The organism is Rhodococcus sp. B50, from assembly GCF_013602415.1.
Taxonomy (GTDB): domain Bacteria; phylum Actinomycetota; class Actinomycetes; order Mycobacteriales; family Mycobacteriaceae; genus Rhodococcus.
Map to the genome: position 1 here is coordinate 518740 of NZ_WPAG02000003.1, position 57326 is coordinate 576065.

53 protein-coding genes and 4 pseudogenes (2 of these 57 only partly in view) are annotated in these 57326 nt (G+C 64.5%); 22 read left to right on the plus strand and 35 right to left on the minus strand.

Going from position 1 to position 57326, the window contains the following annotated elements:
• The 5 genes from GON09_RS26765 to GON09_RS26785 form a co-directional block, all read left to right on the plus strand.
• Positions 1-1087, plus strand: the 3' portion of a protein-coding gene (locus GON09_RS26765; RefSeq protein WP_213934991.1) for a thiolase family protein. Its footprint begins 59 nt before the window's first position; the window shows 1087 of its 1146 coding nt (coding positions 60-1146); the start codon falls outside the window, past its left edge; it ends in the stop codon at positions 1085-1087.
• A 5-nt stretch (positions 1088-1092) separates the two neighbouring features.
• Positions 1093-2589: an AMP-binding protein gene (locus GON09_RS26770; protein WP_213934992.1), complete on the plus strand. Its 1497-nt coding sequence runs from the start codon at positions 1093-1095 to the stop codon at positions 2587-2589.
• A 79-nt stretch (positions 2590-2668) separates the two neighbouring features.
• Complete coding sequence (locus GON09_RS26775; RefSeq protein WP_213935240.1) at positions 2669-3127, plus strand: MaoC family dehydratase; 459 nt, start codon at positions 2669-2671, stop codon at positions 3125-3127.
• A gap of 41 nt (positions 3128-3168) precedes the next feature.
• Positions 3169-3864, plus strand: a complete 696-nt coding sequence (locus GON09_RS26780) for an SDR family NAD(P)-dependent oxidoreductase (RefSeq protein WP_213934993.1) — start codon at positions 3169-3171, stop codon at positions 3862-3864.
• 27 nt (positions 3865-3891) lie between these two features.
• Complete coding sequence (locus GON09_RS26785; protein WP_213934994.1) at positions 3892-4746, plus strand: acyl-CoA thioesterase; 855 nt, start codon at positions 3892-3894, stop codon at positions 4744-4746.
• 82 nt (positions 4747-4828) lie between these two features.
• Here GON09_RS26785 and GON09_RS26790 read toward each other — a convergent pair whose 3' ends face one another.
• The 6 genes from GON09_RS26790 to GON09_RS26815 form a co-directional block, all read right to left on the minus strand.
• Positions 4829-5977, minus strand: a complete 1149-nt coding sequence (locus GON09_RS26790; RefSeq protein ID WP_213934995.1) for an acyl-CoA dehydrogenase family protein — start codon at positions 5975-5977, stop codon at positions 4829-4831.
• Positions 5978-6110: 133 nt separating this feature from the next.
• Positions 6111-7169, minus strand: a complete 1059-nt coding sequence (locus GON09_RS26795; RefSeq protein WP_213934996.1) for an acyl-CoA dehydrogenase family protein — start codon at positions 7167-7169, stop codon at positions 6111-6113.
• On the minus strand, positions 7166-8329 hold the full coding sequence (locus GON09_RS26800; protein ID WP_213934997.1) for an acyl-CoA dehydrogenase family protein: 1164 nt from the start codon (positions 8327-8329) through the stop codon (positions 7166-7168). The genes GON09_RS26795 and GON09_RS26800 overlap by 4 nt, the downstream gene beginning before the upstream one ends.
• Before the next feature lie 147 nt (positions 8330-8476).
• Positions 8477-9685, minus strand: coding sequence for an amidohydrolase family protein (locus GON09_RS26805; protein ID WP_213934998.1), 1209 nt, complete (start codon positions 9683-9685; stop codon positions 8477-8479).
• A gap of 112 nt (positions 9686-9797) precedes the next feature.
• Positions 9798-10388, minus strand: coding sequence for a TetR family transcriptional regulator (locus tag GON09_RS26810; protein ID WP_213934999.1), 591 nt, complete (start codon positions 10386-10388; stop codon positions 9798-9800).
• Between the two features lie 144 nt (positions 10389-10532).
• Positions 10533-11597 carry a class I adenylate-forming enzyme family protein gene (locus GON09_RS26815; RefSeq protein WP_244867051.1) on the minus strand — a complete coding sequence of 355 codons (1065 nt, stop codon included), beginning with the start codon at positions 11595-11597 and terminating at the stop codon, positions 10533-10535.
• A gap of 91 nt (positions 11598-11688) precedes the next feature.
• On the opposite strand from GON09_RS26815, the gene GON09_RS26820 reads away from it, so the two are divergent.
• Positions 11689-13118, plus strand: a protein-coding gene (locus GON09_RS26820; protein WP_374195386.1) for an IS3 family transposase whose coding sequence is annotated in 2 segments (ribosomal slippage) — positions 11689-12055 and positions 12055-13118 — 1431 coding nt in all. Because the reading frame shifts where the segments join, the coding sequence is not laid out codon by codon here.
• A gap of 12 nt (positions 13119-13130) precedes the next feature.
• On the opposite strand, the gene GON09_RS26825 is transcribed toward GON09_RS26820, so the two are convergent.
• The 6 genes from GON09_RS26825 to GON09_RS26850 all read right to left on the minus strand — a co-directional run bounded on the left by GON09_RS26825 (position 13131) and on the right by GON09_RS26850 (position 19419).
• Positions 13131-13571: an AMP-binding protein gene (locus GON09_RS26825; protein ID WP_213935000.1), complete on the minus strand. Its 441-nt coding sequence runs from the start codon at positions 13569-13571 to the stop codon at positions 13131-13133.
• The gene (locus GON09_RS26830) at positions 13571-14467 is read right to left on the minus strand and encodes an enoyl-CoA hydratase (protein ID WP_213935001.1); all 897 of its coding nucleotides are present in this window, start codon (positions 14465-14467) and stop codon (positions 13571-13573) included. Before GON09_RS26830 ends, GON09_RS26825 begins: the two co-directional genes overlap by 1 nt.
• A gap of 158 nt (positions 14468-14625) precedes the next feature.
• Complete coding sequence (locus GON09_RS26835; protein WP_213934750.1) at positions 14626-15909, minus strand: IS256 family transposase; 1284 nt, start codon at positions 15907-15909, stop codon at positions 14626-14628.
• Positions 15906-16913, minus strand: coding sequence for a hypothetical protein (locus GON09_RS26840; RefSeq protein ID WP_213935002.1), 1008 nt, complete (start codon positions 16911-16913; stop codon positions 15906-15908). The genes GON09_RS26835 and GON09_RS26840 overlap by 4 nt, the downstream gene beginning before the upstream one ends.
• Positions 16914-16960: 47 nt before the next feature.
• Entirely contained in the window at positions 16961-18187 is a 1227-nt protein-coding gene (locus GON09_RS26845; protein ID WP_307854565.1) for a CaiB/BaiF CoA transferase family protein, read from the minus strand.
• A complete protein-coding gene (locus tag GON09_RS26850) occupies positions 18184-19419 on the minus strand; it encodes an acyl-CoA dehydrogenase family protein (protein WP_213935003.1) in 1236 nt (411 codons plus the stop codon). The genes GON09_RS26845 and GON09_RS26850 overlap by 4 nt, the downstream gene beginning before the upstream one ends.
• Positions 19420-19510: 91 nt before the next feature.
• Between GON09_RS26850 and GON09_RS26855 the strand changes: the two genes are divergently transcribed.
• From GON09_RS26855 to GON09_RS26865, 3 genes are all read left to right on the plus strand, one after another.
• Entirely contained in the window at positions 19511-20302 is a 792-nt protein-coding gene (locus GON09_RS26855; RefSeq protein ID WP_213935004.1) for an enoyl-CoA hydratase/isomerase family protein, read from the plus strand.
• 62 nt (positions 20303-20364) lie between these two features.
• Positions 20365-21252, plus strand: coding sequence for an amidohydrolase family protein (locus GON09_RS26860; protein WP_213935005.1), 888 nt, complete (start codon positions 20365-20367; stop codon positions 21250-21252).
• A 37-nt stretch (positions 21253-21289) separates the two neighbouring features.
• Positions 21290-22486: an acyl-CoA dehydrogenase family protein gene (locus GON09_RS26865; protein WP_213935006.1), complete on the plus strand. Its 1197-nt coding sequence runs from the start codon at positions 21290-21292 to the stop codon at positions 22484-22486.
• Positions 22487-22577: 91 nt separating this feature from the next.
• On the opposite strand, the gene GON09_RS26870 is transcribed toward GON09_RS26865, so the two are convergent.
• The gene (locus GON09_RS26870; RefSeq protein WP_213935007.1) at positions 22578-23345 is read right to left on the minus strand and encodes a crotonase/enoyl-CoA hydratase family protein; all 768 of its coding nucleotides are present in this window, start codon (positions 23343-23345) and stop codon (positions 22578-22580) included.
• Positions 23346-23455: 110 nt separating this feature from the next.
• Here GON09_RS26870 and GON09_RS26875 point away from each other — a divergent pair, with 110 nt between their 5' ends.
• Genes GON09_RS26875 through GON09_RS26885 form a run of 3 tightly spaced genes read left to right on the plus strand, consistent with a single transcriptional unit; the run spans position 23456 to position 26359 of the window.
• A complete protein-coding gene (locus GON09_RS26875; protein ID WP_307854566.1) occupies positions 23456-24259 on the plus strand; it encodes an enoyl-CoA hydratase/isomerase family protein in 804 nt (267 codons plus the stop codon).
• A gap of 38 nt (positions 24260-24297) precedes the next feature.
• Positions 24298-25062, plus strand: a complete 765-nt coding sequence (locus tag GON09_RS26880) for an SDR family NAD(P)-dependent oxidoreductase (RefSeq protein ID WP_213935008.1) — start codon at positions 24298-24300, stop codon at positions 25060-25062.
• 37 nt (positions 25063-25099) lie between these two features.
• Positions 25100-26359 (plus strand): acetyl-CoA C-acetyltransferase, encoded by a 1260-nt coding sequence (locus GON09_RS26885; protein ID WP_213935009.1) that lies wholly within the window; start codon positions 25100-25102, stop codon positions 26357-26359.
• A 98-nt stretch (positions 26360-26457) separates the two neighbouring features.
• On the opposite strand, the gene GON09_RS26890 is transcribed toward GON09_RS26885, so the two are convergent.
• Complete coding sequence (locus GON09_RS26890; RefSeq protein ID WP_213935010.1) at positions 26458-27570, minus strand: acyl-CoA dehydrogenase family protein; 1113 nt, start codon at positions 27568-27570, stop codon at positions 26458-26460.
• Positions 27571-27778: 208 nt separating this feature from the next.
• On the opposite strand from GON09_RS26890, the gene GON09_RS26895 reads away from it, so the two are divergent.
• Genes GON09_RS26895 through GON09_RS26905 form a run of 3 tightly spaced genes read left to right on the plus strand, consistent with a single transcriptional unit; the run spans position 27779 to position 30314 of the window.
• Complete coding sequence (locus GON09_RS26895) at positions 27779-28678, plus strand: SDR family oxidoreductase (RefSeq protein WP_213935011.1); 900 nt, start codon at positions 27779-27781, stop codon at positions 28676-28678.
• Positions 28678-29517: an enoyl-CoA hydratase-related protein gene (locus GON09_RS26900; protein WP_213935012.1), complete on the plus strand. Its 840-nt coding sequence runs from the start codon at positions 28678-28680 to the stop codon at positions 29515-29517. Before GON09_RS26895 ends, GON09_RS26900 begins: the two co-directional genes overlap by 1 nt.
• Complete coding sequence (locus GON09_RS26905) at positions 29514-30314, plus strand: enoyl-CoA hydratase-related protein (protein ID WP_213935013.1); 801 nt, start codon at positions 29514-29516, stop codon at positions 30312-30314. The genes GON09_RS26900 and GON09_RS26905 overlap by 4 nt, the downstream gene beginning before the upstream one ends.
• An 85-nt stretch (positions 30315-30399) precedes the next feature.
• On the opposite strand, the gene GON09_RS26910 is transcribed toward GON09_RS26905, so the two are convergent.
• Both GON09_RS26910 and GON09_RS26915 read right to left on the minus strand, forming a co-directional pair.
• On the minus strand, positions 30400-31179 hold the full coding sequence (locus tag GON09_RS26910) for an SDR family oxidoreductase (protein WP_213935014.1): 780 nt from the start codon (positions 31177-31179) through the stop codon (positions 30400-30402).
• 162 nt (positions 31180-31341) lie between these two features.
• Positions 31342-31944 carry a TetR/AcrR family transcriptional regulator gene (locus GON09_RS26915; protein ID WP_307854567.1) on the minus strand — a complete coding sequence of 201 codons (603 nt, stop codon included), beginning with the start codon at positions 31942-31944 and terminating at the stop codon, positions 31342-31344.
• A 248-nt stretch (positions 31945-32192) separates the two neighbouring features.
• Between GON09_RS26915 and GON09_RS26920 the strand changes: the two genes are divergently transcribed.
• Both GON09_RS26920 and GON09_RS26925 read left to right on the plus strand, forming a co-directional pair.
• Positions 32193-33245, plus strand: a complete 1053-nt coding sequence (locus GON09_RS26920) for a cytochrome P450 (RefSeq protein ID WP_307854568.1) — start codon at positions 32193-32195, stop codon at positions 33243-33245.
• Positions 33246-33319: 74 nt separating this feature from the next.
• Positions 33320-35011 (plus strand): FAD-dependent oxidoreductase, encoded by a 1692-nt coding sequence (locus GON09_RS26925; RefSeq protein ID WP_213935017.1) that lies wholly within the window; start codon positions 33320-33322, stop codon positions 35009-35011.
• A gap of 281 nt (positions 35012-35292) precedes the next feature.
• On the opposite strand, the gene GON09_RS26930 is transcribed toward GON09_RS26925, so the two are convergent.
• The 6 genes from GON09_RS26930 to GON09_RS26955 all read right to left on the minus strand — a co-directional run bounded on the left by GON09_RS26930 (position 35293) and on the right by GON09_RS26955 (position 41621).
• On the minus strand, positions 35293-36489 hold the full coding sequence (locus tag GON09_RS26930; protein WP_244867052.1) for a thiolase C-terminal domain-containing protein: 1197 nt from the start codon (positions 36487-36489) through the stop codon (positions 35293-35295).
• Positions 36486-36989, minus strand: a complete 504-nt coding sequence (locus GON09_RS26935; RefSeq protein WP_213935018.1) for a Zn-ribbon domain-containing OB-fold protein — start codon at positions 36987-36989, stop codon at positions 36486-36488. The genes GON09_RS26930 and GON09_RS26935 overlap by 4 nt, the downstream gene beginning before the upstream one ends.
• A gap of 86 nt (positions 36990-37075) precedes the next feature.
• A complete protein-coding gene (locus GON09_RS26940; RefSeq protein WP_213935019.1) occupies positions 37076-38611 on the minus strand; it encodes an AMP-binding protein in 1536 nt (511 codons plus the stop codon).
• A gap of 10 nt (positions 38612-38621) precedes the next feature.
• The gene (locus tag GON09_RS26945; RefSeq protein ID WP_213935020.1) at positions 38622-39287 is read right to left on the minus strand and encodes a TetR/AcrR family transcriptional regulator; all 666 of its coding nucleotides are present in this window, start codon (positions 39285-39287) and stop codon (positions 38622-38624) included.
• A 275-nt stretch (positions 39288-39562) separates the two neighbouring features.
• The gene (locus GON09_RS26950; RefSeq protein ID WP_307854570.1) at positions 39563-40213 is read right to left on the minus strand and encodes a TetR/AcrR family transcriptional regulator; all 651 of its coding nucleotides are present in this window, start codon (positions 40211-40213) and stop codon (positions 39563-39565) included.
• Positions 40214-40271: 58 nt separating this feature from the next.
• Complete coding sequence (locus tag GON09_RS26955) at positions 40272-41621, minus strand: acyl-CoA dehydrogenase family protein (protein ID WP_213935022.1); 1350 nt, start codon at positions 41619-41621, stop codon at positions 40272-40274.
• Positions 41622-41750: 129 nt separating this feature from the next.
• Here GON09_RS26955 and GON09_RS26960 point away from each other — a divergent pair, with 129 nt between their 5' ends.
• The 4 genes from GON09_RS26960 to GON09_RS28600 all read left to right on the plus strand — a co-directional run bounded on the left by GON09_RS26960 (position 41751) and on the right by GON09_RS28600 (position 46004).
• On the plus strand, positions 41751-42842 hold the full coding sequence (locus GON09_RS26960; RefSeq protein WP_213935023.1) for an amidohydrolase family protein: 1092 nt from the start codon (positions 41751-41753) through the stop codon (positions 42840-42842).
• A 126-nt stretch (positions 42843-42968) separates the two neighbouring features.
• Positions 42969-43517 carry a PaaI family thioesterase gene (locus tag GON09_RS26965; RefSeq protein WP_244867053.1) on the plus strand — a complete coding sequence of 183 codons (549 nt, stop codon included), beginning with the start codon at positions 42969-42971 and terminating at the stop codon, positions 43515-43517.
• Between the two features lie 379 nt (positions 43518-43896).
• Positions 43897-45318 carry a phenylacetate--CoA ligase family protein gene (locus GON09_RS26970; RefSeq protein ID WP_307854571.1) on the plus strand — a complete coding sequence of 474 codons (1422 nt, stop codon included), beginning with the start codon at positions 43897-43899 and terminating at the stop codon, positions 45316-45318.
• Positions 45315-46004, plus strand: a complete 690-nt coding sequence (locus GON09_RS28600) for a hypothetical protein (protein WP_244867054.1) — start codon at positions 45315-45317, stop codon at positions 46002-46004. The genes GON09_RS26970 and GON09_RS28600 overlap by 4 nt, the downstream gene beginning before the upstream one ends.
• Positions 46005-46295: 291 nt before the next feature.
• Here the strand turns inward: GON09_RS28600 and GON09_RS29075 are convergent.
• From GON09_RS29075 to GON09_RS26995, 5 genes and pseudogenes are all read right to left on the minus strand, one after another.
• Positions 46296-46592 (minus strand): annotated as a pseudogene (locus GON09_RS29075) (IS110 family transposase); the annotation flags it as partial.
• Positions 46589-47494: pseudogene (locus GON09_RS26980) on the minus strand (IS481 family transposase). The pseudogenes GON09_RS26980 and GON09_RS29075, both read right to left, overlap by 4 nt.
• 328 nt (positions 47495-47822) lie before the next feature.
• Positions 47823-48065, minus strand: a complete 243-nt coding sequence (locus tag GON09_RS26985) for a hypothetical protein (protein WP_213935025.1) — start codon at positions 48063-48065, stop codon at positions 47823-47825.
• Between the two features lie 162 nt (positions 48066-48227).
• Positions 48228-48611 (minus strand): transposase, encoded by a 384-nt coding sequence (locus tag GON09_RS26990; RefSeq protein ID WP_213935026.1) that lies wholly within the window; start codon positions 48609-48611, stop codon positions 48228-48230.
• Between the two features lie 186 nt (positions 48612-48797).
• A pseudogene (locus tag GON09_RS26995) lies at positions 48798-49546 on the minus strand (IS3 family transposase); the annotation flags it as partial.
• 87 nt (positions 49547-49633) lie between these two features.
• On the opposite strand from GON09_RS26995, the gene GON09_RS27000 reads away from it, so the two are divergent.
• A complete protein-coding gene (locus tag GON09_RS27000; protein WP_213935027.1) occupies positions 49634-50665 on the plus strand; it encodes an IS110 family transposase in 1032 nt (343 codons plus the stop codon).
• 589 nt (positions 50666-51254) lie between these two features.
• Here GON09_RS27000 and GON09_RS27005 read toward each other — a convergent pair.
• From GON09_RS27005 to GON09_RS27040, 8 genes and pseudogenes are all read right to left on the minus strand, one after another.
• Positions 51255-52223: an LLM class flavin-dependent oxidoreductase gene (locus GON09_RS27005; RefSeq protein ID WP_307854573.1), complete on the minus strand. Its 969-nt coding sequence runs from the start codon at positions 52221-52223 to the stop codon at positions 51255-51257.
• Positions 52220-52798: a nuclear transport factor 2 family protein gene (locus tag GON09_RS27010; protein WP_213935028.1), complete on the minus strand. Its 579-nt coding sequence runs from the start codon at positions 52796-52798 to the stop codon at positions 52220-52222. The genes GON09_RS27005 and GON09_RS27010 overlap by 4 nt, the downstream gene beginning before the upstream one ends.
• Entirely contained in the window at positions 52798-53565 is a 768-nt protein-coding gene (locus tag GON09_RS27015; RefSeq protein WP_244867057.1) for an SDR family NAD(P)-dependent oxidoreductase, read from the minus strand. Before GON09_RS27015 ends, GON09_RS27010 begins: the two co-directional genes overlap by 1 nt.
• Positions 53565-54398 carry an SDR family NAD(P)-dependent oxidoreductase gene (locus GON09_RS27020; RefSeq protein ID WP_213935029.1) on the minus strand — a complete coding sequence of 278 codons (834 nt, stop codon included), beginning with the start codon at positions 54396-54398 and terminating at the stop codon, positions 53565-53567. The genes GON09_RS27015 and GON09_RS27020 overlap by 1 nt, the downstream gene beginning before the upstream one ends.
• The gene (locus GON09_RS27025; protein ID WP_213935030.1) at positions 54395-55174 is read right to left on the minus strand and encodes an SDR family NAD(P)-dependent oxidoreductase; all 780 of its coding nucleotides are present in this window, start codon (positions 55172-55174) and stop codon (positions 54395-54397) included. Before GON09_RS27025 ends, GON09_RS27020 begins: the two co-directional genes overlap by 4 nt.
• A gap of 69 nt (positions 55175-55243) precedes the next feature.
• Positions 55244-56057 (minus strand): annotated as a pseudogene (locus GON09_RS27030) (mycofactocin-coupled SDR family oxidoreductase).
• 32 nt (positions 56058-56089) lie between these two features.
• Entirely contained in the window at positions 56090-57277 is a 1188-nt protein-coding gene (locus GON09_RS27035) for a thiolase family protein (protein ID WP_213935031.1), read from the minus strand.
• A gap of 5 nt (positions 57278-57282) precedes the next feature.
• Positions 57283-57326 carry the end of a Zn-ribbon domain-containing OB-fold protein gene (locus GON09_RS27040; RefSeq protein ID WP_213935032.1) on the minus strand. It continues 424 nt past the right edge of the window, so only the last 44 of its 468 coding nucleotides appear in the window; its start codon lies off the right edge, out of view — the gene reads right to left on this strand; its stop codon occupies positions 57283-57285.

Sequence of the window (57326 nt, forward strand, 5' to 3'; positions counted from 1 at the left end):
GTCCGCGCTCGATATGGGCGCGGAAGCCTTACGCGCTGCGCTCGACGACGCCGGCATCGCATGGCCGGATGTCCAGATGGGCTTCGCGGGCAGCCTGGAAGTGTCCAATCCCGATTCCGTGATCGGCAAGGTCGGACTCACGGGCATCCCGGTGTACGGGGTGTTCAACGGCTGCGCCACCGCCAACACATCTCTGTCGATGGCGGCCAAGGCCATCGAGCACGGTGAGGCGGACATCGCGGTCGCAGTCGGATTCGATAAACATCCCAAAGGCGCGTTCGCAGCCGATCCGTCGGTGATCGGACTCCCCGAGTGGTACGCGGAGACAGGACTGTTCCTGACCACGCACTTCTTCGGCATGAAGATCAACCGCTACATGCACGATCATGGCATCACTTCCCGGACGCTTGCACGGGTCGCAGCGAAGAACCTCCGCAACGGTGCACGAAACGAACTCGCCTGGCGACGAAAGCCCATGTCCGAGGAGCAGATTCTCGGAGCCCCCTATCTCAACTTCCCCTTGACGCAGTTCATGTACTGCGCTCCGGACGAGGGAGCAGCCGCAGTGGTGCTGTGCCGTGCCGACAAAGCCAAGCAGTACCGGTCCGTGCCGATTCAGCTGAAGGCATCCGTACTCCGCACGCGACGCGAAGGTGCCTTCGAGATGCAGAGTCCCTCCCTTCCGCTCACCGGGGCTCCCAGCCCGACCGTCGACGCCTCCCGTGCCGCGTTCGAGATCGCCGGTGTCGAACCGGCGGATGTCGGTGTGGCCCAGTTGCAGGACACGGATGCCGGCTCCGAGATCATGCACATGGCCGAGAACGGATTCTGCGCGGACGGCGACCAGGAAAAGCTGATCGCTGAGGGATACACCGAGATCACCGGCACGCTGCCGGTCAACACCGACGGTGGGCTCATCGCGAACGGAGAGCCGATCGGCGCGTCGGGACTTCGGCAGATTCACGAGGTGGTTCGCCAGATGCGCGGAGAAGCCGGCGAACGTCAGATCGAGAAGATTCCTTCGGTCGGATACACCCACCTGTACGGATCGCCCGGCACGGGTGCGGTCAGCATCCTGGTGAGGTGAGGTGAGTGACCGACACCGTTTTTCCCCCGGACTGGGCGCAGCGCACTGCGCTCGTCGTCGAGCCGACCGGCGAGAGCGTCACGTTCGCGGAAATCGAGGAACGCTCGAACCGCGCCGCGCACTTCTTTCGAGAACAAGGTCTGCGAATCGGTGATACGGTCGCCCTTCTCCTGGAGAACCGGATCGAGCTGCTCGTCCTGGCTTTCGCCGCGCAGCGATGCGGCCTGTACTACGCAGCCGTCAACACCCACCTGACATCGGCGGAGATCGACTACATCGTCGAAGACTGCGGCGCCTCCCTGGTTGTGTCTTCCTCGCGATGCCACCTCGCTGTCACGAAGCCGGAGATCCGACGATTCTCCGTCGACCCGGTGGAGACGGAAGGGTGGCATATTCTCGACCTCGAGCCGTACCCGGGCAACCCTGTGGCGGACCAAGCAGAGGGGGATTTCCTCCTGTACTCCTCCGGTACGACAGGGCGGCCCAAAGGCATCGAACGGCCCCTGACTGGTGGAGAATTCGGAAGCTACCCGGACATCCCGGGCAAGTGGTTGTCGGGACTGCTCGGTCTGGTGCCGGGAGACGTTTACCTGACACCCGCTCCGCTCTACCACGCGGCGCCTCTGGCATGGACGATGGGAGCCCTTCGCCAGGGCACCACGGCTGTCGTCATGGAACGGTTCGATGCATCCCTTGCCCTCGAACTGATCGAGAGACATCGCGTCACCCACAGTCAGTGGGTGCCGACCATGTTCGTGCGAATGCTCAAACTCGATCCGGAAGTTCGTCATCGCTTCGATCTGTCGAGTCATCGCGTCGCCGTGCATGCGGCCGCGGCCTGCCCGATCGAGGTGAAGCGGCAGATGATCGACTGGTGGGGACCGATCCTCTTCGAGTTCTACTCCTCCACCGAGGGCGTTGGGGCCACCAGCATCTTCTCCGACGACTGGCTGCGTAAGCCGGGATCGGTGGGGCGGCCGTTGATAGGGAAGATCGAGATCTTGGACGACGACCATCGGCCGGTGGACACCGGCGTCGTAGGGACGATCTGGTTCTCGGGCGGTAGCAATTTCCGGTATCACGGTGACGCTGCCAAGACGGCAGATGCGCACGACGCGGAGGGACGCGCAACCGTCGGGGATCTGGGCTGGATGGACGAGGACGGCTACCTCTATCTGGCAGATCGACGGGCCGATCTCATCATCTCGGGTGGAGTCAACGTCTATCCGAGAGAGATCGAGGACGCGCTGATTCTTCATCCGGATGTGCTGGACATTGCGGTGGTCGGGCTTCCGGACGAGGAGATGGGTCATCGCGTGGTGGCATTCGTGCAACCGCGCCCGGACTCGACGGTTCCGGTCGATTTACTGTCTCGCGCCCTGACCGAGTTCTGCAGGGACTCCCTGGCGAAATTCAAGATCCCGCGCGAATTCCGATTCGTCGAAGAACTGCCGCGCACACCCACCGGGAAGCTGCGCAAACACGAACTGTTGCTTCGGTGACGGTTTTAAAGACACGCGCCTGCACGACGTTGTCGAACAGTTCCTGCGCTTGCTGTCGGAAGAATGATTGGAGAAGCACATGCGTGTTTTCAGCTCGGCCGACGAGATAGTCGGTGCAGCAGGTGAGAAGCTGGGTGTCTCGGACTGGGTGGACATCACTCAGGAGCGGATCGACACCTTCGCAGAAGCGACGGGGGATCATCAGTGGATCCACGTCGATGTCGAGCGTGCGAATTCCGAGAGCCCCTACGGGAAGCCGATCGCTCACGGATATCTGACTTTGTCGCTGCTTCCGATGCTGGGGTGGCAGATCTACCGGATCGAAGGCTCGAAAATGGGAATCAATTACGGTTCCAACAAGGTCCGGTTCGTCAACCCTGTTCCCGTCGGGTCTCGCGTGCGCCTGCACTCCACGTTGGTATCCGCGGAATCCCTGCCCAACGGATCTGTGCAGATGATCGTCGGCCAGTCGATGGAAATCGAAGGGCAGGACAAGCCGGCATTGGTGGCGGAAACGGTGAGCCGGGTTGCGTTCTAGAAGTAGAAGCATTCCAGCGGCCCTTGCAGAAAGGCAATTGTATGTCTGAGCGGACAGTCATCGTCTCCGGTGGAACCGGTGGGCTGGGCACCGCGGTCGTCGGTGAACTTCTCGCCGGAGGATGGCACGTCGTCGTACCGTGGGTCGTCGAGGAGGAGTTGAGCCGGCTTCCGCAGTCGGACCGCCTCACGCTGATCGAAGCCGACCTGTTCGACGAGGAGCAGGTGCGCGGCGTAGTGGCCGAAGCTACCCGGCATGACGACCGTCCGCTCGGGGCCGTGGTCAACCTCGTCGGCGGGTTCGCGATGGGAGAGCGCGTTGCAGACACACCGATCAGCGAATTCGACCGGTTGCTGCGTCTGAACCTGCATCCTCTCTATCTCCTCACACAACATGCTCTGCCCGCGTTGGTCCGAGCGGGTGGTGGTTCGATCGTCGGCGTTTCGGCGAAGGCGGCGTTCGCCCCCTTCAGCGGCGCCTCGGGTTACATCACCTCGAAGGCCGCTGTCTGCGCATTCCTCGGTGCAGTCGCGGCGGAGTACTCGCGAGACGGAATCCGCGCCAACGCGATACTGCCCTCCGTAATAGACACTCCGGGTAACCGCTCGACACAACCGGATTCGAGCAGGGACGGGTGGGTCTCCCCGGCGCAGATCGCGTCGACCGTAGCCTTCCTGGTATCGGATGCAGCGTCGGCGGTGACGGGTGCACAGGTCCCGGTGCCGGGCGTCGGCTGAGTTGCTTCATCACGAGAGGAACGGCGCATGACCGCCGGATTGACCGACCTGACCGCTCTACTGAAACTCGACCAGGTCGACGAACTGATATTCGAGTCCCTACCTGCCGATTACCCGCTACCGCGGGTCTTCGGCGGTCAGGTGGTGGGCCTCGCCGTCGCTGCGAGTGCACGTACCGTCCCGACAGGCTGGTCCATGCACTCGGTCCAGTCCCAATTCCTCAGGCCGGGACGTGCGGGCCAGGTCATCAGATTCGTCGTCACTCCGACCCGGGACGGCACGTCCTTCGCCAGCAGGTCGATCGACGCGTATCAGAGCGACAAACTCATCTTCACGGCACGCGCCTCGTTTCATCGCGACGAGAACGGCTTCGACCATCAGATGCCTGCCCCCGCGGCCCCGGCACCCGATACGGTCCCGTCGATCGTCGATCTGTACCACGCGGAACCCGGGCTGTGGCCGGAGTTCTATCTGGAATGGGGTCCGCTCGAGATGCGGATCGTGCCGGACGCGGACGTACCGGCGATCCCGACTTCGACCGGGATCGGGTCGCGCGGCCTGACGTGGATGCGGGCGAACAAGATAGCCTGTGATGAGGCCTATATGCACCGGGCACTGCTGGCGTGCATCTCGGACCTGTTGATCCTTCCGGAGTCGGTTCGGCCACACGGCGTACCGTCCTCCCATCCGGGCGTCCAGACGGCGTCTCTCGACCACTGCGTCTGGTTCCATCGGGATTTCCGCGTCGACGAATGGCTGCTCTACGACCGCATGTCGCCCTCCGCGCACGGCGGACTGGGCTTCTGCCGTGGTGAGTTCTTCGACGCCGATGGTGTCCATGTCGCGAGCGTCGTCCAGGAGGGACTGATCAGACCCGTCTGACGATCGGTGTTCTTGCGCGAAAAGGGGCGGTCCTACTCGATGTAGGACCGCCCCTTTCGGCGTGCGGTTGCAACGGCGTCTGTCAGAAGCCCAGATTACGTCCGACGATGTCGAGCATGATCTCGTTCGTGCCGCCGTAGATGCGCTGAACGCGGGCGTCGCGCCAGAGCCGAGCGATCTCGTACTCGTTCATGTATCCGTAGCCACCGTGCAGCTGGAGGCATCGGTCGACGATCTTCCACTGGGTTTCCGTCGCCCACCACTTGGCGCCGGCGGCTTCCTCTGCCGTGAGATCGCCGGAATTGACGCCCAGGATGCACTGGTCCACATAGGTCTGCATGACATCGACTTCCACCCGCATCTGCGCGAGGGCGTGACGATTGACCTGGAACTTGCCGATTTCCTGGCCGAAGGCCTTTCGCTCGTGGGCATACGCGGTCGTCAGGTCGACGGCGCGGCGTGCCTGGGCGACCGCATGGATGGCAATGCCGAGGCGCTCGGCCGGCAGGTTGCCCATCAGGTGGTAGAAGCCGCGGTTCTCCTCGCCGAGGAGGTTCTCGACCGGCACTCGGACGTTGTCGAAGAACAACTCGGCCGTGTCGGCGGATTTCTGGCCGATCTTGTCGAGCTTGCGGCCGCGGGTGAAGCCCTCCATGCCGGTCTCCACCACCAGCAGGCTGATGCCCTTGTGCGGCTTCTCGGCGTCGGGGTCGGTGCGGCACACGACGACGACGAGATCGGCGAGCAGGCCGTTCGAGATGAAGGTCTTGGCGCCGTTGACCACGTAGTGGTCACCGTCGCGCCGAGCCGAGGTCTTCACGTTGGCGAGATCGGATCCGGCGCCGGGTTCGGACATTGCGATAGCGGTGATGTACTCGCCGCTGACGTACTTGGGGAGCCAGCGCTTCTTCTGCTCGTCGGTGGTGAGGTCGCGGAAATAACCGGACAGGATGTCGTTCTGCACACCGAGACCGATGCCGACCGCGCCGGTGGCGTGGTATTCCTCGTTGAGGATGGCGTTGAAGCGGAAGTCCTTGATGTCGGCGCCGCCGTACTCTTCCGGCATCTCCCAGCCGATGAGTCCGAGTTTGCCGGCCTCGAGCCAGACGTCACGATCGACGTAGCCGCGTTCCTCCCACTCCTCGGAGTGGGGGACACACGCGGTTTCGAAGAACGAACGTGCTGTGGCCCGGAACTCGTCGTGTTCGGGTTCGAAAATCTTGCGTCGCATTGCTGTCACTCCGTCAGCACTAGGAGGGCGGCGCCTTCGTGACGCCAATGAGTTAAATATACTGACTATTTAATTGGTTGCGAAAGGGTATGGTCTCGATCCGGTGATTTCGCCGTTCGGTGATGATCGCCGTTCAGTGAGCGACGGCGAACTCCCAGACCGACATCCCCGAACCGAGGGCCTTCCGGCCGAGTTCCTTGGACCACTGCGTCGGCGCTCCGAAATCGCGGTTCCACGCAAGTGCACGCGTGGTGAAGTGCCTGAGTTGGTGGTCCAGTGTGAAACCGATGGCTCCGTGCGCCTGGTGGATATCGCGGCTGACGACAGTTGCTGCCCGACCGGCTTGAATCTTCGCTATCGAGACCGCGATGCGAGAACCGTCGGCGTCGAAGCCCAGCTGGTCGATCACCGCGGTGGCATGGGCGGCCGCGGCCTTTGCGGTGGTGACGAGCCCGGCAGACCGGGAGATCAACTCCTGAACGGCTTGGAATTTGCCGATCGGCCGGCCGAACTGATGACGTTCGGTCACGTGGGCGATCCCCAGATCGAGAACGCGTTCCAGGGCGCCGCAGATCTGTTCCGACCGTGCCCAGGCGCCTCGGGTCAGGTACTCGCTGCGCGTGTCCGTCGATGTGGGGACCACGTTCAGAGCTTCGACCGGAACGGACACGTGGGCATAGTGCTCTCCCACCAGATCGCCTACAGGTTCGATCTCGGCGTCATCGGTGCCGATACGGCCGACGAAGCTGTCACCTGCAACGAGAATGTCGCTTGCAATCTGTCCCCAGGGAACACGGTTGAGAACGACTTCCCCTGCTCGAAGGTCCTCGGGCGACCAGTCGACCTGGACGGCGGTCATCGGTGCCGACGATGCGTCGGTACCGTGCAGGCCGATCAGCCACGACGCGAGAAGGTCGGTCTCGAACAGTGGCGCAGGGAGCGCGTGGTAGCCGCTGCGGTCCAGCATGAGAGCGGCTTCGGAGACCCCGCCACCGCTGCCGCCGGCGTCTTCGGGCGTCGTGAGGAGGGTCAAACCCGATTCGCCCAGGAGGTCCCAGGCTTCGGGGGAGTAAGGCAGGGTCGTCTGCGGACTGTGCAGGTGGGGGCCCGTGATCGAACCGAACAGGTCGTCGGTGAGTTCGCGCAAGGCATCCAGTTCCGCCGAGGTCGAGCCGTGAACAGTCGAGGTCATCTCAATCCCAATCCGCGCGCGATGACTCCGCGCAACACTTCGCTCGTTCCACCTCGGAGTGTGAAACCTGGTGCATGCAAAAGGGCCTCGGCAATCAATCGGCCGAGCGTGTCGGAGGATTCGAGATCGGTGTGAGCGTGTGCGGCCAGCTCTGCACAGTCGCTGACGACGCGCTGCTCGAAGCTCGTACCGATCTCCTTGATGAGTGCCGCGGCGAGGTCGGCGGGCTCGTCGTTCGACAGTGCCCGGGCCACGGAGCTCGAAAGGTGACGAAGAGTGGTGAGATCTGCGACGAGGTTGCCGAAGGTCACCAACGAATGGTCGTCCACGTCGTCGCTACCTGCCAACTGCGCGCCCACCGCATCGAGAAGGGGCTGCGGGGAAAGAATGCGTTCGGGACCGCTGCGCTCGAAGCTCAGTTCCGACCCCACCTGCCTCCATCCTTCTCCGGGGGTGCCGACCACCATGTCGTCCGGAACGAAGACATGATCGAGCACCACTTCGTTGAAGTGATGTTGACCGGTGAGCAATTTGATGGGGCGGATGTCGATGCCTGGGGAGTTGAGGGTGATGAGGAATTGGCTCAGACCCTCGTGCCGGTGTTTGGGATCCAGGTCTTCGGTCCGGGCGAGGACGAAGAACGCTTCACTGTGGTGTGCACCCGAAGTCCACACCTTGGTGCCGGTGACTTCCCATCCGCCGTCGACTCGGACGCCGCGGGTGCGCACCGAGGCGAGATCGGAGCCTGCTTCGGGCTCACTCATCCCGATCGCGAAATAGCATTCACCGGAGGCGATCCGAGGAAGATAACGTTCTCGCTGAGTCGTCGATCCGTGTTTGAGCAGGGCCGGCCCTACCTGGCGGTCGGACACCCAATGTGCCGCGACCGGTGCGCCGTGTGCGAGAAGTTCTTCGGTGACGACGAAGCGTTCGAGGTGACTTCTGCCCTGTCCACCGTGTTCGGTGGGGATGGTCATCCCGAGCCAGCCCTGCTGTGCGAGGCGACGGCTGAAGCCCGGATCCCACGAGGAGATCCATGAATCGACGCGTGGTTCCCACCCGTAGCGATTTCGGTCCGCCGCAAGGAAATCGCGGACCGCGGCGCGCAACTCTGCAGTTTCCGGTGGGAGGGGGATTACTTCTGGAACTAGCCCGATCATGATCGGAGGACCTCTCGGCTGTGCTCGTGCACGAGCAGGCGGGAATGGCGTGCGGTGAATCGTGTAGTTCGGTCGGATCAGTGAGTGGACCGGTGCCTGCCGAGGGATGTTCTTGTCGGCAGGCACCGTCGCATGTGCCTCTCGGGACTACTTTCCCGCGATCAGGTCCATTCCGTTCTGGCGGATGAAGCGTTTGCGCTTCTCGTCACCGAGTCCCTCGACCCTTTCGAAGAAGTCGGCCGGTTCGCGGAGTCCTTCGGCGTGCGGCCAGTCCGATCCCATGACGAGGCAGTCCACGGTCCCGAGCTTCTCGACCATACCGACCGTATCGTCTTCCGGGTACGGAACGACACGGATGTGGTTCTTGAAGATGGTGCTGGGGCGCTCCGTGAGCTGGCCGCCGAGCCATCGTCCGTTCCGGGCCATGCCGCGACTCTTGTCCATGTGCCGGATGAAGTGGGGAATCCACTCGGCGCCGAATTCGCTGACGAGGACCTTGATGTTGGGGAAGCGGCCGAAGAGGTTGTCGAAGATGAGTGCCGACAGTGTGTCGGTGATGGGGCGTTCGCCGTAGGTGTTCTGCCATTGCCAAGCGGAGAACTGGAACGGCGGTACGAGGTTCCATCCCCAGTGAGAGGCAACGTTCGCCTGATAGTGGAACTCCGAGATGTGGTAGGAAACCACAGCTTTCGCTTCGTTGATTCGTGCCCAGAAAGGATCGAAGTAGGGGTCGCCCGGAGAGCGTCCGTAGGCCGGGCCTGCCGGCAGCATGATGAACCTGGCGCCCTTGTCCAGGACGCGGTCCAACTCGGCGCATGCCCGGTCGAGGTCGCGCAGCGACAGCATCGCCGGAGCGTAGATGGTGTCCTTGTAGGCGAAGCCCCAGTCCTCGTCGATCCACCGATTGAAGGACTCGAGGTTGTCGTACAGGGGATCGATGCCGTCCAGGTATGCCTCGGCCAGCAGTCCCCAGCCGCCGGGGTACATAACGGCCTTTTCGATCTGCTGCTCCTGCAGCTGGATCAGTCGCTTGTCCTTGTCGAGGTATTCGGCCTGGATCGGCTCGTAGAACCTCTCGGCGTCGGTGGCATTACCGGAGGCGCGCTGCTTGAGCATCTCGACCAGCGACCCGGGGACGTATGCCTGATCGAGGTCGGCCTCGAGTGCTGTCACGATTCGGTCGTTTGCCAGCAGGACCTTGCGGTCGTACCCCGGTGCCTCGATCGGTCGCACTGCCGTATGAAGCTTGTTCTTGGGCATGAAACGCGTGAACGCGTCAGGTGCCTCGTAGGAATGTTGATCGAAGTCGGCCATCAGGTACGGGAGGGTTCCCACCGAGTTCTTGATCAGCGCCATGCTCGCCTCCGTGTCGGGGATTCGGGGCCGCTCGCGTAGCTTCGCTGGGCCTCCGATATGAGCCACGGTATCAAACTGAGACGGTGTCGCACAATATCCGGGTGGGGGGAGTTCAGCCGGCGGCAATCATGGACTGGGCTTGGGCGAATTTGGACATGATGATCCGGTCTATCGATATCGGCTCCGAAACGGCCTGCCACTCCCACAGTGCCGCAGCCAGGCATCCGACCGTGAGATTGGCCAGAAGCACGTCCGAGGACTCGGGTGCTTCCGACCCGCGTTCATGTGCCAGTTGGCGGGCGAGTGCGCGCTCCCACCGGAGCCGCATTCGCATGCTGCGGGCTTCGAGTTCCCGGGTCGTCATGACCAGTCTGGTCAGTCTCTGCCCTTCCGAGGAATCGTCGTCGAGAAGGTGGTGTCCGAACCGGGCCATCGGCGCGGCGAGCGCGCTCAGCGTCCGACCGGCATCCTCGCGTTGCGCAACATGTTTCACCATCTCCTCGACTGCCTCGGATTCGTTGGTGAACAGGAGTTCTTCCTTCGACGGGTAGTAGCGGAAGAATGTCGCGCGCGATACGCCTGCCTGATCGGCGATCTCCTCGACACTCGTCCGGTCGTAACCTTGCCGCTCGAACAGTTCGAGTGCGGCGTTCTCGATCTCGAGCCGCGTCCTGGTCCGGTTCCGTTCACGCAAGGACGCCATGATTGTTCTTCCTTCGGTCGTCGTCAGCGGCTGATGCCCCGTGACGCAGACGATAGCAACGGACGATCGTACCTACGGTGGGCCACGCATCGGTAGATCCGCCACGCAGCGGACGCATGAGCACCATCGCAGGACCGAGCTCACTCAGCGAGGTCCGCCGTCGGTGCGCAGGCGCGCTCGCTGAAGCTTGCCGGAGGCCGTCCTGGGCAGGACCTCGACGAACACGACATCACGCGGGATCTTGTAGGTGGCGAGACGCTCTCCGAGGAAACGCCGGAGGTCGTCGACGGGGACATCCGCCGAAACAACGATATATGCGACTACTCGCTCGCCATGCCGATCGTCCGGGCCACCGACGACAGCTGCGTCGTCCACTGCCGGATGACGTAACAGTTCCTGCTCGACCTCCGTCGGCGCGACCTGGAACCCGGAGACCTTGATCATGTCCTTGCGGCGATCCACGATCCACAATCGCCCGTCTGCGTCGATGCGCCCCACATCTCCTGTGCGGAACCACCCCTCGGTGGTGAACGCAGCATTCGCTTCAGGCGTGGTGTATCCCCGCGCCACCGACACGCCCCGGACCTCGATCTCGTCGTCGGGTCCCAGCCGGATCTCGGTTCCTTCGGTCGCGTACCCGGGCGAATCGAGACGCCGGTCCGCAGGATCGTGCACCGGATTGAAGGCGACGGTCATCGCCTCGGTCATCCCGTACGAACAGAGGAAACCGACACCGGTCCTGGCCGTGAGAGCCCTGGCTACTTCGGCAGGAACCGCGCTGCCACCCCACATGAAGTACCGCAACCCGGGAAAATCGGCGGGCCCCAGATGGGCGATGTCGAGCAGTTGATGAGCGACGGTGCCAGCCAGGGGCCACACGGTGACCGCATCTTCTCGGATGTGCCGGAGACAGGCATCGAGGTCGAAGCGTTCGAACAGGGTGACCTGTGCTCCCACTGCGAGAGCGGCACCCATCATCGAGGTGCCGAAGATGTGGCACAGCGGTAACGAGATCTGGAGGACATCCGTCTCGCCGAGACCCAGATGGGTGACGAGCTGATGCACCCCTCCGGACAAGCTGGAGTGGGTATGGATCACGCCCTTCGGATATCCGGTCGTCCCGGAGGAGAACGGGATGAACAGGTCCTGCTGCTCGCCTGGACGTGTCTGTTCGGCGGGTCCCTCTATGTCAGGGTGAGTTGAGTCCATCGGGTCATTGCAAGCCAACCCACGATAGAGGGCGAGAGAAGGACCAACCGCGATCATGACCAACTCGATCACAGTCCTGGACAATGACCGTATGGAGGACGAGGCGAACCATCCCAGGGCCGGCGGTCCGCAACCACGGCGGACGTTCACTCCGGCGGACAAGCTCGCGCACCTCGACGCCTACGAGCAGGCCTGCGAGACCAACGAGGGTGGGGCGTACCTGCGTCGCGAAGGCTTGTACTCGTCGCTGATCGTCGAATGGCGCCGCCAACGCGACGCCGGCGTCCTCACGGGCAAGAAGCCGGGCGCGAAGATCGGCAAACTGACCCCCGAACAGGCGGAGATCGCCCGCCTCAAGCGGGAACTGGAACGGGCGAACAAGAAGCTGGCCACTACCGAGACCGCACTGTCCATCATGGGAAAAGCGCACGCGCTCTTGGAACAACTCTCCGAGAGCGCGGACGCCGACGAGACGCGGAAGAAGCACTGACAGCCGCCCACCACGCCCTCACCGCAGCCGGTGTGACCACCCGTGCCGCAACAACATTGACCGCTGTGGCCCGCTCGACAGCGATCCGCACCCGGGAACGCCCGGCCGCTTCCGTCCCATCCGTCTCAGCGGTCATGCGTGCGCCGGCGAACAAGCTGTCCGCGCTCGAGCGCCGCCGGGTCGTGGAGGTGCTGTGCTCGGATCGGTTCGTCGACCGGGCGCCGCTCGAGGTGTACGCCACCCTGCTCGACGAGGGCATCTATCTGTGTTCGGTGGCGACGATGTACCGGATTCTGCGGGAGAACCGGCAGGTCAGCGACCGGCGTCGGCAGGCGCGACATCCGGCTCGGGCGTGTCCGGAATTGGTGGCGCGAGCCCCGCGGCAGGTGTACTCGTGGGACATCACGAAACTGCCCGGCCCAACCAAGGGTGTGTATTACGACGCGTATGTGATGGTCGACATCTACTCCCGATACATCGTCGGAGCGCACGTGCAGACCCATGAATCCGGGCTGCTGGCCGTCGAGTTCATGACCGATATCTTCGCCACCCACGGGATCCCCGAGGTGGTGCACGCGGATCGAGGCACATCGATGACGAGCAAGTCGGTCGCGACCTTGCTCGCGGACCTCGATGTGGTCCGGTCGCACTCGCGGCCGAGGGTGTCCAATGACAATCCATACTCCGAATCATTGTTCAAGACATTGAAATACGGACCGGGTTTCCCGGAGCGGTTCAGTTCGGTGCACCACGCCCGGGAGTTCATGGACTCGTTCGTCGCGTGGTACAACCACGATCACCGTCATACCGGAATCGGATTGCACACCCCGGCCGATGTGCACTTCGGTCTCGCGGCACCCAAGGCGACTGAGCGTGCTCGAGTGCTCGCCGACGCCCGCCGCACCCACCCCGCGCGCTTCGGTACGACGGACCCATACCCAACGATCCTGGCCCTACCCGCCGACGCCTGGATCAACAAACCCGTCCAAGACCCGGCGACCGAACCGGACACCGAGGAAGTCGCCGCTTAACACCCGGTGGACTCAATCGCCTTGAAAAATTCCGGGTTCCGGACGAGTCCGTGCTTCCGTCGCCCCTACCAGATCCTCGGCGGGGAGTGCTATCTCCAATTCTGTTGCGACAGTGCGATGCGGCTGTGAATACACGGCGGCGACCACATGTGCCTCGCTCAGCGCTGCTCGGACTTCGTGCTCGGTCCAGTAGGGGTTCGGGGTGACAAAGACGGCACCGATCCGGGCGAGTGCGAATTGTGCAACGACGTACTCCGGTCGGTTCTCGATCAACAGCGCGGTACGAGTTCCCGCACCGATTCCGCGCATGCGGAGCACCTGCTCGGTGCGCGTCACGACGTCCGCGAATTCCCGATAGGTCCAGGACCGTCCCTGGAACCGGAGCGCGATCCGATCAGGCCACGTCCGCGCTGCCCGCTCGGGTAGCGAGGCGTAATCCGGAATCTCTGTCATCAGGGGACACGCGGATCGGCGGTGCGCAGCGGACCTGCCGAACGCCAGTCCTCGATGTCGGGTCCGGGCTTCGCTGCAGGGAACTTGTCGTCGTGAAGTGCAGTCCAATGCGCGTGCCCGAGTTGGTGCAGCGCGAAGCTGTTCTTCAAGGACTCCTGGAAACCCATCGCGTCGACTGCACCGTTGACCGAATCCTTGATCAGCAGCCGCGCCATGGCAGGGCGCTTCGCGATTCTGGATGCGAACTCCACCGTGCTGTCCGCCAATTCGTCCGCAGGGAAGATCTTCGACACCATGCCGAGTCGGTGCCCTTCCTCGGCGTCGATGGCATCTCCGGTGAGAAGCAGTTCCTTCGCTTTACGAGGACCGAATTCGAATGGGTGAGCGAGATATTCGACACCCGGCATGCCGAGTCGGGTGGCGACCACGTCCGCGAACAACGTGTCCTCGGACGCGACGATGAGGTCGCACGCCCACATCAGCATGAGGCCGGCAGAAATGACCTTGCCGTGCACCTGAGCAATCGTGATCTTGCGAAGGTCGCGCCAGCGCCGTGTGCAGTCGAAGTAGTAGTGCCACTCCTGCAGCATTCGCCGCTCCACATGCGACTGCGCAGTGCCGCCGTCGATGCGGAAGGTCGGATGCTGCTCGGGACCCGGCAACTCTTCCCTCGCTGCGATCTCGGATCCCATATCGTGGCCTGCCGAGAAGCTCGGGCCATGACCGAAGAGGATGATGACGTCGATGGTGTCGTCCTGCTCGGCGCGACGGAAAGCCTCGTCGAGTTCGACCAGCAGGCCCCGGTTCTGAGCGTTCCTCGCCTCCGGGCGATTGAGACCGATGCGGGCGATGTTGCCGGCGCCGACCGTCTCATAGGTGACGAAGCTTTCCGTCATATCGATTGCTACCTTTCCTCGAACAGGTAAGTGATTACCACTTGCGACGATCCCCGTTGCCCGGCACGGTTTCGCCCCATGCCATCCACACATCCGGCGTCCGCGTGTCGGACACTCGAGGGTCTGTCCAGATAACGGTGTAACTGGTTGATTTGTCGTTACTTTCGTCCGGTGGACAGGCGTCCGTCGAAGGTGATTTCGAAGGCGTTCAGTGCTGCCTTCCAGCGGTTGGACCAGCGTTGGCGGGCGGTGCCTTTGGGATCGAGGCTCATGATGGCCAGGTACACGCATTTCAGGGCCGCGGCCTCGGTCGGGAAGTGACCGCGAGCCTTCACGGCTCTCCGGATCCTGGCGTTGACACTCTCGATGGCGTTGGTCGTGTAGATGACCTGCCTGATGGCGTTGTCGAACTGCAGGAACGGCACGAACTCGGCCCAGGCGTTGGTCCAGAGCCGGATGATCGCGGGATAGCGTTTCTCCCATTTGTCGCTGAACTCGACGAACCGGTCCAGCGCGGCCTGCTCCGTCGGCGCGGTGTACACCGGTTTGAGGTCCTTGGCGATCTCGGCCCAGTCCTTACGAGAGGCGTAGGCGTAGGTATTGCGAAGGAGGTGCACCACGCAGGTTTGCACAATGGTCTGCGGCCACACCTGCCCGATCGAGTCGGGCAGATACTTCAGACCGTCGCACACGGCGATCAGAACGTCTTGCACACCACGATTTTTCAGCTCGGACAACACCCGAAGCCAGTACTTCGCTCCTTCCCCGTCGCCGTGCTCGCCGGCCCATAACCCCAGAATGTCGCGGGTGCCGTCGGCAGTGACCCCCAGCACGACGTAGATCGGCCGGTTGGCCACATTACCGTCGCGGATCTTGACGTGAATGCAGTCGATGAACAACACCGGGTACACAGGATCCAACGGCCGATTCTGCCACTCGGCCATGCCGTCCATCACCCGCTCGGTGATCGTCGAGATCGTCTGCTTGGACACCTCGGCGCCGTACACCTCGGCCATGTGCGCAGAGATTTCACCGGTGGTCAACCCCTTGGCCGACAGCGAGATCACCATGTCCTCCACCCCGGTCAGCCGCCGCTGCCGCTTCGCCACGATCTTCGGCTCGAAGGAGGAATCCCGGTCCCGAGGCACGTCGAGCTCGACCGGACCGGCCTCGGTCAACACGGTCTTGGCTCGCCTGCCGTTGCGGGAGTTGCCGCTGCCCCTGCCGGCCGGGTCGCTCTTGCCGTAGCCGAGGTGGTCATCCATCTCGCCCTCGAGCGCGGACTCCACCACCAGCTTGGTCAGCTTCGCCAACAACCCACCGTCGCCGGTCAACTGCAACCCTTCGGCCCGCGCTTGCTCGACCAGCTCCTTCAGTCGCGCATCGCTGACACTCGGCTGAACTGAGTTCGTCTCTGCCTCACGATCAATCACATCAGTCATGGTGGCGTATCTCCTTTCAGAGTTACACCGTTGTTCTTACAGTCCCACACTCGATGCATGCGGCCTTCCTGCTGGGGGTTGGGCACCTTGCCCAAACCTTCCATACGGCCGTGCGGGTCGGCTTCGCAGACCCACTTCTCGCCGTCGATCACGTAGTCGATGCCGTCGTGCCAGTAGCCGTCGGCGGCGCGACGTACATCGGCGTCCATGTGACGTCCGACAGTGACGGTGCCGTCACTGTGCGCCACGATGGCTACCTGGAAGTCTCCGTTTCCGTACAGGAAGTGCCCCACCTCGGCAGTCCCGTCCTCCCAGTGGTTCGCCCACGAATACCAGGTGGTGTATTCGGCGTCGTGGAGCGGATCCTTGTTCACGTAGAGACGGGCACCTTCAGGCATCCAGGCTTCTTCCCAGAACAGGAAACCGCGGACACGTCGCCCGGCCACGTCGCCTTCGACCAGCCATGTCTGCGTGAGATACAGCAGGGAGGAATCGGGACCCGGGAGGAACCATTGCAGGGGAGGGGTGACCAGAGTGCCGCTCACGTCGATCACGTCGGTCTCGACGTACTTCATCGAATCCTCCGTGAGTGTCAGGGAGGTGCGACGGCCGTGTTCGTTCGTCGGAGTGCTCAGCTCGATGGACGAGTTGTCGAGGATCCGTCGTTCGAGCTTATTGCTGTCCGGAGCGAATCGGGGTTCGCGCCGGAGTTGCATCTGACCGTCCTTGCCGTCACTGGAGACCAGCAGCAGCTTTCCACCCAGGGATTTGACCTCACCGTCGGAATCCGGTTGATCCGTGACCGCCGGGATGCGTCGCATGATCGTGTACATGGCGCCCTCGTCGTCGCGGAGGGTTCCCCAGATGTAGCCGGCCTCCGGGGTGAGTCCATGGATGGACTTCTCCCGGGAAAGCACGGCTGTGGGATCGAAGCGGCGCGAGCTGCACAGCGCAGCGTGGTTGAACGATCCGGTCGGGGAGAGCTTCGGGAATGTAGTGGTCACGAGGACTTGCCTTTCGTCGAGTTCGAGAGCGGATCCTGTTGCGGTGGTCAGATGACGTCGTCGGCTTTGAGGGCGGCGATCTCTTCCTCGGGCTTGCAGAGGACATCCCGGAGAACAGCGTCTGTGTGCTCCCCCAGTCGAGGTGGTACGCGGTACGTCGTAACCGGGCTGCCGGAGAACCGGATGGGATTGCCGACGAGAGCAAGGCCGTCCACGTCGGTGTGCTTGAGCAGTTCTCGGTGCTGGATCTGGGGGTTCTCGAAGACTTCCTTCATGGAGTTGACCGGACTGCAGGGCACGTCGGCCGCTTCCAGTTTCTCGACCCAGTACTCGACCGGTTCGGTGACGAAGATCTTCGACAGAACCTCCAGGACGAAATCCCGGTTCTCGATTCTGGCGGACACGGTGGCGAATCGTGGATCGTCGACCAGTTCGGGTCGGCCCAGTGCTGCAGCCAGACCGGAGAACTGCTTCGGTGTGCTTGCGACGACGAATATGTCGTTGCCGTCGCTGCACCGGAAAGCCTGGGAGGGGATGCCGCCGAACCCTCCGTTGCCCCGGCGGGGTGCTTGTTCGCCCGAGACCAGATAGTTCTGGACGTAATGGGACAGGGACGCCACACCACAGTCGAGCAGGGATACGTCGATATGCTGGCCCTCGCCTGTTCGGTCACGATGGCGTAGTGCCGCAAGTATCGCTGTGGACGTATACAGGCCGGCGAGGACGTCGACCATCGAGACGCCCACCTTCATGGGTCCGGCTCCCGGTTCACCGTCGGGAATGCCCGAGACGCTCATCATTCCGCTCATCGCCTGGAACACGCCGTCGTAGCCCGCTCGCATCGCGTACGGTCCGTCCTGGCCGAATCCTGTCACGGAGCAGTAGACCAGCCTCGGGTTGTGCTGACGAAGAGACTCGAAGTCCAATCCGTACTTCGCCAGCACACCGGTTCGGAAGTTCTCGACCAAGACGTCGGAACTGCCTGCCAGTTCACGGATCAGTGCGGCGCCCCGCGGGTCGGAATGATCGACCGTGATGGACTGCTTGTTCCGATTCGCGCTGAGATAGAAACCGGAGTTGCGGTCGGACGGTTCCCCGAAGAAGGGGGGACCGTACTGCCTCGAGTCGTCGCCCACGCCGGGACGTTCGACCTTGATCACCTCGGCGCCGAGGTCGCCCAGAAGCTGAGTGGCGAGCGGTGCGGCAAGGATGCGGCTCAGGTCGAGAATACGTATGCCCGCCAGCGGGCCTGTGGTTTCGATCTTGGCGTTCACCTGCGGGGCTCCTTGGGCAATTTCAGCACTCGTTCGCTGATGATGTTCTTCTGGATCTCGCTCGCGCCGGCGTAGATCGTTTCCGCTCGTGCGCGGACGAAGGCGCGCCGCAGTGCGGTGGCCTCGTCGACGACGGCGGCGCCCGACGTGTCGTCGACCGCCCAGTCGGTTCCCAGCAGGGACTCCTCACCCAGCACATCCATGGCGACCTCGGTGAAGTTCTGGTGCCAGCGAGACCAGTAGTACTTGCCGATGGATGCTTCGGGACCGAACTCACCGTCCCGCAGTGCGGTGGACAACGTCCGGAGGTTGTTGTAGGCCATGATCTGCAGGCCGATGTAGGAATCGACGATCCGGTTGCGGAGAGCCGGATCATCAAGGGGAGCGCGTCGTTTCGAGAGGTCCTTGAGGTGTTCCATCTCGCGGACGAAGGAGAACTGATAATTCAGGACCGATGTCGCTCGCTCGTGACCGAGGGTCGTCATTGCGGCGTTCCAGCCCTCGCCCGTCGCCCCCAGGACATTGTCGATCGAGGTTCGAGCGTCGTCGAAGAATACTTCGTTGAATCCACTGTCCCCGAGCATGGTGCGTATGGGGCGGATGGTGACCCCGGGCTGGTCGAGCGGCACGAGCATGTAGGACAGTCCGGCATGTCGGCTGGACGTCGGGTCGGTGCGGACGATCGCGAAGATCCAGTCGGCATGCTGGGCGAAGGTGGTCCAGATCTTCTGGCCGTTGATTACCCACTCGTCCCCGTCGAGGTGTGCGCGGGTGGCCACATTCGCCAGGTCGGACCCCGCCCCCGGTTCCGAATATCCCTGGCACCACACCACTTCGGCCTTGGACATCGGTATCAGGAGGCGTTTCTTCTGTTCTTCGGTGCCGTACGACAGCGCGGTGGGTGCCATGAGAGTCTCACCGTGGAATGCTGCGCGTGGGGGAGCGCCGGCGCGCGCGTACTCCATGGCGAAGACGATTTCCTGGGTCATGGTCGCGCCGCGTCCGCCGTACTCTCGCGGCCAGGACAGGCCCAGCCAGTTTCCGGCTCCGAGTTCACGCTCCCATGCCCGGCGCAGTTCCCAGTTGTCGTCGTCGTCCGGACCGCCGCGGTCTGCCTGACCGGAGAACTCCTTTGTGAGGTGCTCCTTCAACCACGTGCGCACCTCGTCGCGGAACTCCCGGTCGGCATCCGACAACGGCAGTTCGCCGAAACTGTCCTCTGAAGAACCCATGCTCCTATAGTACAATCAGTTAGAGAATTAGCCAGCCCTCTTCACTGGAACGCAGGGAGGTGGGCCGGCTCCCGGACTGGAGGAGTCGTCGGTGGACGAGATCTCATGGTCGGTTTCGGGAGGGATCGGAACCATCACCCTCAATCGACCTCACGCGCGCAATGCCTTTACTTTCGACATGGTGCGCGAATGGGAGCGCATGCTCCGCGAAGCCCAGGAAGACGACTGCGTGCGCGTGGTGGTGCTGACAGGCGCAGGTGACAGAGCCTTCTGCTCCGGAGTCGATCTCGGTTCGATTTCCAATGCCGATCGGAACCTGACGCCGCTTCAGCGCAAGAACCAGTTGCACGAGGAGATCCATCGCGTTGCGCGCGCTGTGGAGGCCCTCGACAAGCCACTCATTGCGGCCATCAACGGTGTTGCGGTGGGTGCCGGCCTGGACATGGCCTTGATGTGCGACATGCGCATCATGTCCTCCATCGCCAAGCTCTCGGAGGGATACGTCCGCGTGGGTCTCACGCCCGGGGACGGCGGGGCTTACTACCTTCCGCGTCTCGTCGGGACCTCGAAGGCGCTCGAGTTGCTGCTGACCGGCGACTTCGTCGATGCGGCCGAAGCTCACCGGATCGGCCTGGTCAACCGTGTCGTTCCGGCAGAGTCGTTCGCGGAGGAAACGCAGAAGTTCGCAGAATCGATTGCTGCCCATGCTCCCGTCACGGTTCGAATGATCAAGCGAATCACGTACCAGTCCGCCGATGCGGATCTGCGCACTGCGCTCGACCTGGCCTCTTCACACTTTGCAGTGGTCGCAGCCACCGAAGACTCGGCCGAGGCGTTGTCGGCCATGAAAGAAAAGCGTGAACCCGTGTACCGCGGAAGGTAGTCCGATATGCCCGCATCGGGCGGGGGCTGCACCCGTACGTCGAATACTCAAGGAGAACCCGAATGTCGGAGCAAGTGGAAGCGTCTACGGAGCCGGACGTCTTCGACGCATGGATCAATCTGCCCTACCTGCCCGGTGAGGTCACACCCGATCCTGCGGTGGTCGCGCGATTCAAGCGCGGCAACAGTGCGTACGAAGGCGGAGAGACGATCGCCGACGTCGTGGCGGAGATGGATCGCATGGGTATCGCCGCGGGTGTGCTCACGAAGGTGCCCCGCGACATCACCCCCGCCTACGTTCACGGAACGAAGACCGGTGAGAAGGTTCTGCGCGAGACCTGTGAACGGCTCGCACAGATCCAGATGGACCATCCGGGACGATTCGTCACGTCGGTGGGAATCGATCCGCGCCTGGGATACGAGGCCGCGAAGCACGTACGAATCGCCGTGCGCGAATACGGAATCAAGTGCATCCGCATCATTCCGATGTTCACCGGTATCGCCATCGACGACAAGCTGGCCTATCCGGCCTACACTGCGGCCTGCGACGAGGGCGCGGTGGTGTCGATCAACGTCGGTGTTCCGGGACCGATGAAGCCGGCGAAGTTGCAGCGAACGATCCTGATCGACGAGGTAGCCCTGGCCTTCCCCGAGTTGAAACTGGTGATGAGCCATCTCGGAGACCCGTGGATCAGCGAGACCGTGGCCATGCTCATCAAGCATCCCAATGTGTTCGCAATGACCGCCGGCTGGGCTCCCAAGTATGTGCCGGAGGAGATCCTCACGTTCGCGCAACGCCGTAATCCCGAGAAGCTCATGTGGGCATCGGATTACCCGATTCTTTCCATCGAGAGAACCATCACCGAAGGTCGGGCTCTGTCCCTGACCGGTCGTGCACGTGAGGGGTACCTCGGTGGCAATGCCCGCAGGGTCTTCGGTCTGCCGAGCTGACCCCCGGAATCCTTCCACACGTTCATAGGACTCGATAATGGAACTTGACTTTGCCCCTGGACTCGAGGACTTCCGAGAGGAAGTCCGTACCTGGCTCGCCGAGCACATCGTGGGTGAGTTCGCTGCGCATCGTGGCGTCGGCAGTCCCACGGACGACACGGCGTGGGACCTGCGTGTGGAATGGGAACGCGAGCTGTCCGCGGGACGCTGGCTTGGCCTGACCTGGCCGGAGGAATTCGGAGGCCGGGGTCTGGGGCTCGCCGAGGAGATCGTGTTCGAATACGAGTATGCGAGAGCCGCCGCGCCGGCGCGTGTCAATACGCAGGCTCTCGAGCTCCTCGGCCCGACGCTGCTCGCCTGCGGCACCCATGAGCAGAAATCCCGCTTCCTTCCGAAGATCCTGAAGGTGGAGGAGATGTGGGGGCAAGGGTTCAGCGAACCCGGTGCCGGTTCGGATCTCGCCGATGTCCGCACGCGGGCCGTGCTCGACGACGGCGGAGTCTGGCATATCGACGGTCAGAAGATCTGGACGACCTTCGGCCATCACGCGGATTGGTTGTACGTCCTGTGCCGGACCAATCCCGACGTCGCGCTTCGGCACAGGGGGTTGTCGTTGCTGCTCGTCGACGCACGCCAGGACGGCGTGGAGATCCGGCCCATCGAGAACATCAACCGTTCGACCGAGTTCAGCGAGTGCTTCTTCAACGACGCCAGAAGCACTGCCGATCTCACCGTCGGTGAAATCGATGGGGGATGGTCGGTGGTGATGACCACGCTGGGACTCGAACGTGGCAGTGCGCTGATGCCGGTTCAGTTGGGCATGGAGCGGGAACTGAGCAGCATCATCGACATTGCACGTCGGAACGGATCACTCGACGATCCCGACATTCGGCAGAGACTCGTCGATGCATATATCGGTACGAAGCTCATGCGATCGACGAATCTGCGCGTGGTGGCGGATCTGCTGAACGAGGATTCGCCGGATCCGGGTGCCGCGACGGCAGCCGCGGCGATGACGACGAAACTGTTCGCCTCGACCCAGCACCAGAAGATGGGCGAACTGGCGATGGATATTCTCGGATTCGCCGGACTGTTCGAGACGGGCGACCCCCTCGACGATGTCTCCACCGTGCAGAAGCTGTTTCTGTCGTCTCGCGCCGAAACCATCTACGGCGGAACATCGGAGATCCAGCGGAACATCGCCGCGGAACGGGTCCTCGGGCTCCCTAGATAGAGCTGAGGCCTGGAATCGGGCCGGGAGGCAAGAACGAACCGCCGCCTGTCGTGAAGACGGGCGGCGGTTCGTGTTCGGGTGAAGGTGCGGGTTACCGGCCGGACCAGACGGGTGCTCGTTTCTCGGCGAAAGCGAGTGCGCCCTCTCTTGCGTCGGCGGAGGTGAACACAGGGTCGATCATCGTGCGTTGTTTGTCGAAGGCTTCGGGGGCGGGCCAATCGCGTGATTGCGTGATGACTTCCTTCGTGACCGCGACCGCGAGCGGACCGTTGGCGGTGATCTTACGTGCAAGTTCCATCGCTGCTTCCAATGCTTCTCCCGGCTCGGTGAGGCGATTGACCAGGCCCAGCTCGTGAGCTCGTGGGGCAGGGAGGTTGTCGCCGGTCAAAGCAAGTTCCATCGCGAGCTGATAGGGAATGCGCTGGGGGAGCCGAATGAGACCGCCTCCACCGGCGACGAGGCCGCGCTTCGTCTCGGGAATCCCGAACATCGCGGTTCTGGACGCCACGATGAGGTCGGTGGCGAGTGCGAGTTCGGTGCCTCCGGCCAGTGCGAATCCCTCGACAGCAGAAATCACGGGCTTGCGTGGGGGAGCCTCGGTGAATCCGAGTCCCCGTCCGGGGACGGAAGGGTCCTCGCCGCGGACGAATGCCTTGAGGTCCATCCCCGCGCAGAAGTTGCCGCCGGCACCGGTGAGGACGGCAACCGAGAGCGACGGATCTTCGTCGAGTCGATCCATGGCGTCCGACAAGGCGAAGCTGACTTCTCGGTTGATGGCGTTCCGGGCTTCGGGGCGGTTGAGGGTGACGAGCAGGATGCGTTCGTGCTGTTCGACTGTCACTGCTGAATCAGTAGACATTCTGTACTCCGTTCTCGATTGGGGGATCGGGCTGTCGATCGGACGTTAAAGGTGCAATAATTAAACTACAACTGCCGTGGAAGCGGTCGACGCGAAGCAAGGAGAATGTAGTGACGGATTGGCAGAGTCGGTTCGAGACGCTGAAGGTGACGGCAGACGGCCGCGTGCGAATCGTCACGATGAATCGTCCGGACGCTCGCAACGCCGCCGATGCCGTCATGCATCGTGAACTCGCGGAGGTATGGGATCTTCTGGCGGTCGACCCGGGATGTCGCGTCGTCGTCCTCACCGGGGCGGGCAAGGCTTTCAGTGCCGGGGGAGATCTGCCCCGGATGGTTGCAACCCAGGAAGACGCCACTATCCAGGACGAAGTCTTCTCGGAAGCGCGGCGAACAGTGCTCGGCATGCTCGCACTGCCGCAGCCGTTGATCGCTGCGGTCAACGGTGCGGCAGTGGGCCTGGGCGCCAGTCTGGTCACCCTGTGCGACCTGGCCCTCGCGTCGGACCGTGCGTTTCTCGCAGACCCGCATCTCGGCGTCGGCCTGGTACCGGCAGACGGTGCCGCCCTGCTCTGGCCGCTGATCATGGGAGCGCTTCGAGCCAAGGAGTACGTCTTCACCGGGGAGCGGATCACCGCCCCGGTCGCGAAGGAGCTCGGCTTGGTCAATCGCATTCTGGACCACGAGGATCTCATGCCGGCAGTGATGGAGCTGGCTCACAAACTGGCCGCGGTACCCCACGACGCCCTGCGGCAGACGAAGCGACTGATGAACACCCATACCGCGCGCGCCCTCGCCGGACTCCTCGACGATGCACTGGCGGCCGAACGCTCGAGCGTCAATTCGGCGGAACATCGCGAGTTGTCACGGGCGCTCGTCGATGCCGCCGCGGCACGACAGAACGGAAGTCGTTGACCCACAATCCGATCACACCGAAAGAAAGGAAGTTGACGATGTCGACACTGGACGGGCGCGTGGCGCTGGTCACCGGTGCTGCCGGAGCCGGGATCGGAAGAGCGATCGCAACGCGCCTGGCGTCCGACGGAGCTACGGTCGTGGTCACGGACTCACACGCTCGACGTCTCGAAGAAGCGGTCTCGGAAATTCGAGAAGCGACGCAGGGCAAGGTTATCGGGCACGTTCTCGATGTAGGGGACCGTGAACGGATCGTTGCGGTCACCGACACTGTCCATGCCGAGGTCGGACCCATCTCCATTCTGGTCAACAATGCGGCGGTCAATGTGATGGGACCGATCTTCGACTACGACCCGGCGGATTGGGATCGGGTACTGAACGTCAATCTCAGTGGTCCGTGGATGCTGTCGCGTCAGGCGATGAGGCAGATGCGGGACGACGGCATTCCCGGTGTCATTCTGAACATCTCTACGTACGCACCCGATGTGGGTGGGGAGGGGATCGAAGCGCCGTATGCGGTCAGTAAGGGCGGGCTGAACGTGTTGACCCGAAGCTGTGCGCACGAGGGCGGCCCGTACGGGATACGAGCCAACACGTTGTCGATGGGGATGGTCACCGGAACGCGGTTCACCGATGCGCTCCACCCCGACATGCAGGATCGCGAGCGGGAGAAGTCACCCCTCGGGAGACTGTCCCACGTCGACGACATCGTCGAGGCGGCAGCCTTCCTCGTCTCGGATCGAGCGAAGAACATCACCGGAGAAACGGTGAACGTGGCTGCCGGAACGCATATGCGTTATTGAGCGACTCGGCCCCCATACGAACAACAGAAGGAGAATCATGCCGGAAGCTGTGATCGTTGCGGCGGCGCGTACCCCGATCGGCCGGGCCTACAAGGGAGGGCTGAAGGACATGCGGCCGGACGAACTCGCTGCACACGTGGTACGGGCTGCGGTCGACCAAGTGCCGCAACTGGATCCGTCATCGGTGCGCGACCTGATGCTGGGCTGCGGCGCGCCCGGCGGCGAACAGGGTTTCAATATGGGTCGGGTCGTGTCGACCCTGCTCGGATGGGATTCCGTACCGGGCACGACGGTCACGCGGTATTGCGCGTCGAGCGTGCAGACCACCCGGATGGCGATGCATGCCATCCGCGCCGGCGAGGGTGATGTGTTCATCGCGGCAGGCGTCGAGGCCATCAGCCGTGGTCGTCGAGGGCACGCGGATACACCGCCGGTCCCCGATGACGCCGACCCGCGTGACCGAGCGAAGAATCCGTGGACGAATCCCCGATTCGCGGCGGCGCAGGGCAGAACCCGCGAACGCAGCGCCGGAGGCGCCCCGGAGTGGACGGATCCGCGTGCTACAGGGGAGTTGCCGGACGTCTATATCGCTATGGGACAGACCGCCGAGAACGTCGCGCAGCGGTGCGGTGTCACCCGAGAGGAGCAGGACGAGTTCGCCCTCCGGTCTCAGGAGTTGTACCAGCAGTCGCTGGCAGCCGGGTTCTGGAAGCGTGAGATCACACCCCTGACCCTCCCCGACGGAACCGTGCTGGATCGCGACGAAAGTCCGCGCGCCGGTACCACTCTCGAAAAGCTGGCGGCGCTGGCGCCGGTCTTCCGTCCCGACGGGACCGTCACAGCAGGCAACGCGTGCCCCCTCAACGACGGCGCAGCAGCCCTGGTCGTCATGTCGGATCGCAAGGCCGCCGAATTGGGGATCACCCCGCTGGCGCGCGTCGTGGCCACGGGTGTCTCTGCACTGTCGCCGGAAATCATGGGGCTCGGGCCTATCGAGGCCACCCGTGATGCTCTGGCGAACGCCGGTCTCGGCATCGCGGACATCGACCTGTTCGAGATCAACGAGGCCTTTGCAGCGCAGGTTATTCCGTCGTACAAAGAGCTCGGCATCCCGCTCGACAAGCTGAATGTCAACGGTGGCGGAATTGCCGCAGGGCACCCTTTCGGTATGACCGGGGCCCGCATCGCCACCACGCTCATCAACTCGATGCGAACGCACGACAAGCAGTTCGGACTCGAAACGATGTGCGTGGGAGGCGGTCAGGGTATGGCGATGATCCTGGAACGTCTTTCCTGACGTCCGAGCCTGCAGCGGACGTCAGGGATGCACGTCCGAACAAGCGAGCGGGTGGTTCGATCCTCGAGATCGAACCACCCGCTCGCTTGTGACGGACCTCAGAGACCTACGAGTTCTGCGATGCGCCGGCGATGCACTCCCGGAGAACCCAGGAGCGTCTGCGAGCCGCGTGCTCGTTTGAAGTAGAGATGTGCGGGATGTTCCCAGGTGAAGCCGATGCCGCCGTGGATCTGGATGCTTTGGGCGGCGATGTGATAGTAGGCATCCGAGCAGTACGTCTTCGCAATGGACGACGCGAGTGCTCGGTCCTCCGAATTCGCCCCCACGGCCCCGCAGGCGTAGTACGCGGCCGACCTGGCGGACTCGAGCTCGACGAGCATGTCGGCGAGCTGATGCTTGATGGCCTGGAAAGAGCCGATAGGGCGTCCGAACTGCCGACGCATTTTGGCGTATTCGACAGTCGACTCGAGGACGTGAGCCGCGCCGCCGACCTGTTCGGCAGCCAGGGCCGCGGCCCCGATGTCGAGAACCTCGGCGACGATGTCCCACCCTCGTCCGTCCTCTCCCAGGAGGGAGGCCGGTGCACCGTTCAGGGTGACGGTGGCGAGATTTCGCGTCCGGTCGAGAGTCGACAGCGGTTCCGTCGTGACGCCTTCGGTGTGTGCGTCGACCGTGAACAGGGAGAGGCCGCGCTCGGTACGGGCGGCGACGATCAGGAGATCTGCATCCGCTCCGTCGAGTACATACGATTTGACGCCGGTGATGCGATAGGAACCCTCGTGGAGCTCGGCGCGCACATGGACGTTCTCCTCCGAAGCCGTCTCGTTGCCTTCGGTGACGGCCAGGGTCGCGATCGTCTCCCCGGCGGCGATTCCGGGGAGGTACCGGCTGGCAGTCTCGGGATCTTCGGCGAGCAGCAGTGCGTATGTCGCCAGCACGCACGTCGACAGCAGGGGTGCGCACAGGAGGGAACGGCCGCTTTCCTCCAGGACGATCGCAAGTTCGGCGAAACCGAAGCCCGCGCCACCGTATTCCTCGGGGATGGCAAGTGCTTGGACACCGACCTGCTCGGCCATCAGTTTCCACGACGTGACGTCGAAACCGCTGGTCTGGTCCAGGAAGGAGCGGACGTGCTCCTCGGACGAATGGGTGTCGAACAGCCGCCGCACCACGGAGCGCAGCTCGTCCTGTTCGGGAGTTGAGGTCAACATTGCTCTCCTAGGTCGGGAGACGTCTTCATAAAGAGTATAATAAGCTAACCGATTAAACAACGGGAGTCGGTGCGGGTGGGGGGCCGGGCGCCGCATGCCGAGCATGTTCCGAGGCTTGGCGTGCCGGTGCAAATAGAGTACAAATAACTAACTAATTAGCTGAGATGACGACGCAATGACGAAGCGTCCGCAACTATCAGGAGGCGATATGGGCTTGCACGACGATCGGATCGTGATCGTGACCGGTGCCGGGCAGGGCATCGGCCGCGAGCATGCACTGGAATTTGCGCGACAGGGTGCGAAGGTCGTAGTCAACGACCTCGGCTCGACCGACGACACCGTTGCGGAGATCAAGGCCATGGGCGGCGAAGCGGTCGCCAGCAACGACGACGTGTCCGACTGGGACGCTGCCGGCAGGCTTGTCGCATCGGCGGTCGACACCTTCGGTGACCTCCACGTACTGGTGAACAATGCGGGCATCCTCCGGGACAAGATGTTCGTCAACATGGACGTGGGTATGTGGGACGACGTCATGCGCGTGCACCTGCGGGGAACGTTCTGCCCCACCCGTCACGCAGTGGATTACTGGCGGTCGAAGCACAAGGCCGGCGAACCTGTTTCGCATCCTCGCATCGTCAACACGTCCTCACCGTCCGGCCTCTACGGAAACGTCGGCCAGTCGAACTACGGCGCGGCCAAGGCCGCCATCGCTGCCTTCACCGTCATCCTCGCGGACGAACTGTCGCGTCTGGGCGTCACGGTGAACGCGATCGCGCCCAGTGCGCTCACGCAGATGACGGCCGGTCTCGACGCCTACGTCGCGAAGCTCGAGGAGATCAAGGAGAAGACCGGATTCGACTACGGCTCACCGGCCAATATCGCTCCTCCGGTCGTCTGGCTGGCCTCGCCCGAAGCCTCGCAGATCACGGGACGGGTCTTCAACGTCAAGGGCGGGCGCATCGGGGTCGCGGAGACCTGGGTGGCCGGACCTTCCGAGGAGAAGTACGCGAAGTGGGATCCGGCCGAACTCGGTGAGGTGATTCCTCGTCTCGTCGCGGAGGCCCGGCCCAACTCCGACGGTTCGGGACAACCACGCCAGGGGGCGTGATGGCACCGGTCAACGGAATCAGTGTCGAACGGCGCGACTCGGTAGCCGTCGTCTGGCTCGACCGACCGGACCGCGGGAACGGATTCATCTCGGATATGCAGGTCGAGCTGCACGAGCAGCTGGCTGCCCTAGATGCCGACGACGAGGTCCGAGCGATCGTGGTCACCGGGCGCGGCCGGTTCTTCTCCACCGGCGCTGATATGGAACCAGGTGGAGCGAACTTCGCCTTCGACGCCGAACAGACCGCGCGCGCTCGAAAGATGATGCGCGATCGTCCTCGGCCCTGGAAGCTGAGAACTCCTGTCATCGCGGCGATGAACGGATCGGCGGTGGGACTGGGGCTGACCTTCGCCCTCCAATGGGACATCCGGGTGGTCAACGAAAGCGCCAAGTACGGGTTCGTGTTCACACGCCGCGGACTGATTCCCGAACAGAACTCACTGTGGTTGCTCCCGAAACTCGTCGGGCTTGCCACCGCGGTCGAACTGCTCCTGACCGGGCGATTGTTCAGCGGCGCGGAAGCGCGGGAACTCGGAATCGCCGCGCGGGCTGTTCCTGGTGACCAGGTGCTCGATACCGCATTGTCGATTGCGAACGAAATTGCCGACAACACCAGTGCGGCCGCCGTCGGCCTGACGAAGGAACTGGTGTACTCGCTGCTCGAGGAGGCCGACCGGGAGGCGGCCTTCCATCTCGAATGGGAGAACTTCCGGGCGATCGGACGAGAGTCGGACGCGACAGAGGGGGTCGCGGCATTCATCGAGAAGAGACCCCCCCAATTCACACTCGACAAGCGCTACGCGGTGGACGTCGCGGCATCGAGCGAATGGGAGGGATGACGGTGTCGAACAACGAACCGGTTCTCTACGAAGTGGACGATGACGGGGTCCTGGTGCTCACGCTCAACCGGCCCGAGCGCAAGAATCTGTGGTCGCTGGAGATGGAGACGGCGTTCTACTCGGCGCTCGACCGGGCTGCCGAAGATCAGGATGTTCGTGTCATCGTGGTGACCGGCGCCGGATCCACGTTCTGTCCTGGCCTGGATCCTGGCGTGCTGGACGGGATCAAGGGGGGATCGACCTATGCGACGAACCGGCTGCCGCAGACGTATGCCACCACGATCCCCAAGATGATCATCGGCGCCATCAACGGCTCCTGCGCCGGAATCGGGTTGGCCCAGGCCTTGTGCTTCGACTTCCGATTCGCTGCCCGTGGCGCGAAGTTCACGACTGCATTCTCGAAGCGGGGACTGCCGGCCGAGGACGCATCTGCGTGGATCCTCAGCCGGCTTGCCGGGCCGGCTCACGCGATGGACCTGGTGGTGTCCGGCCGGGTGTTCCAGGCCGAGGAAGCGCTGGATCTCGGTGTGGTGCAACGCCTCAGCGAACCGGGATCGGTGCTCGAGGATGCGGTCGAGTATGCGCGTTCCATCGCAGCGAATGTGTCGCCGGTATCGATGGCGATGATGAAGTCGCAGGTGTGGCGCGACACCGAGTCGACGATGGAGCAGGCCAGGATAAGGGCTCAGTACCTCCTGACACTGGCGAAGGGACGCCCGGACTTCCGCGAGGGTGTAGATGCACTGATCGAGAAGCGCAATCCCCGATTCGACCCGTACACTCCGACCGTGTTCTGAGCTGCTGTTCCAGGATCCAGTACAACGTCACGTCAATGGCCGGCCCACCCTTTCGGTGCGGACCGGCCATTGACGTGATTGCTCGTCAGCGGGGTGCGAAGCGTTGTGCTCCATCGAGCCGCACAACCTCACCGTTGATGTAGCCGTTGGTCAGCAGCGTCAGGGCGAGATCTGCGAATTCTTCCGGCTTGCCGAGTCGCTTCGGGAAGGGCACATTCGCGCAGAACTTCTGGAGTGCTTCCTCTCCGACGGATTCCATCATCGCCGTGTGCATCGTTCCCGGAGCGATCGTGTTGAGTCGGATACCCACCGAGCTCAGGTCGCGTGCGCCGGCGATCGTCAGGCCGATGACACCGGCCTTTGCGGCAGCGTACGCGCTCTGGCCGATCTGCCCCTCGTAACCGGCGATCGACGCGGTCTGCACGATCGCTCCACGTTCGCCGTCTGCATTCGGTTCGTTCTTGGCGATCTCGGCGCTCACGAGTCGCAGCACGTTGTAGGTGCCGGTGAGGTACAGGTCGAGTGTCTTGGCGAATCCTTCGAGGCTCGCCGGGCTGCCGTCGCGGTTGACGATTCGCTCGGCGACGCCCCATCCGCCGTGGGTGATCACCGCGTACCGGAGCGTGCCGAGCCGGCTTGCCGTTTCGATCGTGGCCGCAACGCTGTCCGAGTCGGTCACGTCGGTGCGGGAGTACACGACCGAATAGCCGAGTTCGTCTGCGAGCAACTTGGCTTTATCGTCCGCAAGGTCGGCGATGACGACCGACGCGCCGGCAGCGTGCAGCCCGCGAACCACGGCCTCACCCAAACCGCCCGCGCCGCCGGTGACGATGGCGGATGTTCCACTCAGGTTGGTGGGGGACATATGTGTTCTCCTGTCGATCGCCGAAGGGGAAGGTTTACCGATGGGTGAACCACCCAAGACTTAATAGATTAATCATTTAACGTGTTTACGGCGAACTCGTCAAGGATGTGGGTGCGGGTCGGGCAACGCCGTGTTCCGGTGTCGGCGCGATGAAGGGTCCGATCAGGACGGTTCGGGTGCTGCCCAGGACTTCATCTGGGCGATCAGATCGCGAAGCTCGTCGGTCGAAGGTGACGATCGATTCGGGTGCTGGAAGGTGCAGGACAGCAGCGCTCCGAAGAACGCTCGAACGAGCCAGGTCACTTCGCCTTCGCGGATCTGGCCCGCTTTCTGGGCGGCTCGAAGTGCGGCAGCGAGAGCGCGTGACCGCGGTTCCAGGACATGTCGTTGCAGGAGGGAATACGCCTCGGGGTGCTTGCCGGCATCGGCGGTGAGGCGCAGTTGGAGTTCGAGGGTGTCGGACCGAAGGCCGTCGACGAACATCGCTCCCAGGGTGAACAGGTCACTCTCCAGATCTCCGGTGGGTTCGAACTCGACCAGATCGATTGCACCGATCGCTGCGAGAAGAAGCTCGTCGGAGTTCTGCCACCGGGCGGTGATGGTCTTTCTGGAGACCTCGGCACGCCGTGCGACCTGGCGGATGCTGAAGTCTGCTGCTCCGACCGTCGCGATCTCTTCCCGCGCGGCTTCGAGAATTCGGACTGTGAGGGACTCGTCTCGGCGGCGCCCGGGGCGCTTGGGATTCGACGTTGCGGGCGTGCTCACAATCCTGAGCATGGCACCTGTTGACATCAGAACCAAAGCGGGCCAGCATTAGGGTACCAACATGGCCCCCTAATTCCAGGAGTCTTCCGGTGAGTTCTTGCCCCGCTTTCGACCCCCTCTCTTCCGAGGTCCTCGAGGACCCCTTCACGGCGTATGCCGAAACGCGTGGGGCATGCCCGATTCCGCACGTCGCGGATCACGACCCCGGCTTCTTCGTCGCTCTCCGATACGCGGATGTGGTTCGTATCGTGACCGACCAGTCCGAATGGACCGCGAAGTACGGCATCGGACCGCGGTTCCAGCGGGGCGTCGGGTTCAACACCGACGGTCCGGAGCACATGAAATTCCGTCGCGCAGTGATGGCAGGCCTGGGCGTCAAGCAGGTGAAAGCGCTCGAACCGGTCATCAGGGAACTGGCCGACGATCTGCTCGCCCGGATGGAAGCCCACGGGCCGGGTGACTTCCACGAACTGTTCGCAGGGCCGCTGCCCGTCTTCGTGGCCGCTCGCCTCCTCGGAATCGAAGGCGACGTGGGGCGCTTCAAGGACCTTTCAGACGCGCTGATGGCGGAAGGGATGAACAGCACTGATCCTGCCGAATTCCTTCGGATCCTCGAAGAACTCGACGCCTACTGGGAGGGGCAGCTCGCATCGCGCAAGGAAGCACTCGCGAAGGTCGAGAACCCCGGACCTGAGCACCTTGGCGATGTTGTGCCGGACGACCTCATGTCCATGCTGCTCGTGATTCGCGGGGAGGACGGACGGCAGCTCACGGACTACGAGGTGTCGAACTCCTTGATGAACCTTCTCCTCGCAGGCAACGAGACCACGATCTCGTTGCTCACCAACGTGGTCTGGCGATTGCTGGAGAAGCCCGAACGGTGGGCCGCTGTTGTCGCGGACAGGGATCTGGTCGACGTTGCGATCGAGGAAAGCCTGCGTTTCGACTCGCCGGTGCTCGGGATGTTCCGAACGAGCGTGCAGCAGACGGAATTGAGCGGGACGGAAATTCCGGAGAAGACCCGGATCATGGTCACCTACGGAGCAGCGAACCGCGATCCCGAAATGTTCTCCGAGCCCGACGAATTCCGTCTTGACCGCCCGCGGGACGAACTGCGGCGTCACATCGCCTTCGGTAAGGGCGCACATGCGTGCCCCGGCGCAGCGCTGTCACGGCTGGAAGCGCGGATCGCTCTGAACGCACTTCTCGACAAGTTCGAGGGATTGCGATTGGACGGCGAATCGCAGCGCATCGAACCGTTCAATTTCTGGGGACGCAAGAGCCTCCCCGTTACCTGGTAGAGCAGACAAGGACTGAAGATGATGAGTCTGCGATGTGACGCTGTCTCGCAGTCGGATATCGGGCAGGTACTGCTGTGGCTTATGTAATCACCCAGGCGTGTTGTAACGACGTCTCGTGTGTCGAGGTCTGCCCGGTCAACTGTATTCACCCGACGCCCGATGAAGCTCCTTTCGCGACGACGGAGATGCTGTACATCGATCCGGACACGTGCATCGACTGCGGAGCATGCGTCGACGAGTGCCCGGTCGACGCGATCGCCGCCGACAACGAACTGACCCCGGCGCAGGAGCCGTACCTCGAGATCAACGCCGAGTACTACCGGCGATACCCGATCGGGCCGGACTGGCCCGAACTGCGCACACGCCGCAAGCTGCCCGCCGAGCTGGGCACCCTGCGGGTCGCGATCGTCGGATCCGGCCCGGCCGCGTGCTACGCGGCGATGGATCTGGTGACGCACTCGGCGGTGCAGGTCGACATCTTCGATCGCCTGCCCACCCCCTACGGGCTGGTCCGTGCCGGGGTGGCTCCGGATCATCAGAGCACCAAGGGTGTCGGCGATGTGTTCCGCAGCGCCATCGGCCACAAGAACACCCAGTGCTATTTCAACGTCGAGGTCGGCACCCACATCACCCACGAGGAGTTGCTGGCGCATCATCACGCGGTGATCTACGCCGTCGGCGCCGCGGGCGACCGCACGCTGAACATCCCCGGTGAGGACCTGGCCGGCTCGCACGCCGCGACCGAGTTCGTGGCCTGGTACAACGGGCACCCGGATTTCGCCGATCGCACCTTCGACCTGTCGGCCGAGCGGGCGGTGATCATCGGCAACGGCAACGTCGCCCTGGACGTGGCGCGGGCGCTGGTGATGGATCCGGAGGAGCTGGCCCGCACCGACATCGCCGAGCACGCCCTCGAGGCGCTGCGGAAGTCGAACATTCGCGAGGTGGTGGTGGTGGGACGGCGCGGCCCGGCGCAGGCCGCCTACACCAATCCGGAGCTGCTGGCGCTCGGTTCGCTGGCGGGGGTGGATGTGGTCGTCGACCCGGCCGAGGTGCAACTCGATCCGGTCAGCCGCGCACTGATCGACGATCCGGAGGTCGAACCGCGCCTGGCTCTGAAGGTGCGGCAGGTCGAGGGCTTCGCGCAGAACACCCCCGGTGAGGGCACCAAGCGGATCGTGCTGCGGTTTCTCGCGTCGCCGGTGGAGATCTCCGGCGACGGGGTCGTCGAGTCGATCACGCTCGAACGCACCGAACTCGTCGAGACGGGCGGCCGGCTCGAGGCCCGCCCGACCGGGCAGACCGAGACCCTCGAGGCGGGATTGGTGCTGCGGTCGATCGGCTACCGCGGGACCGCGCCGGCGAGCCTGCCCTTCGACGAGCGGCGCGGGGTCATCCCCAACGACGGCGGTCGCGTGATCGATCCCGAGACCGGAGCGCCGGTGCCCGGCGTCTACACCGCGGGCTGGATCAAGCGTGGCCCGAGCGGGGTGATCGGCACCAACAAGCAGTGCTCGGCGGAAACCGTCGAAAAGATCCTCGACGATTTCGTCGCGGGCCGGTTGCCCGAGCCGGTCGCGGATCGGGAGAAGTTGGCGGCGCTGGTCGCCGAGCGGCGCCCGGAGCACATCGACTACCGGGGCTGGTTGCAGATCGACAAGCAGGAAAAGGCCCGCGGTTCGGCGGCGGGACGCTCACGCCTGAAGTTCGTCTCGATCGAGGACATGCTCGCAGCCTCGAGGTCGGCGATGGACGGCAGCGCGTAGGGAGACGCCGACCGTCCGGCTGTATTACCGCAAGGGAAGGGTGACCGCGACTGCGGTCACCCTTCCCTTGAACTGTCCTGTGTGAGGTGGAGGCTCCCGATCCAAAGAGAATGCTGGTATGCCTGCACCGAGGAAGTACGACGCGGAGACTCAGGAGCGTGCGGTCCGGATGTATCGGGACCGAATCGCCAAACACGGAGGCTTGATGGCGGTCGGTGGTTCGCGTGCTGCTCGAGCACGGTGGGTGGACGAACGTCGCCTGCCCACCGTGTCTGAGCAGGTCAACTCGTGCGAAGAACGATTCCTTGTGCGTTGAAGAACAATCCGCCTGGAGTCACCAGGACGGAAGCGGCGTGGGGCACCTGACGGTCCCCGGATTCACCGCGAAGTTGCAGCACCGCTTCGTGTAGGTGGCCGGCGCCCTGGGTTCCGCCTTCGGAAAGGCTGCCGCCGTGTGGATTGATCGGTACCTTGCCGTCGATCATGACTCGGCCCCGACTGTCGTCCCAGTGCTCACGCAGGAAGTCGCCGCCCTCACCGGGCTTGCAGAATCCATAGGATTCCAGGCAGTGCAGCGTGATCAGGGAGAATCCGTCGTAGGGGAACAGTACGTCGAAATCATTTGTCCCGAGGTCACTGCGATTGAGAAGAGCATCGGCGGAGACGGTCTGGCCGGTGCGGTCGAAGCTCGCGGTGAGGTGTTCCTCCGGATGGTCCGTCAATCCCATCGACAGGGCGTGGATGAGAACGGGGCGATTCGGGGCGTCGGTGGCACTCTCTGCTGTGGTGACGACGAATGCGTCGGCGCCGTCGATCGGAACGTCCATGTCGTAGATGCACAACGGTTCACGGATCATCCGGCCTTCGAGGTAACCGTCCATCGTCAGGGGGGCGCTCATGACCGCGTTGGGATTGTCTGCGGCGTTCGCGCGCCCGTTGAGTGCGACCAGCCCGAAGTCCTGTCGCGTGCGGTTGTAGGTGGCAAGGTAGCGCTCCGCCCAGGCCGCATAACCGATGGGGCCGAACATGCCGTACGGCTCGGCTTCGGTGTGGCCGTCTCCGAACATTGCCCGTCCATCGGCCAGACCGACGGCGGCCCGTTCGCGGAACGGTCCGCGACCGAGTCGGTACACGGAGTGGTAGACCAGGACCGCGTTGGCGGTTCCCGACCACACGGCGTTCACGGCGGCGGTGAGGTGGTTACCGATCGGTGGTCTCGCGGTGGTCCAATAGGTGACGCTGGGTAGCCCGAGGGCTGATGCCACGATCGCGGGATCGATGCCACCGGTGTGGAGCCCACCACCGACTACGCCGTCGATCTGATCCGCGGTCAGCCCGGCATCTTTGATGGCGCGGGTGGCTGCCTCCAGAACCATGGTCAGTTCGGTGACGTTTCGGTCGCGGGTATAGGGGGAGCGTCCGAGTCCGGTGATGGCGACGCGATCCTTCATCGGATTACGTTGCGGAAGCACATTCATCGGGCGTTCTCCTTCTCCGTGACCGTACGGAATGCGGGCCACGGTGCGCCGTCACGCTCGATCCACGTGAGTTCCACGGGCTGTCCGATTCGCTGCGTGGTTTCCGGTGAGTCGACCAGCGGAGCCACGATCCGCAGGCCCGGCTGTTCCGTCAGGTCGATCGCGGCGAGCGGCCAGGGGGTGGTGTAGTCCACCACGGGCGGACCTTGATGCAGCCGGGTCAGCAGGTGAATGGTTCCGCTTCCCTGTACCGGGCGGACTACGACCTCACTCGACCAGCAGGACGGACAGATCGGCCGTAACGGGGTGTGCCACTGTTCGCACTCTGGGCACCAACCGGCGCGCAGTTCGTGTAACAGCAGACCCCGGTAGTACTCGATATTGATCTGATCCAGCCGGATCCGCGGAAAGCGTTTGAAGACATCTTCCGTTGTAGGGCTTTCGCCGGTGCCGTCGATGAGCCTGCCGGAGTCGTCGGCTGGTGTGGGTGCAGCGGCCATTCGTGCTCCTGATTCTCGTTGAACGTGTTATGGGGGTCGCTCGATGTGCGAACGCGGTGCCGATCACCGCTGCTGCCGCCAGCAGATCAGGCGCGGACGTTGTCCCCACCCGGGTAGCCTCCACCACCGAACATCGCGTCCAGCGTCCCGTAGTCCTTGCCGCCGTCGCGCTTGGGTATCTCGCTGACGAACTCCACCGTGCGGGGCTTTTTGTAGGAGGCGATGCGTTCGCGGCAATGCTCGATGAGTTCCTCTGTGGTGACCCGCGCACCGTCCACCAAAGCCACGACTGCCTTGACGGCCTGGGTGAACTGCGGATCCGGTACGCCGATCAGAGCAGCTTCGCGTACTGCCGGGTGCTGCTCGAGGCAGTTCTCGACCTCGGCGGGGTAGATGTTCTCGGCCGCAGACTTGATCATCCTGGTCATGGTTCCGAGGAAATGGATGGTGCCGTCCGGCTCGCGTCTTCCCAGATCGGTTGTGTGCCACCACCCGTCGCGCATTCGCTGTGCATTGATCTCCGGGCGGTTCCAGTAACCTGCGTGCACGACGTCACCCGCGACCACGATCTCGCCGGCTTGGCCGATCGGCTGCTCGTTGCCCTCGGTATCCACGATGCGGACGCGGACCAGGGGCGAGGGGCGACCCGAGTTGCCTCGGCCACGTCCACCGTGGCCGTTGACCACCGCGAGTCCGCTGACTTCGGTTTGCCCGAATCCGCCAGGGGCAGAACCCCACGGGGTGGTGTCCTGCTCCAGCAGGCCGTTCCACAGCGGGGTGAACGCTCCGCCGCGCAGCCGCGACACGTCGTGCTTATCCGCGTCGTAGAGCTGCGTCATCTGCATGATGGTCGGGGGCATAAGGAAGGCGGAGGTCACACCCTCCCGGGTGATGGTCTCGAGCAGCGCTTTGGCGTCAACCCGGCGTACGAAGACATTGGTACCGCCCTGTAGATAGACCGCCATCGCGTCCCACTGGAAGTTACCGATGTGGAACAAGGGCCCGGAGTTGAGGAATACCGAGTCCGAGTTCGATCGCGTCAGGTAGGACGCCTCGTGCGCCATCGCGAGCAGATTGCGGTGGGTCAGCATGGAACCGTTCGGTTTGCCCCCGATCGCCGCGGTGTAGATCACCAGCAGTGGTAGATCGACATCCACCGGGCCCCACCGGTCCTCGGTGCTCTGAGCGGCGAGCGCATTTTCGTAACTATCCTGATCGTCGGTGTCGTGCTGCCACCAGACCGGATCACGTGTGGTCAGCTTGGCGGCGCCTCGCACTGCCTCTCCGATCTCCTCCTCCTGCCATACGACGACCTTCGGATCGAAATCGTCGATCACGAACGCGAATTCCTCATCCGACTGTCGCCAGTTCGCCGGACACACCATCGCGCCGAGTTTCGCGCAGGCACCGAGAAGTTCGAATACGCGGAAGGAGGTCTGCCCGAGCCACAGCACACGATCTCCCTCGGCCACGCCGGCGGACTGCAGCGCGTGCGCTGTCCGGTTGACGCGGTCATCGAATTCGGGCCAGGTCAGCCGGTACTGGTCGTCCACGATGGCGATACCGGAGGGGTAACTGCGTCTGTGCTCGCGTGAGATGTCGCCCAACGTGGTGTGGGTCATGGTCTTCTCCTCATTTGGGTAGGCGAAAGCCGTAGTTCTGGATGCCATGTGGGCCGAATACTCGCAAGACGAAGTCGTGCATCCGAACGACGAGATCGTCTTCCACGCTCTGTCCTGCGCTGCCTCCGGCCAGGAAGCCTCGGATCAGATTCCCGATGAACATCGCCGCTTGAAGGGGATCGCCATCGAAGAGTTCGCCCTTGTTCATGCCTCTCTGGATGATCTCGGACAAGTATCGATCGCCGGTTTTCGTAGAGCGGGACGACCTGTTCCGGTAGAAGCTCCAACAGGGCCTGATGAGGAACATGAGGGCCCGTTGAGCACGACGATGGTGGTAAAGGATTCCGATGTTGTAGCGCAACCAGGTTTCCAGTTGCTCCGCGAACGGCGCGTCGGTGTCGATACGGTCTCGACGCCGACTTTCGACGAGCTGGAATTCACCTTTCAATAGGGCTAGGAGTAGATGCGCATTGCTGGGAAATCGCCGATAGAAGTTGCTTGCCGAGGGGCTCGACGCAGCCAGAACCTGCCGTACTTTCAGGGGAACGGAAGTGGGAGCGTTCGAGTGCCCACCACGCGGCATCGAGAATGGCGCAGCTTTCGGGATCGCGGTTCGGCTGCGGAGATCGCACGTGGTGGCGGACAGCTGCACTTCGAACTCCTGCTCGTCAAGCACGCTTGCTAGTCAATTAACTTAATAATTCTACTGGATGATGGTGAGGTGTGTGCGAGTACTGATCGGAACGCCGGTGCCGGCGGAGGACGCAGCGGGCGGGAATGGCGAGTTGAACACTCGGGTCGTCAAACTGTCCGAACTGCTCGGTATCCGGCGCAGAAGAGGACGAAATCTGCCGAACCAGGCATGTCGTCGTTCGTCGGTCGGTTCTCTCGGGCGAGGATCTGACCGGTGTCGTGGTGCTACTGATATTTCGTACTTGCGCCGAGTGGCCGTCAGCGACCTTCGGGGGAGTTCTCGGTGACTCTGGCGCGTAGGCCGTCGATGAGGGTCTCGATACCAAAGGTGTAGTAGTCGGCGCCGCGCAGCCCGGTCAGGTGCGGCATCACTTGCGCGAGAGCAGGTGGTAGGTCGGTTGTATCGCGGGGGACTTCGGCCAGAGCGACTTGGTATCGACCGAAGAGATAGGTGTGGATCATGGCGTACGACAACAACACCTGCGGCTCTCGCAGTCCGGCGCTGAGCAGGATGGCCATGAAGGCGTCAACCAGTCGGCGATCGGAATGAAGCATGCGCTGAAGCAGAAATCCGGCGATTCCGGGGTTTCGTCGCAACTGAGAATCGATGCCGTCGATCAGCATCCGTAACCGGCAGTCCCATGGCCCGGCGGACTCGTCCGGGACTTGAACGTCGACCAGCGTGCGCTGGGCAACCAGATCGAGCAACTCCTGCTTGTCGGCGACGTACGAATACGCCGCCATCTGGGAGCGGCCGAGCCGCTGGGAGAGCCGTCGCATCGAGAGCGCATCCAGCCCCTGCGACCTGATGATCTCGAGGGCAGCGTCGACGATCTGGTCTTCCGTCAACGAAGGCGGACGACCCCGGGCTTTTCGAGACAGAGTTTCCGGATGGTCGTTCGAGCCCACGCCGGGGATCATACTCGTACGCCCGTCCGCGAGGTTCCCGGGGAAGCTGCCTGGTGGGTCACACTCCCAGCCGCTCCAGTAGCCGCTCGTGTGCCAGTGCGGGGCCGCCGAGGAGAAGGTCGGTGTAGCGTGCGCGGGCGGCAATGGCGCTGACGACGGTGTTGTCGAGATCGGCAGCCACCGAGGGGAGTCGCAGGATCACCTGACGGACGGCGTTGGAGCAGCCGATATGCGCCATCGCCGCGGCCACGGAGGTAGCATTCGGGTCGTCTCCGCCCTGGAGCTTCACGGCGCGGTACCACAGGGCTGTCGAGCACGTCCGGAGCAATTCCAGTTCGGCCAGCTTGCGTGTGTATCCGCGCCAGGACTCGCTGTCCGTGGTTGCCGGCGGGACGTCCGACAGGCACTTCAGGGCTCGGTCCACGATGCCCATCTGCTCGGCTGCAAGCACAGTCGCCGCCCTGTCCACTGTGCGATTCATGATCAACCCTCCCGCGCCGTCGCGGCCGACCAGGGTGGCGGGCGTGTCGTCGAATCCGACCCGTGCAAGGGGGCGGGTCGGGTCGATGGAGTCGAGCGGCTCGATCGTGACGCCGGGGGCACCTCGTTCGACGAGGTACAGCGAGGGTCCGCCGATATTGCGGGCAATCACGAAGAGGATGGCCGTGGTAGTGGCGCTAGGGACATACCACTTCTCGCCGGTAAGCCGCCAACCGCCGTCGACGGCCTTGGCTCGGGTCCGCACGAGTGCCGGATCCCAGGAACCCGTCTTTTCCGCCGCTGCCAATGTGGAGCGGTCTACGTCGATGCGGTGGTCGATCGGGGAGCCCGCGATGGTGTATGCCTGGGCACCGAGTCCTGCGGCCGCGAAATAGTCGTGGTCGGAGAGCGTGTAGCCGGCGGAGTAGCCCACCCGGGCCAGGTTCGCCGCTGATCCGCCGAACGCTTTTTCTTCCCACCTGTCCTCCGGCAGGATGGTCGACAGGGATTCGTTGCGCTCGATCACCTGGCCGGTGACATCGACGGCGAGGACGTCCAAAGCGCGAGAAGCATCGGCGGTCAGTGCGCCGGTTGCTTCCACGAGTGGCAGAAGCGATTCCCGGAAATCGTTGTCGGCATCGACGAGCAATCGCGGGCCGAGGACCTCGGCGACGAACTCGCCGGTGGCCGCGAGCACTCTGGACTCGGCTGCTTGCAGGACGGGGGCTGGGCAACCGACTTCGCCGAGTCTCAACTCGCGTACCGCAGTAAGTCCGGTGACCAATTCGCTGAGCGTGCGCCGTAGTGCTCGATCGTCCCAGGTCCACGTGGACCGCATCAACGCGGACAGGGTCTCTTCGTTGAGATTTTCCAGGTACTTGTCGCGCTGTTCGCGAGTAAGTGCCTTGCTACCGACTGTCGGTTCCATCGCGCCTCCCGGGCATCTCGTACGTTCTCCTCTTCACAGGATGACGCAATTTCGTTACAGTGTAAAGCATGTGGCGGGGCGAGGTTTGCGGCGATGCGCCACGATGTCATTCGATCCGAGGAGGAACTCATGACCAAGGCGATTTCAACAGTTCAGGATCAGCAGGAAGAGGAGAAGATCTGGGCCAATTCCGGAGACTCCCACCTGATGGAGCCGGAGGATCTGTGGACCGCCCGGCTATCCAAGCGTCTGGCGGACCGCGCGCCGCGCTCCGAGCGCGGTGAGAAGTACGAGATCGTCTATATCGACGGAATGCAGATCGACCGGCAGTTGAACGACTTCATGGATGCCATGCGTCCGCCGGGATTCAAGGACCTGAACATTCGTCTGCAGGATTTGGACCGGGAGGGCGTGCGCAACCAGCTTGCGTTTCCGTCCATGGGCTTCTGGGTCAACAATATTCGTGATCCCGAACTGGAGGTCGCGGTCGCCCGTGCCTGGAACGACTGGGCGATGGAAGACATCATGGGCAAGCAGGATCGGATCTTCGCCCCCGCCATCGTGCCTCTGCAGAAGGTGGAGGACGCGGTGGCCGAAGCCGAGCGCGCTGCCGAGATGGGGTTCCGAGCCCTTTATTTCCCGTGTGGGATCGATGACGACCGGGCGTGGGGCCTCGACATCTGGGAGCCATTGTGGACCGCGGCGGAGGAACTGAAGCTTCCGCTGTGCTGGCACATCGGTACCGGTGCGGCCAACGTCGTCTACCGTGGCCCGGGAGGCGCGGTGGTCAATTACATGGAGACCACCTACCCGGGAATGCGGGTGATCACGCATCTGGTGGCGGGCGGTGCACTGGATCGGCACCCTGATCTGAAGGTTCTCGTGGCAGAAGGTGGCGCCGGCTGGGTGCCTGCCATCGGGGACCGGATGGACGAGGGTTACCGCCAGCACGGAATGTTCGTGCGACCGAGGCTTTCGCGACTGCCCAGCGAGATCATCCGCCAGCAGGTGTACGCCTCTTTCCAGCACGACATCAGCGCAGTGCAGGTCATCGAGGACACGAACTACAACAATGTGCTGTGGGGGGATGACTACCCGCACCTCGAGGGTACCTATGGACACACCCAGGAGACGTTGCGCACCGTCTTCGACGGCGTCGACACGAAGATTCGGGACCGGGTGCTGCACGGTGCCTTCGAAGAGCTCTTCCCGTCAGTCTGAGGCGAACATCAACACCGCGGGCGCCTTCCCCGGCGCCCGCGGTGTTGATGTCGTGCGTAGTGCACATTCCCATCTATTCTCATAGATCCGGCTGGAGTCCGGACCTCTCCGCCGAAAGGATCTTCAATGACCGACACCGGACACGACGACCTCGCTCAGGACGCGGTTCCCACTGCGGCGGTCAGTGCCGACCCGTCATCGCCGCTGTACGCCCCCGAATCACCGGAGGGCATGCGGTTGTGTCACGGGTGCCGGCGGTTGAACCGATGTCGCTTGGGCATCGAAAACGAGCGCCTCGACGATGATGGCGTGGTGGTGAGCCGAGTGGTGTGCGGTCCTGAGGAAGAAGGCGGCCCCCAGGTGGCCCACGGGGGCTGGACGGCGGGCGTGATGGACGAACTGGTCGGCCATACGCTGATGATGAACAACGAGTTCGGCGTTACCGGAACGCTCATTGTCAAGTTTGTACGACCGGTACCGATCGAATGGGCGCTGATCGGTCGCGCCTGGATCGTTGGACGAGAGAAGCGCAAGGTGTTCGTCCGGGCAACGCTCGAGTTGGAGACCTCCGGGGCGATAGTCGCCGAGGCAGATGCAGTAATGATCAAGCGACCCGAGACGCATTTCGAATTACACTATGCATGGCTGGAAGGCCAGCGCAGCTCGTCCATCTAGAGCGCGACGTTCCGCGCCGCTTCCGTTCGAACTGTTCGCATTCGGTCACGGCAATCGAAGATCGGTGTCGACCTACCTTATAGAAGCGTCGCCTTGCCGGTCTGTAGGCGCTCGAGTGTCGGACTCGCATCCGACCGCGGTGCAGATTCCGCACGCGCCGGGTGACGGTTGCCGTCGACTCGACCGGCAACAGTCGGCTCACTCGATGCGTGAGGATGATCCGGCAGGGCTGCGCGTCCGGAAGAACCTGCGGGCGACGGAGTCGGTGCCGGGTACTCCTGCGCCGCCCTGTGCATGCACTCCCGCCGGCAGTCTTTGACGACCTGGAACAACGTTCCTTGTTCCGGTATATACAGGTAGATATTTATGCCGATAGACTGTGCTGCAGATCATACGGATCATTCGGTGTGTCCCTTACTACACCGACTTTGTTCTGACCTCGGCGATGGAGGAGACCGTGACAATCACCGGGCGGGAAGACCCCCGCGAGAAGCTCGACGGCGAGCTCTGCGACTTCTTGGAACCAGAAGTAGAGACCGCCCCCCGGGAGGTCATCGAAGCCAGTCAAGAGGCCGCAGTGCTGGAGCTGGTCCGGTTCGCATGGGACAACTCCCCGCTTTATCGCGAGCACTGGAGCGCGGCGGGGATTTCACCCGATGACATTCGTACCCTCGCGGACTTCACCACCAAGATTCCAACCCTTACCAAGGCTGATATCCAGGCCTACCGGGCACGCACCGGCGACCCTTACGGCGGCTTGCTGTGCGTGGATTCGAAGGATCTGACCTCGGTGACCACGACGTCGGGTACCACCTCAGCACCCGAATTGCTGCCGGAGATCTGGAGTGATGCTCCGCCGTTGGCTGCTGCCAGCACCCGTGATCTCTATGCGCACGGACTACGCCCGGGCGACAGGGTGATCGTTCCAGTAGGCACGTTCCGCAATTATTGGGACGATTTCTACACAACCCTCGGGTTGACACCGGTGTTCGTAGACAGCTGGCTAGGGCAGGGGGAGTCCCTGCTGCGCGCGATCTGCGAGCACAAGGTGGCCTACATGCAGGTGCATCTGCCGGCGATCATGGAGTTCGAGAAGCTCGAGGAGAAGTACGACCTGCGGGAAGCATTCGCCTCGATCAAATTCTGCGCCTTCGCCGGACAGCCCATGGGCGAGGCGCTCAAGCGCAAGGTCACCGAGGACTGGGGTGTCCGGATCGTCGCCTACACCAGTGCGGGAGATACCGGGACCGCGTGGGAAGGGCCGGAGCTCGACGGTTTCCAGCTGTGGGAGGACACGATGCTCCCCGAGGTGCTTGATACGGTTACCGACCAACCGGTCGGCGACATGGAGGTCGGCGAGTTGATCGCCACCGACCTCGACAACCGGGCCGCCCCCTACATCAGGTTCCGATCCGGTGATCTGGTGAAGGTCACCCGCCGTCCCTCGCCGAGCGGGCGGACGCACGCCCGCATGTGGTTCTCCGGTCGGCGAGGCGACGAAGCTGTGATCGACGGCAAGGCCATCGTGGTCGGTGACGTATGGCGTCTGGTGGAGTCGCTGCCGGAGCTGTCGGACGGCATGTTCCAGATCATTCGGACGGAAGCGCCGATGACGCGGCTTCGGCTGCGAGTCGGTTACGCACCCGAACGCACGTCGGATGTGGTCGATCTCGAGCGTCGATTGACCGGCCTTCTCGAGGCAAAGCTGGGTGTCGGTGTCGACCTTGCCCTGCTCACCCTCGAAGACATCCTGCAGTACAGCTCGAGCGTCGCCAAGTTCCCGAGGATGGTGAAGAAATGACACGTCAGACCATGCTGGACGCCGCACGGCGTCTGCCCCGGTCTCCGATCTACGGAATCGGTGTGCTCCCTTCCGGCGACGGTTTCGTCGACTACGAAATCGGCTGGGAGGATCTCGAACGCGACGTTGCGTGGGCACACGAGCAGCTGGTCGCCGCCGGCGTCACCGAACGCGACCACGTATTGATCACCACCCCCAACCATGAGAACCCGTGGCTGAGTCCGGTGGTACGAGCTCTGCGTCTGATCGGCGCGACTTACACCCCGGCCGAGACCTACAACTGGGACGTCACCCGGTTCTTGTCGGTGCTAGAGCGCCTGCCGATCACGGTCGTCATCGGACTGGGCGGCGATACACTCGATTCGATCAGAGCGCAACAACCCGACCTGACCGCAGTGTTCGACAAAGTGCGCCTCATCTGGGCCCGCCCGGAAGCACACGCCGAACTGGTTGCCGCGAACGTCGACGCACTTCTCCTGGCTTTGGTGGGTCCGGCACTGGGTCTCGCAACACCGGACGCTCCGGGCATCCTGCGAATCAACGGTGCCGAGTGGACCGTCCAGGAAACCGATGGCGGGTTGCTCGTGTCGGCAACCGCGGCGCGACGGGCACGGATCGCCAATTTCCCGGCAGGACTGTCCGGCCGACTGGCTCGGGACGGCGATACGATCCTCCTCGAGCCCTGATTGCCAGAGCGCCCACCCCGTCACCGTGGGGTGGGCGCTCGTATTCCTCCGACCGGGAGGTGGCCGTGTGACGCGTGCCGAACACAACTCCGACGACGGCACCCCCGGATTGCTCAGATACGGCCGTTCGGTGCTCGTACGCCGACTGACGCCGGACGATCTTGAAGGGTGGGGTAGCCCCGGGTGGTGGACACGCTGACACTGGCCCTTGGGAGCCGCGGTAGCCTCACCCCACAAGGCTTTGCGTGCAGCGGCTTCCGCGTCGAGTGCGTCGTCCTTGCCGACACGGGCACGGGTGTGGGCGTGTGGGGTGTTCACTTCCACGACCGGCACCTGGTGTGCGGTGAGGAAGCACGTCAGCGCGGCCGGGTAGGTGCCGGTCGACTCGATTCCGATCAGGTGGATGCGCCCGAAGGCTGCGAGCCAGGTGAGCAAGGCGTGGTAGCCGCCGGACATGGCGGGGAACTGGTGGTCGGCGATGCGGTGTCCGTGGGGGTCGGGCACGACGACATGGTGGGTGTCGGCGTGCGAGTCCACTCCGGCGACGATCATCTCTGATGCTTGCGGGTACTCGAGGGTGACGCTCATGATGGAGGTGTCTCCTCACCTTTGTATGAGGCCATGACGTTGGTGACACCGGTCCGGAGTTTGCTCGCGGGCGGCCGATTACCGACGGCAGTATGCGGACGATGATAGTTGTAGTGCACATTCCACACCTGTAGCGCCTGGACGCGTTGCCGTTCACTGACCCAGACGCGGGCGTAGTGGAACTCCTCGGCCAGAATCGAAGTTGTAGCGCTCGACCTTCCCGTTGTGGCGAGGCGTATACGGGGTGATCCGCTGATGCCGGCCACCGTGGAGCACTTTCGCGAAGTCCTTCGCGCGGTAGCAGGACCCGTTGTCGGTGACCACCCGGTGGATGTGCACGATGCCGTGGGCGGCGAAGAACACCCGCGCACGGTGCATGAACCCGATTGCCGTGGCGGCTTTCTCGTCGGCCAGGGCCTCGGTGTAGGCGAGACGGGAGAACCCGTCGACCGCCGAATGCAGGTAGACGTAGCCGGCGCGGGCACCGGTGGTCTGGGCGCGCTCGACCTTCTTGGCCTGCTCCGAGCCCTTGCCGTGGACCCGCCAGCCACCGCCGTCGGGAATCCGGCCGACTTTTTTGATGTCGACGTGCACCATGTGGCCGGGCCAGCGGGCGATGATCCGGCGTGGCTGGCGGTTGTTCTCGCCGTTCGGGTCGAGGAACCTGCGCCGGTTCAGCCCGAGGTGAGCGAGGTGCCGGCTGACGGTGCGCACCGAGATGCTGATGCCGTCGGCGGCGAGCTCGTGCGCGATCCGAGCTGCGGACCACTTGTGGTTCCGGCGCGGTAGCGGGCCATCCATTTGCTGGCGCAGGCCCGGGAAATCCCCATCTCGGCGGCGACATGGGAGAGCGGGCGGGTCTGGCACCGCTGCACGAGACGGCGGCGACCTTCGACGGACAGCGGGGCGCCTGCGGTGGAGCACGGACGGGTTCTTTCGTTCGGCGGATGAGTTGGTGGTACTTCCCATCCTGCCGTCGGAAGACCCGTCCGCCTTCGTCAGCCCCCGTGCTGGTGTCTACAACGTCATGACCCGCGACAGCTAACCGGCCCGGATCCACCAGGTTCGAGCCGGAGGCTCTCTTGAGGGGCGTTCAGCCGCTGGTTCCTCACGTACGCCTTCCCGTCTTGCTAGCCGAGCCCACGCCATCTGGCAGTGCTGACGCGTCTCGTCGTTGTCAGGGCTGCTTCCACCCGCACCCCCGTCCCGGGGATCAGGCTGCCCTCAGCTTCACCGTGCTGCTGCGACAGCACGGCCGTGGTGGTCTCTCACCCCCACTCGGTTCAACAGCGCCTCGTGGCGCTCGATATCGGTAAGCCACAACCGGTTCGACCCGTCCGCGGCGAAGAGACGCCCGACGAGATCGTCGTGCACCGGCGGCCCCGAACGGCCCTTGTTCGAGCCGCGTTTCTTGCCGAAGGCGCTCCACCAACGGTTTTCGGAGCAGATCCGCCAGGCGGTGCGGTCCGACATCGACTCACCCGCATCGCGGGCCTCGTCGGCGAGAAACCGGTAACCGAACTCTTCGGTCCTCGCGGTGGGCGTCGAACAGGGCGTTCGCCCGATACGCCTCCTCGAGCTCGGCATCGGTGATCGGATCGGCCAGCCACAGGTAGTACGGCTGGCGGGCGATCCTCAGGACCCGGCACATCCGCCACGACGGGAATCCCGCCGGCGGCCAGCTCGCGGACGAGCGGTGGGGGCACCTCCCGCTTGCGGGGGAACATCATTTCCCGGAAGACTCGCCTGCGACAGATACGCCGCGGCCCGGCGCAGCACCTCGGTCTCCTGCTCGAGCAACCGGATCCGCTTTCGCAGCTCACAATTTTCTCTGGACTCTTCGTTCGTCGTCCCTGGCTTGATACCGTCCTCGACGTCGGCCTTTCGCAGCCAGTTGGTCAGGCAGGATTCGCTGATGCCGAAGTCCGCGGCGATCTGCCGCAGATGCTGGCCCGGTTCGCGGTTGCGGGCCACGCGCACGACGTCGTCGCGGAACTCTTTCGGGTAGGGCTTGGGCACGGGGTCCATCCTTCCAGCAGTGCCTGACGGCACCACAGTTCAGATGTCACCCGATCGTGCAGCAGTCCCTCGGCAGTGATCACCTTCCAGCAGCTCACCGCTTCAAACTGCGCCTGGATCGGTAATGTCTCAGTGACCACCTGCCAGTCGCTTCTTCGTGTCGGATCAGGCCCGACTCTCCCATGAGGTGATGTCGCCGACGTACTTGGTGTTCGGTGCCTTCGCGGTGAAATCCCGCCGGATCAGGTCCGGCACCGGCGTCGCGGAGGGAGCGGGGACCGTGGTGCGCACCGGTTTGCGCAGGTGCACCCCGACGATCCCGTTCTCACGCATCACCCGTTCGACCCGCTTGTGGTTCACCTCGATCCCGACATCGCGCAGCTCGGCCGTGATGCGCGGGGCACCGTAGGTGCCGTCGAAGTCGGCGTGGATGGCGCGGATCCGTGTCGCGAGCTCGTCGTCGGCGCGGGCGCGTTCGGCCCGGGCCGGTGCGGCGGCGAGCCACCGGTAGAATCCGGACCTGAATACCTCGAGGATCTGGCACAGCCACTTCACCGGAGCGGTGTTGCGGTGGTCGTCGACGAACTCCGAAGCGGCTCACCAGTTGGTCTCGCCCGCGAAATATTTCGCGGCCCTGCACAGGATCTCCCGTTCGGCCTCGAGCTTGCGGATCTGGGCCTTGAGCTGCCTATTTTCTTCCTCCAACACGGAGTCGGACGATACCTCGCCTTCCGGGATGCCGGCCGCGCCGGCCTGCTGGTCCGCAGCTCGGTCGTGGAGGTACCGGTGCGTTTGCGTTCCGCACGAACCCAGTTGCGTAGAGTCTCGCGGCTGACCCCGAGGTCGTTGCCGATGCCGTCGAAGGTGTGGCTCGGATCGGACAGATACAACGCGACGGCATCGGCCTTGAACTCCGCCGAGTACGCCTTCTTGATGCGATGAAAGGGGCGGGGCCTCCCGCTCCTCGTGGTTCCCGGCGAATGCTGGGGGTGTCACGTTCGAACACGACGAAGGAGGCCCCTATGAGCGAGTATGGCGGAAGACAGTTCGTCGGGATCGACCTGCACCGACAACGATCAGTGATCGTGCGGCAAACCGATACCGGTGAGCGGCTCGCGGCGGTGCGGATTGTCAACGACCCGGCCTCGTTGGCGTTGCAGCTCAAGAAGGCCGGAGAACATCCCGAAGTGGTACTCGAGGCCACCTACGGCTGGTACTGGGCGGTCGACGCACTGCAGGCCGCCGGCGCGAACGTCCACCTGGCACACCCATTGGGTGTCAAAGGATTCCGCTACCGACGGGTGAAGAACGACGTCCGCGACGCCAGTGACCTGGCGGACCTGCTGCGAATGAACCGGCTCCCCGAGGCATGGATCGCTCCACCGGTGACACGAGAGCTGCGCGAGCTGGTGCGCTACCGGGCGAAGCTCGTCGCACTCCGGTCGGGACTCAAGGCACAGGTACACGCCGTGCTCGCCAAGGAAGGCCAGTTGATCCCCGTCTCGGACCTGTTCGGCGTCGACGGCCGCAGGCGACTGGCGAGGATCCCACTCGGCGCGGCGTACGCGCAGCGGGTCATCTCACTGCTCGAAGTGATCGACGTCCTCGACACCCACGAGGCACGGTTCACCACCGCGATCGCCGACCAGTTGCAGAACCATCCCGGCTACCGTGTGATCCAGCAACTGCCCGGCGTCGGCCCAGTGCTGGCTGCGGTGTTCGTCGCCGAGATCGGAGATGCCCACCGATTCAAGAGTCCGGACCGATTGTGTTCGTGGGCGGGACTGACTCCGCGCCACCACGAGTCGGACACCCTCGTCCACCGTGGGCACATCACCAAGCAGGGCAGCAAACTGGTCCGCTGGGCAGCGGTCGAGGCCATTCAGCACCAGCCCACCGGAACGAAGATCTCCCTCGACCGTGCACGCATCGAAGATCGCCGCGCCAAGAACATCGCCAAGGTCGCCGCGGCACGCAAGCTGCTCACTCTCGTCTACTACGGGCTACGCGACGGGCACATTCGCGCACTGACCCGTCAGAAGGCGGTGGCGTGAGCACCTCGGGCGCAGCACGCGCACGGCCGCTGAATAGTCTGACCCCCGTAGTGGCGTGGTCGCGGATTTGATTGGCCTCGCGTGTTGCCAGCGCACCGCTCCATGTCCGCCTCATGGCCGGACGAAGGGATGACCGGCAGCCGAGGGATTCGGCCCTGCCCCAACCCCATACACATCACACTGGAGACCTCGCCCCCCACAATCGCACATCGCACCGCACCCCGACTCCCCGAACAAGTGTTCGCCGAGTGGAGGGTCGCCATCAAGATCGTTCGTCCTCGCTACGCTGCGGGCGCTCCATCTTGAGGTCGACCCTCCACTTGGCGCTGTCCACACGGAGGTCGGAAGAGCCGCCAAACGGGCCCAATCAGCACCTTGACAGGCCCCTCCCCTTTCAGGGATGACCATTGGTGACATCTCTTCCTCTGGGTCCTTCACGACCCAGTGTTCACGATGTCCTCATTCAGGGGGGGGAGCCCCCTACCTCCCGAGCTAACAAACTACCGGTAAGTGTCGCCAGCTTGATGTCAAGGATGGCGATAGCGGTACAGGGACCCGGCCCGACTGTGTATTCGCGCCGGAGCGCCGCTCAGCGAAGTAGCGGAGCGAGGCGGGTGCTGACCACCCGGACGTGCTCGGCGACCATCTCCTCGGGCATGCCGCCGACCGAGCCCCACAGGTAGACGGTGTCGACCGGGGCACCTTCCGTGAGCCCACGAATCCGCTCGGCAATCGCATCGGGCGTGCCGAACCAGAAGTAGGACAGCGGGTTCCGTGCGTCTCTGTCGACGAGGCGGGCCGGGTCGATCGGCTTCGGTGCCGGCTCCCCGGTGCCGTCGACCATGTGCCGACGGTAGGAATCCACCTGGTAGCCGATGTAGGGCGCCACCAGCGGCCAGTCTCGCTCCGGATCCTCGGTCACCCATGCCTGCACGCCACCGCCCATCCGGGCGACGGCGAGGTCGTGGCCGCCCTCGGTCAGACCCGCGCGATAGGCGGTCCAGCTCTCCCGGTTCGGTGTCAGCAGCGGCGCGCCGAGCAGCCCGGCCCGGCGAGCGCCCTGTGGGCCGTGGTAACCGAGCCAGACCGGAATCGGATCCTGCACCGGCGCGGGGGTCACTCCGCCCTTCGACCACAGCTCCCGCAGGCGACGGACCATGTCGTCGGTGCGGCCGTAGCGCTGCCGGTCCGATGCGCCGTACAGCTCGTATTCGGGCTTGCGGTAGCCGGTTCCGATCCCGAGATCCAGCCGGCCGTCGGAGATCAGATCGACCAGCGCGGCCTGCTCGGCGACCTCGACAGGGGAGTGCAGCGGCGCGATCAGGATCGCGGTCCCGAGCCGGATCCGACGGGTGCGGGCGGCCGCGGCGGCGGCGAAGGTGAGCGGTTGGGTCAAGTAGCCGTCGTCGAACAGGTGGTGCTCGGAGAACCACACGGAGCCGGCGCCGAGCCGCTCGGCCTCCTCGCACATCTCCAGGGTGAAGGCGTGCAGCCGCGCGGCCGAGCCCGTCCGGTGCGGCGGGTTGCGCAGGTCGAAGTACAGTCCGATCTCGGTCACGAGGCAGCTCCGGATGCGGGGTGGGAGGTCGGCGCCGCGATGTCGGCGGGCCAGAAGGCCGCCCACGACGGGTCCCGTGCGGGCAGTGCCGGCGGGCCGCCGACCCGCCAGCTGTCGAACTCGGCCTGCTGCGGCCGTTCCAGCAGATCGGCTGCATACCAGTGGTTCTCGATGCGGCGCTCGAACAGCCATTCGCCGTCGACCCGGCGGTAGCGGTCGTCGTAGCGGATGGCCATCACCACCCAGCGGTCGTCGACCTCGTGCTCGGCGCGGCAGTAGACCTGGCCGGTGGCGGTCAGCGGCCCGTCGTCGTCCACGTCCGGGCCGAGCTCGACGCGGTGCCCGCAGATCAGGTGGACTGAGCGGTAAAACCAGCGCAGCTGCGGTTCGATGAGGGCGTGCAGGTTCTCCCGCCCCGAACCGTGGCGGCCCAGTTGGACGTCGGGGACGAACAGTGCGAGCCAGGCGTCGATGTCGCGCTGGTCGACGGCGAGCGCGTACCGGATCGGCAACTGGCCGATCTCCAACTGTGCCTCGGTGCGGGCGAGCCGCCGGGTCAGGGTCGATGGTTCCATCACTCGCCGCCCGTCAGCATGAGGGTGTCGCCGGTGAGGTAGGCGAGATCGTCGCTGAGGAGCGCTGCGACGGCGCGGCCGATATCGGTCTCCGGGTCGCCCATCCGGCCGAGCGGCAGTCGCTTGACGTGCTGTTGGAAACGCTCTGGTTGGTCGCGCTCGAACTGCTCGGCGGCGGGGGAGAGTGCGGTCGGCACAACGACATTCACGCGGATGCCGTAGCGGCCCCACTCCCTGGCCGCGACCCGGGACAGCCCGCGGATGCCCTCCTTGGCGATGGCGTAGGCGCCGAACATCGGCGCGCCGTTGATCGCCGTGCTGGACCCGAAGTTCACGATCGAGCCGCCGCCGCGCTCGCGCAGCAGCGGCAGCGCCGCCTGCATCGCCCACAGTGCCGCCAGCGGGCCGCTGCACAGCGCGATCTCCACGTCCTCGGCGGTGACGTCGGCCAGCGGGCGCTGGGTCGAGGACTGGGCGTTGTTGACCAGCCCGTCCAGCCCGCCGAACCGGTCGGCGGTCGACCGGACCGCCCGTTCGATCTGATCTCGTTCGGTGACATCACATTCCAGGGCGAGCGCCGTACCGCCGAAGGCCTCGATCTCGCCGGCGACGCTCTCCACCTTGGCCACCGTCCGCCCCGCCAAGCCCACCGCGGCGCCCTCGCGGGCCAGCGCCAGCGCGATGCCGCGCCCGATGCCCTGCCCGGCCCCGGTGACCAGGACGACCTTGCCCGCCATCCGGCCGGACTGTGAGGAGTCGTTCGCCATTACCTGTTCTCCTGTCTCGATGCTTTCTCGGTGCCGGTCAGCGCTGCGACCAGCGGGGTATCGGCCTGGCGCCGCAGCAGGTACTCCCGGACCGCTCCACCCGCGGCGTGCACGACCCGGCCGGTGATGTCGCCGGCGTCGTCGGCGACCAGGGCGAGGAGCACACGGGAGACGTGCGCCGGATCCAGGTCCAGCGTGGCCCCGCTTCGGTTCAGGTGCTCGCGCGACATCCGGGTGCGCGCACCCGGCGAGATCGCGTTCACCGTGATACCGTGCGGCGCACCCTCGTCGGCGAGCGCCATGGTGACGCCCCAGAGCGCGGCCTTGGCAGCGGCGTAGCCGACGCCAGTGTGATAGCCCAGCCCGAACGCCGCCTCGGAGACGGTGTTGACCACCCGCCCGTAACCGTGCTCACGCATGGGCGCAAAGGCGGCCCTGGCGACGCCGATGCTGCCGGTCACGGCGGTGGCCAGGCCGCGCTCGAGCTCGGCCTGGGTCAGCTCGGACACCGGGGTCGGGGTGAGGATGCCCGCGTTGTTGACCACGATGTCGATGCGTCCGAACGTGTCCAGCGCACATGCCACCGCTCGTGCGGCGCCGGCGAAGGATGCGATGTCGGACCGGTCCGCGACGGCGGTTCCACCCGCCGCCGTGATCGATGCGGCGACTGCACCGGCGAGATCGGCGTCCTCCCTGGTGGTTCCATCCATCGACACCGAGGGATCGTTGACCACGACCGCGGCGCCCGCCGCGGCGAGAGCGGCGGCGTGCGCGGCGCCGAGGCCGCGCCCGGCGCCGGTGATCAGCGCCACCCGCCCAACGAGCGGGCTCATCGGTCCATGACCGGCTGGTGCATGACCGCGCTGATGCCGGAGTCGACCGGCAGCGCGACCCCGGTGATGGCGGCGGCGCTGTCGGAGGCGAGGAAGGCGACCGCCTCGGCGATGTCCTCGGCCTCGGCCATCCGGCGCAGCGGCAGCTGCTCCCGGTACTGCTCGAAGCGTTCGGCGCCGAGGTACGACTCGAAGGCTGGGGTCCGGACCGCGCCGGGAACGACTGCATTGACCCGGATCCCGAACTCCCCGGCCTCGACCGCCGCCTCCCTGGTCAGCTGAATCACCCCGGCCTTGGCCACGCCGTAGTACGGGATCACCCCCGGCACCTTACGCACGCCTGCCGCCGAGGCGGTGTTGACGATGACGCCCCGCCGCTGCGGGGTCATGGCGCGGATCGCCGCCCGCACGCCGCGGAAGGTCGCGCCGAGGTTGCCGTCCAGGCCGTGGTGCCAGACGTCGTCGTCCGTGTCCGCGATCGACCGGTTCCCGCCGAAACCGACATTGTTGTGCACGATGTCGACGCGGCCGTACCGCGCGAGCACCTCCTCGAACAGCTCGTCGACGAAGCCCGGGACGGTGACGTCACCGACGATCGGGTGGGCCGTACCGCCCGAGTCGCGGATCAGCTCCGCCGTCGCGCCGGCGCTGGCGGACGAGATGTCGTTCAGCGCGACGATCGCGCCGTCGCGGGCGAGCAAGGCGGCGGTGGCCTGACCGATGCCGGAGCCGGCACCGGTGACCAGCGCGACCCGCTCGGCGAAACGTGGTGTCACGGGAATGTTCCTCTGCTGGATCGGAAACGCGAAATCGGTTGGCGCTGCGGCGTCGAGCGGGCTGTCTGCTCACATGAGCTGGTTCCCCGCCCCGATCTGCAGGGCGGTGCCCGTGGTGAAGCGCGCGTCGTCGCTTGCCAGGTAGGCGACGTCCTCCGGCTCCTGCATCCCCTGTGGCAGCACCGAGGCGGTGACATGCCCGAAGAGCCAGATCTCGTGGTCGTCGACGCCGCTCGCGCGCAGCGTGTCCGGGTCGGGCGCCCGGCCCATGGCGGTGCGGACGCCGTTGGGGTGAATCGTGTTCACCCGGATGTCGTACCGCGCGACCTCGACCGCCAGGGTCCGGCACAGCCCGACGAGGCCGTGCTTGGCGGCGCCGTACCCGCCGGACTGCGGGTACGGCGCGGTAGCCTGCCGCGCAGCTGGTGAGGATGATCGAGCCGCCGATGCCGGCGGCGATCATGTGCGGCACGGTGGCCTTGACGGTCTTCCACACGCCGGTGAGGTTGACGTCGATGCAGATGTTCCACAGCTCCTCGGTCAATTCCCACATCCGCCCGCCGGACATGGTGCCCGCGTTGGCGGCGACGACATCGAGCCGTCCAAAACGGTCCACGCCCTCGTCGACAACGGCGGCGAGTGCTGCGAAGTCCCGGACGTCGGCCCGGCCCACGACGGCGCCGCGACCGGTCTGCTCGATCAGCCGCCGGGTCTCGTCGAGGTCGTCGGCCGTGGCCGTCCGGGGATGACCGCCCGGCATCGGGCCCGCGATGTCGATCGCGATGATGTCGGCCCCCTCCTCGGCCAGCCGGAGGCAGTGCGCGCGTCCCTGGCCGCGCGCGGCACCGGTGACGAAGGCGACCTTGCCGTCCAGCCGCTGCACGCGATCCCCTGTCGATGTCACCGCAAGTCCCTTCAGTCCGTGCGGAGCGCGATGCCCTGGGCGTTGAAGAACAGCCCGCCCGGGGTGAGCAGCGCCGAGGCGGCGCGGTCGACCTGCCGCCGGCCGGCGTCGCCGCGCAGCTGCAGCACCGCCTCGCGTAGGTGCCCCGCCCCCTGCGAGCCGCCCTCGGAGAGGCTGCCGCCGTGCGGGTTGATCGGCACGCGGCCGTCGATCAGGACCCGCCCGCGACTCGGGTCCCAGTGCTCGGCGAGGAAGTCACCGGCGGTGCCGGGCTCGCCGAACCCGTACGACTCCAGGCAGTGCAGGGTGATCAGTGAGAAGCCGTCGTAGGGGAGCAGCACGTCGAAGTCGTGGATGCCGAACTCGCTGCGCGCCAGCAGCGCCCGCGCCGAGATCGTCTGGCCGGTGTGGTCGAGGCCCGCGGTGAGATGCTCCTCCGGGTGTGCGGCCAGGCCCATCGAGAGTGCGTGCACCAGAACGGGTCGGTGCGGAAGGTCCCGGGCGTGCTCGGCGGTGGTCACGATGAACGCGTCGGCGCCGTCGATTGGGACGTCCATGTCGTAGAGGCACAGTGGCTCGCGGATCATCCGGCCGTCGAGGTAGTCCTCCATGGCCAGCGGGTCCCGCATGACGGCGCCTGGGTTTGCCGCGGCATTGGTCCGGCCGTTGATCGCGACCAGCCCGAGGTCCTGCCGGTCCCGGCCGAAGGTGGCGAGGTAGCGGGCCGCCCAGGCGGCGTAGCCGGTCGACCCGAACATGCCGTAGGGCTCGGACTCGGTGTGACCGTCGCCGAGCAGGGCGCGGCCGTCCGGCAGCCCGGCCGCGGCGCGCTCGCGGAAGAGGCCGCGGCCCATCCGGTACATGGAGTGGTAGACCAGCACGGCGTTGGCGGTACCGGACCACACCGCGTTGACCGCGGCGGTGAGGTGGTTGCCGATCGGCGGCCGCACCCCCGTCCACCAGGTGACGGCGGGCAGGCCGAGCGCGGAGACGACGACGGCGGGATCGATGCCGCCGGTGTGCAGCCCGCCGCCGACCACGCCGTCGATCTGCTCGCGGGCGAGCCCGGCGTCCTCGATGGCCGCGGTGGCGGCCTCGAGGACCATGGCGAGCTCGGTGGTGTCACGGTCGCGGGCGTACGGCGACCGGCCCAGCCCCGCCACGGCGACCTGGTCCTTGCTCGGATTGCGTTGCGGCATCAGGTTCACAGTGCGTTCTCCTCGCCCGGCACCGCGCGAAACGCGGGCC

Excerpts from the sequence above, each read along its gene's own strand:
- GON09_RS26775 (WP_213935240.1), top strand. The coding sequence starts at position 2,669 with ATGCGTGTTTTCAGCTCGGCCGACGAGATAGTCGGTGCAGCAGGTGAG.
- GON09_RS26780 (WP_213934993.1), top strand. The coding sequence starts at position 3,169 with ATGTCTGAGCGGACAGTCATCGTCTCCGGTGGAACCGGTGGGCTGGGC.
- GON09_RS26785 (WP_213934994.1), top strand. The coding sequence starts at position 3,892 with ATGACCGCCGGATTGACCGACCTGACCGCTCTACTGAAACTCGACCAG.
- GON09_RS26790 (WP_213934995.1), bottom strand. The coding sequence starts at position 5,977 with ATGCGACGCAAGATTTTCGAACCCGAACACGACGAGTTCCGGGCCACA.
- GON09_RS26795 (WP_213934996.1), bottom strand. The coding sequence starts at position 7,169 with ATGACCTCGACTGTTCACGGCTCGACCTCGGCGGAACTGGATGCCTTG.
- GON09_RS26800 (WP_213934997.1), bottom strand. The coding sequence starts at position 8,329 with ATGATCGGGCTAGTTCCAGAAGTAATCCCCCTCCCACCGGAAACTGCA.
- GON09_RS26805 (WP_213934998.1), bottom strand. The coding sequence starts at position 9,685 with ATGGCGCTGATCAAGAACTCGGTGGGAACCCTCCCGTACCTGATGGCC.
- GON09_RS26810 (WP_213934999.1), bottom strand. The coding sequence starts at position 10,388 with ATGGCGTCCTTGCGTGAACGGAACCGGACCAGGACGCGGCTCGAGATC.
- GON09_RS26815 (WP_244867051.1), bottom strand. The coding sequence starts at position 11,597 with ATGGACTCAACTCACCCTGACATAGAGGGACCCGCCGAACAGACACGT.
- GON09_RS26825 (WP_213935000.1), bottom strand. The coding sequence starts at position 13,571 with ATGACAGAGATTCCGGATTACGCCTCGCTACCCGAGCGGGCAGCGCGG.
- GON09_RS26830 (WP_213935001.1), bottom strand. The coding sequence starts at position 14,467 with ATGACGGAAAGCTTCGTCACCTATGAGACGGTCGGCGCCGGCAACATC.
- GON09_RS26835 (WP_213934750.1), bottom strand. The coding sequence starts at position 15,909 with ATGACTGATGTGATTGATCGTGAGGCAGAGACGAACTCAGTTCAGCCG.
- GON09_RS26850 (WP_213935003.1), bottom strand. The coding sequence starts at position 19,419 with ATGGGTTCTTCAGAGGACAGTTTCGGCGAACTGCCGTTGTCGGATGCC.
- GON09_RS26860 (WP_213935005.1), top strand. The coding sequence starts at position 20,365 with ATGTCGGAGCAAGTGGAAGCGTCTACGGAGCCGGACGTCTTCGACGCA.
- GON09_RS26865 (WP_213935006.1), top strand. The coding sequence starts at position 21,290 with ATGGAACTTGACTTTGCCCCTGGACTCGAGGACTTCCGAGAGGAAGTC.
- GON09_RS26870 (WP_213935007.1), bottom strand. The coding sequence starts at position 23,345 with ATGTCTACTGATTCAGCAGTGACAGTCGAACAGCACGAACGCATCCTG.
- GON09_RS26880 (WP_213935008.1), top strand. The coding sequence starts at position 24,298 with ATGTCGACACTGGACGGGCGCGTGGCGCTGGTCACCGGTGCTGCCGGA.
- GON09_RS26885 (WP_213935009.1), top strand. The coding sequence starts at position 25,100 with ATGCCGGAAGCTGTGATCGTTGCGGCGGCGCGTACCCCGATCGGCCGG.
- GON09_RS26890 (WP_213935010.1), bottom strand. The coding sequence starts at position 27,570 with ATGTTGACCTCAACTCCCGAACAGGACGAGCTGCGCTCCGTGGTGCGG.
- GON09_RS26895 (WP_213935011.1), top strand. The coding sequence starts at position 27,779 with ATGGGCTTGCACGACGATCGGATCGTGATCGTGACCGGTGCCGGGCAG.
- GON09_RS26900 (WP_213935012.1), top strand. The coding sequence starts at position 28,678 with ATGGCACCGGTCAACGGAATCAGTGTCGAACGGCGCGACTCGGTAGCC.
- GON09_RS26905 (WP_213935013.1), top strand. The coding sequence starts at position 29,514 with ATGACGGTGTCGAACAACGAACCGGTTCTCTACGAAGTGGACGATGAC.
- GON09_RS26910 (WP_213935014.1), bottom strand. The coding sequence starts at position 31,179 with ATGTCCCCCACCAACCTGAGTGGAACATCCGCCATCGTCACCGGCGGC.
- GON09_RS26930 (WP_244867052.1), bottom strand. The coding sequence starts at position 36,489 with ATGAATGTGCTTCCGCAACGTAATCCGATGAAGGATCGCGTCGCCATC.
- GON09_RS26935 (WP_213935018.1), bottom strand. The coding sequence starts at position 36,989 with ATGGCCGCTGCACCCACACCAGCCGACGACTCCGGCAGGCTCATCGAC.
- GON09_RS26940 (WP_213935019.1), bottom strand. The coding sequence starts at position 38,611 with ATGACCCACACCACGTTGGGCGACATCTCACGCGAGCACAGACGCAGT.
- GON09_RS26955 (WP_213935022.1), bottom strand. The coding sequence starts at position 41,621 with ATGGAACCGACAGTCGGTAGCAAGGCACTTACTCGCGAACAGCGCGAC.
- GON09_RS26960 (WP_213935023.1), top strand. The coding sequence starts at position 41,751 with ATGACCAAGGCGATTTCAACAGTTCAGGATCAGCAGGAAGAGGAGAAG.
- GON09_RS26965 (WP_244867053.1), top strand. The coding sequence starts at position 42,969 with ATGACCGACACCGGACACGACGACCTCGCTCAGGACGCGGTTCCCACT.
- GON09_RS28600 (WP_244867054.1), top strand. The coding sequence starts at position 45,315 with ATGACACGTCAGACCATGCTGGACGCCGCACGGCGTCTGCCCCGGTCT.
- GON09_RS26985 (WP_213935025.1), bottom strand. The coding sequence starts at position 48,065 with ATGTCGGACCGCACCGCCTGGCGGATCTGCTCCGAAAACCGTTGGTGG.
- GON09_RS27000 (WP_213935027.1), top strand. The coding sequence starts at position 49,634 with ATGAGCGAGTATGGCGGAAGACAGTTCGTCGGGATCGACCTGCACCGA.
- GON09_RS27010 (WP_213935028.1), bottom strand. The coding sequence starts at position 52,798 with ATGGAACCATCGACCCTGACCCGGCGGCTCGCCCGCACCGAGGCACAG.
- GON09_RS27015 (WP_244867057.1), bottom strand. The coding sequence starts at position 53,565 with ATGGCGAACGACTCCTCACAGTCCGGCCGGATGGCGGGCAAGGTCGTC.
- GON09_RS27020 (WP_213935029.1), bottom strand. The coding sequence starts at position 54,398 with ATGAGCCCGCTCGTTGGGCGGGTGGCGCTGATCACCGGCGCCGGGCGC.
- GON09_RS27035 (WP_213935031.1), bottom strand. The coding sequence starts at position 57,277 with ATGCCGCAACGCAATCCGAGCAAGGACCAGGTCGCCGTGGCGGGGCTG.